This window comes from Bacillus sp. SD075, from assembly GCF_017355165.1.
Lineage (GTDB): Bacteria > Bacillota > Bacilli > Bacillales > DSM-1321 > Peribacillus.
Map to the genome: position 1 here is coordinate 1 of NZ_JADILK010000015.1, position 57,671 is coordinate 57,671.

General features: G+C 38.8%; 43 protein-coding genes and 1 other RNA gene (1 of these 44 running past the window's edge). 26 read left to right on the forward strand and 18 right to left on the reverse strand.

Features of this window, described 5'->3' with window-relative positions; all coding sequences use genetic code 11:
- Positions 1-170 precede the first annotated feature (170 nt).
- Together IOC57_RS12605 and ssrS are read left to right on the forward strand one after the other, a co-directional pair.
- The gene (locus IOC57_RS12605) at positions 171-1,652 is read left to right on the forward strand and encodes a UDP-N-acetylmuramoyl-L-alanyl-D-glutamate--2,6-diaminopimelate ligase (RefSeq protein ID WP_207439057.1); all 1,482 of its coding nucleotides are present in this window, start codon (positions 171-173) and stop codon (positions 1,650-1,652) included.
- Positions 1,653-1,764: 112 nt separating this feature from the next.
- Positions 1,765-1,951: non-coding RNA, 6S RNA (gene ssrS / locus IOC57_RS12610), on the forward strand.
- A gap of 115 nt (positions 1,952-2,066) precedes the next feature.
- Here ssrS and IOC57_RS12615 read toward each other — a convergent pair.
- Positions 2,067-2,609, reverse strand: coding sequence for a ribonuclease H-like YkuK family protein (locus IOC57_RS12615; protein ID WP_207439058.1), 543 nt, complete (start codon positions 2,607-2,609; stop codon positions 2,067-2,069).
- An 881-nt stretch (positions 2,610-3,490) separates the two neighbouring features.
- Here IOC57_RS12615 and IOC57_RS12620 point away from each other — a divergent pair.
- From IOC57_RS12620 to nasC, 3 genes are all read left to right on the forward strand, one after another.
- Positions 3,491-4,696, forward strand: a complete 1,206-nt coding sequence (locus IOC57_RS12620; protein WP_207439059.1) for a nitrate/nitrite transporter — start codon at positions 3,491-3,493, stop codon at positions 4,694-4,696.
- Between the two features lie 55 nt (positions 4,697-4,751).
- Complete coding sequence (gene nirB, locus IOC57_RS12625) at positions 4,752-7,064, forward strand: nitrite reductase large subunit NirB (protein ID WP_207439060.1); 2,313 nt, start codon at positions 4,752-4,754, stop codon at positions 7,062-7,064.
- A 96-nt stretch (positions 7,065-7,160) separates the two neighbouring features.
- Complete coding sequence (nasC, locus tag IOC57_RS12630) at positions 7,161-9,311, forward strand: assimilatory nitrate reductase catalytic subunit NasC (RefSeq protein WP_207439061.1); 2,151 nt, start codon at positions 7,161-7,163, stop codon at positions 9,309-9,311.
- Between the two features lie 529 nt (positions 9,312-9,840).
- Here the strand turns inward: nasC and IOC57_RS12635 are convergent.
- Positions 9,841-10,167 carry a MerR family transcriptional regulator gene (locus IOC57_RS12635; protein WP_207439121.1) on the reverse strand — a complete coding sequence of 109 codons (327 nt, stop codon included), beginning with the start codon at positions 10,165-10,167 and terminating at the stop codon, positions 9,841-9,843.
- 208 nt (positions 10,168-10,375) lie between these two features.
- Here IOC57_RS12635 and nirB (IOC57_RS12640) point away from each other — a divergent pair, with 208 nt between their 5' ends.
- The 13 genes from nirB (IOC57_RS12640) to IOC57_RS12700 all read left to right on the forward strand — a co-directional run bounded on the left by nirB (IOC57_RS12640) (position 10,376) and on the right by IOC57_RS12700 (position 26,851).
- Positions 10,376-12,796: a nitrite reductase large subunit NirB gene (gene nirB, locus IOC57_RS12640; RefSeq protein WP_207439062.1), complete on the forward strand. Its 2,421-nt coding sequence runs from the start codon at positions 10,376-10,378 to the stop codon at positions 12,794-12,796.
- Positions 12,797-12,813: 17 nt separating this feature from the next.
- Entirely contained in the window at positions 12,814-13,131 is a 318-nt protein-coding gene (gene nirD / locus IOC57_RS12645) for a nitrite reductase small subunit NirD (RefSeq protein ID WP_207439063.1), read from the forward strand.
- Positions 13,132-13,542: 411 nt separating this feature from the next.
- Positions 13,543-15,162 carry a family 14 glycosylhydrolase gene (locus IOC57_RS12650; RefSeq protein ID WP_286184808.1) on the forward strand — a complete coding sequence of 540 codons (1,620 nt, stop codon included), beginning with the start codon at positions 13,543-13,545 and terminating at the stop codon, positions 15,160-15,162.
- A 628-nt stretch (positions 15,163-15,790) separates the two neighbouring features.
- Positions 15,791-16,216: an OsmC family protein gene (locus tag IOC57_RS12655; protein ID WP_207439064.1), complete on the forward strand. Its 426-nt coding sequence runs from the start codon at positions 15,791-15,793 to the stop codon at positions 16,214-16,216.
- Positions 16,217-16,583: 367 nt separating this feature from the next.
- Positions 16,584-16,904, forward strand: coding sequence for a hypothetical protein (locus IOC57_RS12660; RefSeq protein ID WP_207439065.1), 321 nt, complete (start codon positions 16,584-16,586; stop codon positions 16,902-16,904).
- Between the two features lie 307 nt (positions 16,905-17,211).
- Positions 17,212-17,673, forward strand: coding sequence for a hypothetical protein (locus tag IOC57_RS12665; RefSeq protein ID WP_207439066.1), 462 nt, complete (start codon positions 17,212-17,214; stop codon positions 17,671-17,673).
- Between the two features lie 574 nt (positions 17,674-18,247).
- Positions 18,248-20,266: a transporter substrate-binding domain-containing protein gene (locus tag IOC57_RS12670; RefSeq protein WP_207439067.1), complete on the forward strand. Its 2,019-nt coding sequence runs from the start codon at positions 18,248-18,250 to the stop codon at positions 20,264-20,266.
- Positions 20,267-20,290: 24 nt separating this feature from the next.
- The gene (locus IOC57_RS12675; RefSeq protein ID WP_309487702.1) at positions 20,291-21,667 is read left to right on the forward strand and encodes a sigma-54-dependent transcriptional regulator; all 1,377 of its coding nucleotides are present in this window, start codon (positions 20,291-20,293) and stop codon (positions 21,665-21,667) included.
- Positions 21,668-21,830: 163 nt separating this feature from the next.
- Complete coding sequence (locus IOC57_RS12680) at positions 21,831-22,838, forward strand: TAXI family TRAP transporter solute-binding subunit (protein WP_207439068.1); 1,008 nt, start codon at positions 21,831-21,833, stop codon at positions 22,836-22,838.
- Positions 22,839-22,857: 19 nt separating this feature from the next.
- Positions 22,858-23,958 (forward strand): ABC transporter substrate-binding protein, encoded by a 1,101-nt coding sequence (locus IOC57_RS12685; protein WP_207439069.1) that lies wholly within the window; start codon positions 22,858-22,860, stop codon positions 23,956-23,958.
- Positions 23,959-23,976: 18 nt separating this feature from the next.
- Positions 23,977-25,137 carry an ABC transporter ATP-binding protein gene (locus IOC57_RS12690; protein ID WP_207439070.1) on the forward strand — a complete coding sequence of 387 codons (1,161 nt, stop codon included), beginning with the start codon at positions 23,977-23,979 and terminating at the stop codon, positions 25,135-25,137.
- Positions 25,101-26,045, forward strand: coding sequence for an ABC transporter permease (locus tag IOC57_RS12695; protein ID WP_207439071.1), 945 nt, complete (start codon positions 25,101-25,103; stop codon positions 26,043-26,045). The genes IOC57_RS12690 and IOC57_RS12695 overlap by 37 nt, the downstream gene beginning before the upstream one ends.
- A complete protein-coding gene (locus tag IOC57_RS12700; RefSeq protein WP_207439124.1) occupies positions 26,045-26,851 on the forward strand; it encodes an ABC transporter permease in 807 nt (268 codons plus the stop codon). Before IOC57_RS12695 ends, IOC57_RS12700 begins: the two co-directional genes overlap by 1 nt.
- A gap of 55 nt (positions 26,852-26,906) precedes the next feature.
- Here the strand turns inward: IOC57_RS12700 and IOC57_RS12705 are convergent, their stop codons facing one another.
- Positions 26,907-27,548 carry a hypothetical protein gene (locus tag IOC57_RS12705; RefSeq protein ID WP_207439072.1) on the reverse strand — a complete coding sequence of 214 codons (642 nt, stop codon included), beginning with the start codon at positions 27,546-27,548 and terminating at the stop codon, positions 26,907-26,909.
- A 110-nt stretch (positions 27,549-27,658) separates the two neighbouring features.
- Here IOC57_RS12705 and IOC57_RS12710 point away from each other — a divergent pair, with 110 nt between their 5' ends.
- Positions 27,659-29,065, forward strand: a complete 1,407-nt coding sequence (locus IOC57_RS12710; protein ID WP_207439073.1) for an FAD-binding oxidoreductase — start codon at positions 27,659-27,661, stop codon at positions 29,063-29,065.
- Positions 29,062-30,393: a (Fe-S)-binding protein gene (locus IOC57_RS12715; protein WP_207439074.1), complete on the forward strand. Its 1,332-nt coding sequence runs from the start codon at positions 29,062-29,064 to the stop codon at positions 30,391-30,393. Before IOC57_RS12710 ends, IOC57_RS12715 begins: the two co-directional genes overlap by 4 nt.
- 334 nt (positions 30,394-30,727) lie before the next feature.
- On the opposite strand, the gene IOC57_RS12720 is transcribed toward IOC57_RS12715, so the two are convergent.
- Positions 30,728-31,357 (reverse strand): homoserine/threonine efflux transporter, encoded by a 630-nt coding sequence (locus tag IOC57_RS12720; RefSeq protein ID WP_207439075.1) that lies wholly within the window; start codon positions 31,355-31,357, stop codon positions 30,728-30,730.
- 140 nt (positions 31,358-31,497) lie between these two features.
- Between IOC57_RS12720 and IOC57_RS12725 the strand changes: the two genes are divergently transcribed.
- The 3 genes from IOC57_RS12725 to IOC57_RS12735 all read left to right on the forward strand — a co-directional run bounded on the left by IOC57_RS12725 (position 31,498) and on the right by IOC57_RS12735 (position 34,108).
- Complete coding sequence (locus IOC57_RS12725; RefSeq protein WP_207439076.1) at positions 31,498-32,325, forward strand: TrmB family transcriptional regulator; 828 nt, start codon at positions 31,498-31,500, stop codon at positions 32,323-32,325.
- A 314-nt stretch (positions 32,326-32,639) separates the two neighbouring features.
- Positions 32,640-33,095: a HEAT repeat domain-containing protein gene (locus IOC57_RS12730; RefSeq protein ID WP_207439077.1), complete on the forward strand. Its 456-nt coding sequence runs from the start codon at positions 32,640-32,642 to the stop codon at positions 33,093-33,095.
- Between the two features lie 200 nt (positions 33,096-33,295).
- A complete protein-coding gene (locus IOC57_RS12735) occupies positions 33,296-34,108 on the forward strand; it encodes a methyltransferase domain-containing protein (protein ID WP_207439078.1) in 813 nt (270 codons plus the stop codon).
- Positions 34,109-35,114: 1,006 nt separating this feature from the next.
- Here IOC57_RS12735 and IOC57_RS12740 read toward each other — a convergent pair.
- Positions 35,115-35,861 carry a FadR/GntR family transcriptional regulator gene (locus IOC57_RS12740; protein WP_207439079.1) on the reverse strand — a complete coding sequence of 249 codons (747 nt, stop codon included), beginning with the start codon at positions 35,859-35,861 and terminating at the stop codon, positions 35,115-35,117.
- A 530-nt stretch (positions 35,862-36,391) separates the two neighbouring features.
- Between IOC57_RS12740 and IOC57_RS12745 the strand changes: the two genes are divergently transcribed.
- From IOC57_RS12745 to IOC57_RS26315, 3 genes are all read left to right on the forward strand, one after another.
- Positions 36,392-37,780: an FAD-binding oxidoreductase gene (locus IOC57_RS12745; RefSeq protein WP_207439080.1), complete on the forward strand. Its 1,389-nt coding sequence runs from the start codon at positions 36,392-36,394 to the stop codon at positions 37,778-37,780.
- 4 nt (positions 37,781-37,784) lie between these two features.
- The gene (locus tag IOC57_RS12750) at positions 37,785-38,759 is read left to right on the forward strand and encodes a bile acid:sodium symporter family protein (protein ID WP_207439081.1); all 975 of its coding nucleotides are present in this window, start codon (positions 37,785-37,787) and stop codon (positions 38,757-38,759) included.
- A gap of 558 nt (positions 38,760-39,317) precedes the next feature.
- A complete protein-coding gene (locus IOC57_RS26315) occupies positions 39,318-40,877 on the forward strand; it encodes a restriction endonuclease (RefSeq protein WP_309487703.1) in 1,560 nt (519 codons plus the stop codon).
- A 616-nt stretch (positions 40,878-41,493) separates the two neighbouring features.
- Here IOC57_RS26315 and IOC57_RS12760 read toward each other — a convergent pair.
- The 13 genes from IOC57_RS12760 to IOC57_RS12820 all read right to left on the reverse strand — a co-directional run.
- A complete protein-coding gene (locus IOC57_RS12760) occupies positions 41,494-42,177 on the reverse strand; it encodes an ABC transporter permease (protein WP_207439082.1) in 684 nt (227 codons plus the stop codon).
- Positions 42,170-43,093, reverse strand: coding sequence for an ABC transporter ATP-binding protein (locus IOC57_RS12765; protein ID WP_207439083.1), 924 nt, complete (start codon positions 43,091-43,093; stop codon positions 42,170-42,172). The genes IOC57_RS12760 and IOC57_RS12765 overlap by 8 nt, the downstream gene beginning before the upstream one ends.
- Before the next feature lie 177 nt (positions 43,094-43,270).
- On the reverse strand, positions 43,271-44,203 hold the full coding sequence (locus IOC57_RS12770; RefSeq protein ID WP_207439084.1) for a sensor histidine kinase: 933 nt from the start codon (positions 44,201-44,203) through the stop codon (positions 43,271-43,273).
- A 3-nt stretch (positions 44,204-44,206) separates the two neighbouring features.
- Positions 44,207-44,902 (reverse strand): response regulator transcription factor, encoded by a 696-nt coding sequence (locus tag IOC57_RS12775; RefSeq protein WP_207439085.1) that lies wholly within the window; start codon positions 44,900-44,902, stop codon positions 44,207-44,209.
- A gap of 1,066 nt (positions 44,903-45,968) precedes the next feature.
- Positions 45,969-46,946 (reverse strand): NAD(P)H-dependent flavin oxidoreductase, encoded by a 978-nt coding sequence (locus tag IOC57_RS12780; protein WP_207439086.1) that lies wholly within the window; start codon positions 46,944-46,946, stop codon positions 45,969-45,971.
- Between the two features lie 73 nt (positions 46,947-47,019).
- Entirely contained in the window at positions 47,020-48,906 is a 1,887-nt protein-coding gene (locus IOC57_RS12785; protein ID WP_207439087.1) for a sigma-54-dependent Fis family transcriptional regulator, read from the reverse strand.
- Between the two features lie 212 nt (positions 48,907-49,118).
- Entirely contained in the window at positions 49,119-49,895 is a 777-nt protein-coding gene (locus tag IOC57_RS12790; RefSeq protein ID WP_207439088.1) for an acetoin reductase, read from the reverse strand.
- A gap of 30 nt (positions 49,896-49,925) precedes the next feature.
- Positions 49,926-51,308 (reverse strand): dihydrolipoyl dehydrogenase, encoded by a 1,383-nt coding sequence (lpdA, locus tag IOC57_RS12795; protein ID WP_207439089.1) that lies wholly within the window; start codon positions 51,306-51,308, stop codon positions 49,926-49,928.
- Positions 51,309-51,325: 17 nt separating this feature from the next.
- Complete coding sequence (locus IOC57_RS12800; protein ID WP_207439090.1) at positions 51,326-52,546, reverse strand: dihydrolipoamide acetyltransferase family protein; 1,221 nt, start codon at positions 52,544-52,546, stop codon at positions 51,326-51,328.
- Positions 52,547-52,650: 104 nt separating this feature from the next.
- A complete protein-coding gene (locus tag IOC57_RS12805) occupies positions 52,651-53,688 on the reverse strand; it encodes an alpha-ketoacid dehydrogenase subunit beta (RefSeq protein WP_207439091.1) in 1,038 nt (345 codons plus the stop codon).
- A 21-nt stretch (positions 53,689-53,709) separates the two neighbouring features.
- Positions 53,710-54,702, reverse strand: coding sequence for a thiamine pyrophosphate-dependent dehydrogenase E1 component subunit alpha (locus IOC57_RS12810; RefSeq protein WP_207439092.1), 993 nt, complete (start codon positions 54,700-54,702; stop codon positions 53,710-53,712).
- A gap of 340 nt (positions 54,703-55,042) precedes the next feature.
- Positions 55,043-57,031 carry an acetoacetate--CoA ligase gene (locus IOC57_RS12815; protein ID WP_207439093.1) on the reverse strand — a complete coding sequence of 663 codons (1,989 nt, stop codon included), beginning with the start codon at positions 57,029-57,031 and terminating at the stop codon, positions 55,043-55,045.
- A 112-nt stretch (positions 57,032-57,143) separates the two neighbouring features.
- Positions 57,144-57,671, reverse strand: the 3' portion of a protein-coding gene (locus IOC57_RS12820; RefSeq protein WP_286184809.1) for a sensor histidine kinase. Its footprint extends 735 nt past the window's final position; 528 of the gene's 1,263 nt are visible here — the last part of the coding sequence; its start codon lies off the right edge, out of view; the stop codon is at positions 57,144-57,146.

Here is a 57,671-nt window from a genome sequence, read left to right on the forward strand (position 1 = left end):
GAAGCAGCCACTTCGGCTGCATTTCTTTTTTTCTCCCGCTAATGTTATACAAATTCTGGTTTGGAAATTATTTTTGGTGTACTGGTAAATACTAAAAATGGCTTGTTGATACTTATGCATTTCATTACAAGAGTTAGGTGAATAGCTTAAATGAAAAAGGAGAAAACTTAATGATCCTTAAAGACATATTGAAAGAAGCAATAAACTGGGATTTGCCGAAGGGCGTTGAACATATAGCCATAACAGGTGTAACCGATAACTCTAAAGAAATAAAAAAAGGATACCTTTTTGTTGCCGTTACCGGATATAAATCAGATGGCCATAATTACATTAAAGATGCAATACGTTTAGGGGCAGCGGCCGTGATTGGCGATCGTGATATTAAGGGTTTGGAAGTTCCTTTTATACGAGTGGAAAACAGCCGTAAAGCATTAGGGCTAATCGCCAAAAGGTTTTATGGGGATCCCAGCAATCAAAAAATAATGATAGGAATTACGGGTACAAATGGTAAAACCACGACAAGCTATATGCTTCAGCAAATATTAGAAGAGAATGGGCTAACCTGTTCCGTCATTGGTACGATACAGCATATTATCAATGGAAACAAAGTCGATTCCCATAATACGACTCCGGGTACCGTGGAGTTGAATTCCTTGCTGGCAGCCAGTGAGGACATGGTTGTCATTATGGAAGTGTCTTCACATGGATTATCTCAATACCGTTTAGAAGGAATTGAATTTGATTTCTGCGTCTTCACGAATTTGTATCATGACCATCTCGACTTCCACGGTACGATGGAGGATTATTTTCTGGCAAAATTACTGCTTTTTGAAAAATTGAAACCTAACGGTCTTGCGATTATTAATGGGGATGATGCCTGGGGAGAAAAACTACAAGAATACTTACGGGTAAAGAAGGTCAGTGCCTTTGTATTTGGAAAATCCAATCGCTGCGATTTGACCATCACCAATTATAATCCTGCAACAAACCCTTTTATTATATTGAATGAGAATCATGATTTTGTGAAAATTGAGTTACCTTTACCTGGACTTCATAATTTATATAACGCAACAGCTGCGTATTCCGTAGCGAAGATGTTTTCAATTTCAAAAGAGGAAATTCTCACTTCACTAAAACAATTTACCGGTGTGCCAGGTAGGTTCGAAATGTATAAGAAAGAATTTGGACCGACAATAGTCATCGATTATGCACATACTGCGGATGCCATTCATCACATGCTTCAAACTGCCAAAGAATGCGGTGCCAAAAAGATTTATCATATTTTTGGTTTCCGAGGTGGACGAGATACTACCAAGAGGGCTGAAATGGTTAAAATATCATCTGAACATAGTGATGTTTCAATTTTGACGATGGATGATCTGAATTCGGAGGGGATTGAGGTGATGGAAACGTCACTAAATAAACTGCAAAGCGATTACTCTGCTGGAAATGGGAAGGTTATTCCAGATAGGACACTTGCTATACAGGAGGCGTTACAAACGGGGGAGGAAGGGGATTGGATTATCATTACTGGTAAAGGAATTGAGAGGTATGAACAAAATTTCGGACTGCCCACCATTTCTGACAAAGAAACGGTATTATATCTTCAAAATAAGGACCAAGGGGATTTTATCGGTTATTTTGATCAATAGTTTGATTCTAACGAATGCTTTTAAAAGGCAAAACCGCAACCATTCGCTTCTAGGTGATTTATATGGAGATTATTACCGTTGTAACATAGGAGGACTTCAAGTATTATAACAATACAAGCTGCACTGTTCGTAATGATAATAAAGTTTTAACCTTTAAGCTGTAATAGGGAGTTTTATATTGAAACAGGAATGTTATGCCTCGTCACTGACTTGGACAACAGGATTTTTTCTGCAAACACCCACTTTGAGGAGTGGTGGTTTAAAACTTTCTTACTGAATACGGCAATGGCGGCTTAAATCTTTCATGTTGAAACCGGTCTCGGTCTGAGGCCGGTTTTTTGCTGTTTTCGATTACTGTATCACAGGAATTGTATGTAACGCTTCGATTTAAAAAATTACATGTCTCGGGGACATTTACTCTTGCTTGGTATACCGGTTGGCATAACTTGAAGCAACGAAAGCATTGGGTTTAATTTTTGGTTCCACGCCCATGGATTCCATTCTGGCCACCATTTCTTTTACAAACTCACTGGTTTTGTTCCGCTTCCCAATCCCGATATCAATGTGCCCTTCCATCGTGAACGTTGCCCCTTGATATATCGCAGGCAGGACAATATCGATTAACTGATTTTTTCTTTCTTCCGTAAACATGGATACGATCTCCTCTGTTAACGACAATTCTTGGGAAATTCGTTCATGTAAATGCAGCATCCTTCTAGGAATCATCACTTTTCTTATACAACCCCATACACCATTTCCGACCTGGCGTATCACGATGCCTGTAATGAAAACCGTATGTTTTTTATGTACTTGCGAATCTGTACCGACCATTAATCGATAGTTACCGGAAGGATTCAATTTCATGAACTCAACAATATGAACGAATACCTCTTCAAATGACATGTCTTTTTTCTGAAGATTTTGAAATGGGATGTTATGAAATGGATATTGCATCATATTATTGCACCCAACCTTTCCCGGATATAATCAGATTATTAAAAACTTCATGCATCTCATATCACATCATATGAAGGGGTTCCTTGTTTCGTGCGGTGGTAAGAGCCCGCCCTCTTATGAAGGTACAGTTATCGTAATTCTTCAGGATCATTATAAAATGGAGTTCTTATAAAAATGCAAAATCCTATATGAATAGTCTATTGAGGAAATCGATTCGTAACACAGACGAAATTAATAGAATATATGGAATGAGCATTCAGTAGAAAGATGTTCGGTGTCCGGCTTATTGATTTCTAGTATACATGTTATGTTAAAAAGTGGAGTTTCTAGCTAAGAAAACCTATGTTTAGGCCACTCTTTCCGTTTGTAGACAAAAGGGTTTCTGCCTTTCTGATAAAATAAATTGGATTGGAACGGAACGTACGAAACTCCTGCGGGGAAAGCGCACCCTACATGCGTAAAGGAGCCGAGGGCGGACCGTCCTCGAAAAGCAAGTAACTGGAGTGGAAACTAACGGACAAATATTAAAACTGTAAATAAACTCCATCCTACAGTATGGTTGAGAAGCTTAAGCATTAGCTTTTCTCTTTTTATATGGAATATTACGAAAAAAATTTATTGGAGTTGCCTTTTTGTATCTCCGCCTCCATAACTGAGATGCTAAACATTACATCACCTAAGTAAACCACAATATCTTTCAATTTATATAAGTAAAAGGAAATGAAATTATTAAATTTTGACCAATATCTACATTAAAGTATTAACATTTAATAACTTACAAAAAAAGTGTGTAATGTTTTCTTACATAAACAAAGAAATCTGGCATTTATAAGAGTAAAATAAACGAATATTCAATTAATAAAGTATGGGAGAGATAAAAAATGAAAGTATCTGAATTGAAAAAAAGCGGGCATGCTCCTTCATTATTAGCTTCATTCCTTTATTTTGATATCAGTTTTATGATTTGGGTATTATTGGGTGCACTCGGTGTCTATATTACGAAGGATTTCGGACTTTCCCCAGCTGAAAAAGGCTTGATTGTAGCTATTCCGATTTTGGGAGGCTCGTTTTTTCGAATCGTCCTTGGTCTTTTGACGGATCGCATCGGCCCGCGGAAAACAGCGATCGGCGGGATGCTTGTTACGATGATTCCGCTTTTTTGGGGATGGTTATTCGGAGAAAGTTTAGCCGAGCTTTATTTAATTGGGATTTTGCTCGGAGTGGCAGGTGCAAGTTTTGCTGCAGCACTCCCAATGGCTAGTCGCTGGTATCCCCCGCATTTGCAGGGTCTTGCGATGGGCATTGCGGGAGCCGGTAACAGCGGAACTCTTTTTGCGACATTGTTTGGACCGCGCATCGCAGAGTCTCTTGGCTGGCATAATGTTATGGGATTAGCGTTGATTCCTTTAACCATCGTGTTTGTCATTTATATTTTAATCGCAAAAGACGCACCATCTCAACCGCCTGCAAAACCACTCAAGGAATATTTCAATGTATTTAAACTAACGGACACTTGGTATTTCTGTATTCTATACAGCGTGACTTTTGGGGGATTTGTCGGGTTTACCAGCTTTTTAAGCATCTTTTTTGTTGATGAATATGGGTTAACACGAATAAGGGCAGGAGAATTTGTTACATTATGTGTCATAGCCGGAAGTTTCTTTCGTCCCGTCGGAGGATTTATTGCCGATAAAATAGGTGGAGTTAAACTGCTTATGTTTTTATTCATTGGACTCACATTATGTATGTTTGGGATTAGTTTTCTTTATCCTCTAGCTACCGTCACGATCCTACTGTTCATCGGAATGCTATTTCTCGGTATGGGCAACGGTGCTGTCTTTCAGTTGGTTCCACAGCGATTTTCTAAAGAAATTGGTTTTATCACAGGGATAGTAGGAGCTGCCGGAGGGGTTGGCGGATTCTTGGTTCCAAACATACTAGGTACGTTGAAACAGATTACTGGGACATATGCTACAGGATTTTTAGTATTTTCCGCAGTTGGAATCATGGCGTTGCTTATCCTGGGTCTAGCTCAGCTTTCATGGAGAAAAACGTGGGTACTCGGAAAGAATTCAGTTAAGATCTAGAACTTTGCTTCCAAGTTATCTTGGTTTGTTTGACTACTTGTTTTGGGGGGATAAAATGAAAAAACAAAAACTGGTCTTAGTAGGGAACGGAATGGCGGGATTACGATGTATTGAGTCAATTATAAGTAAAGATCCTACTGCCTTTGAGATTACTATTTTCGGAAGTGAACCACACGTTAACTATAACCGAATCTTATTGTCGAACGTGCTTCAAGGCAACACTTCGTTTGAAGATATTGCGATAAATGATCGAAACTGGTATACGAAGAATGATATCCAATTGTTTACAGGGGAAACGGTTGTAAAAATCGAGAAAGAGACTCGGAAGATAAAGACAGACAAAGAACGGGAAATTTACTACGATAAGCTGATAATTGCCACAGGTTCTACCCCATTTATTCTTCCTGTTACGGGTGTTGATAAAGAAGGAGTTATTGCATTTCGGACGATTGAAGATTGTAAAAAGATGATTGAAACTTCACGCAAGCATAAAAAAGCAATCGTCATCGGAGGTGGTTTATTAGGTTTAGAAGCAGCGAGAGGTTTGTTAAACCTTGGTATGGAAGTGAATGTCGTTCATATTGCTGGTCATTTAATGGAAAGGCAGCTTGATTCAACGGCATCACTTTTGCTGCAAAAAGAGTTGGAAAACCAGGGAATGAATTTTCTTCTAAATAAGGAAACACAGGAGATAATCGGTAACGAGCGTGTAGAGCGCGTCCGTTTTAAAGATGGAACGGAGCTGGAAGCAGATTTAATCGTTCTGGCTGCGGGAGTCAGACCGAATATTCAGTTGGCCAAAGAAAGCGGAATTGATACAAATCGTGCCATTATTGTAAACGACTATTTAGAAACCAGCATCCCAAATATTTATGCTGTAGGTGAATGTGCTGAACATCAAGGGATTGTTTATGGATTGGTGAAACCCCTGTTTGAACAAGGTGAAGTGCTGGCAAAGCATATTTGTGAGATGAAAGGTAACGGATACCAGGGTTCGGTCCTTTCGACCCAGTTGAAAATATCAGGAGTTGAGTTATTCTCTGTTGGAGATTTCCTTGGTGATGAAACAACGAAATCAATCACAACTTTTGATGAATTAGATGGTGTTTATAAAAAAGTGGTCTTTCAAGGAAGAAAAATCATAGGTGCGCTCCTGTATGGAGATACAAAGGTCAGTTCACGATTACTCGATATGATTTTAAAGCGGCAAGAAGTATCATTAGAGGAAAAGCGTGCACTGTTCCAATCAACCAGTACGGCAGAGGGATTAATCGCTTCTATGGCAAATCATGAAATCATTTGCCATTGTAATGCTGTTTCAAAAGGGGCAATCATTGAAGCTGTTCAAAATAAGGGATTAACAACAGTCGAACAAGTTAAACAATGCACTAAGGCTTCCGGTTCTTGCGGTGGATGTAAGCCGGCAGTGACGGAGCTTTTGGCATATATTCAAAGTAATCATTGTGATCAGACTAAGAAACAAAAGACATTGTGTTCATGTACGATATTAACGGAAGATGAAGTCGTGTATAAAATGCAGCTCCAAGACTTAACATCTGTTCAAGAAACGATGGATGTTCTTGAATGGGAAAATAGCGAAGGCTGTTCAACTTGCCGGCCAGCCCTAAGCTATTATTTAGGAATGATTCACCCAGAGTACGAGATTAGACAGCAAACTCTTTTCATAAACGAAAAAATGAATGCAACAGTTCAAAGTGATAACCGATACTCTGTTATCCCGCAAATGTACGGCGGGATGACGAATGCGAAACAGCTGCGAAAAATTGCATATGTTGCAGAAAAATATGATATATCTCAGGTGGGTGTAACAAGTGAACAAAGGATTCATTTAATGGGTGTGAGAAAAGGAGATCTCCAAGATGTGTGGGCAGATTTAGACATGCCATTAAGTTCGAAATATGGTAACACCGTTCATAACGTCAAAACATGTATAGGTGAACATTTTTGCGCTTGTGATAAACAGCAATCCCTTATACTTGCTGTTGGTTTGGAAAAAAGATTGGAGCATGTATCGGCACCCTACCGTATAAAGATGGGCATTTCTGCTTGTATGCATAACGGTGCAGGATCAACAACGAAAGATATAGGGGTTATGGGCATTGACAGGGGCTGGGAAATATATGTGGGCGGAAGCAGCGGGCGTAATATACGTGCCGGTGAACTGTTATGTGTAGCTGGGACAAATGAAGAAGCAATTGAAACCATCATCGGTTTTATTCAATATTATCGAGAAACAGCCAATTACTTGGAACGTACTTGGCAATGGATTGAACGGGTGGGGTTAATTCATGTTAGAGAAGTATTATTTGATAATGAACTTAGTCAGCAACTAACTCAACGATTGTAAATGGCGTAGGTCAGAAAATGCACGACTGAGATATACGGATGAATGTTTTGTACATGAAAAAATCCAAAGAAATCCATGATTAAAGGATGAGGTGCCTTGACTGAATTATTATTAAAGTATTTCCGCACGAAGCAACAGGAGGTCCAATCTGAAAAACGTTATGATACACAATGTCCATTTTGCAGCATGCAATGTAAGATGCAGCTGTTGGAACAAATGATAGTGACAAGAAAAAAGTATTTGACGATTGGAAAAGACAATCCAACCTCAGAGGGCCGCTTATGCATTAAAGGAATGAATGCTCACCAACATGCATTGCATAACGAACGAATTAAATACCCACTATTAAAAAAAAATGGTGAATTCATTCGGATATCTTGGGAGGAAGCATTAGATCACATTAAGGAGAATTTCACTAGGATTCAAGCGGAAGATGGTGTAAATGCATTATCTGTTTATGGGAGTGCCTCCATTTCAAATGAAGAAGCATATTTGCTTGGTAAATTTGCAAGAGTAGCTTTAAAAACAAAGTATATAGATTATAATGGCCGTTTGTGCATGTCTGCAGCAGCTTCAGCGGCAAACCAAACATTTGGTATGGACAGGGGTCTAACCAACAGTTTATCAGAGGTTCCATTCACAAAGTGTATTATCTTGGCCGGCACGAATATTGCGGAATGCCAGCCGACAATCATGCCGTACTTTGAGAAAGCGAAACAAAATGGGGCATTTATTATTGCTGTAGATCCGCGAGAAACAGCAACGACGAAAATGGCCGATTTACATCTAAAGGTAAAACCAGGGATGGATGCCGCCTTGGCAAACGGATTATTGAAAGTGATTATTGAAGAGGGTCTTACTGATGAAGCATTTATCCGGGAACGTGCAAATGGCTACAACGAAGTTAAAGAGTATGTTACATCTTTAAAGCTGGAGGAAATTGCAGAAATGACAGGGGTTCCTAGCGACCAAATTCAAAAGGCGGCTGCAATGTTCGGGAAAGAAGAATCAGGAATGATTTTTACAGCAAGAGGCGTTGAGCAGCAAACAGATGGTTCGGCTGCCGTCCGTAATTTTCTTAATATTCTTATAGTTACAGGGAAAATCGGAAAAGTGAATTCGGGCTATGGTGCTATTACTGGACAGGGGAATGGGCAAGGAGCAAGAGAGCATGGACAAAAGGCAGACCAGCTGCCGGGATATCGTATGATTGAAAATGAGGAACACAGATTACACATTGCAAGAATATGGGGAATCGATGAAGCTGATTTGCCACGTAAAGGTGTCTCGGCATACGAAATGATAGAAAAGATAAATGAAGGTGAGATTACCGGCATGTTTTTAATGTGTTCCAATCCAATTGTTTCAAATCCCAATGCTACCTTTGTCAAAAAGGCTTTAAAAAAATTAAAGTTTCTTGTCGCAGTGGATATGTTCGTTTCTGAAACCGCTAGATTGGCTGATTTAATTTTACCTACTTCATCTTATTTAGAGGATGAAGGGACGATGACAAATTTAGAAGGACGGGTAACGTTGCGGGAAGCCAGTTTTTCATTACCTGGGGAAGTGAAGCATGATTGGCAAATCATTTGTGATATAGCAAAAGCTCTTGGAAAAGGGGAGCATTTTCCCTTTCAATCTGCAAATGAGATTTTTGAAGAATTAAGAGGGGCAAGCCGCGGGGGAACCGCTGATTATTATGGTATAACGTATGATCGATTAAGGAAGGAAGGAGGCCTTTTGTGGCCATGTCCATCCATTGACCATAAAGGGACAAAAAGGTTATTTGAAACTTCTTTTGCCCACCCAGATGGAAAGGCGGCCATGGTTGTGGTTAATAATGTGCCCCTTGTTCCAAAAGAACAGCCATGTACGGATTTCCCCCTTTATTTAACAACGGGAAGAATCATGGCACATTATTTAACAGGAGTACAAACAAGAAAAAGCTCATCATTAGCCGCAAGAAACTTTGAATCATTTATGGAAATTCATCCGGAAACAGCAAAGAAATATCATATTCCAGACAATACTTTGGTGAAAATCGAATCAAGGCGGGGAAGTATTGTTGTAAGAAGCAAATGGTCAGCAACCATCCGCCATGATACTATATTCGTTCCTTTTCATTGGGCAGACTCACAAAATGTCAATCACCTTGTTTCACAGGATTTAGACCCGACATGCAAAATGCCTGGCTTTAAAGTCAGTGCTGTAAAAGTACATCCTATAGTTGAGTTAACATCTAATTAAAGGGTTTTTCCTTCCGTTCATCATAACTTTTTTTGGTTCAATCATAATCGAAAAGCAGAGCCTGACCACTCATTATTCCACAGCAAATGAAGTTTACATGACGAACAACAAAAGGGGGAGGATGGAAAAAGGTTAGGTCAATATTGTTAGTGCTGGACCTGGTGATCCGGACTTAATTACTGTCAAGGCAACCAAATGCATCACAGTGGCGATCGTTACAAGAGAACAGGTTGGCACACCCGACATGATTGTAATAGTCGAAGCGGTGAAGTTGTCCGAGAAATTATCATGGTATTCAGACAACACAAAAGATAAGGCGTTCGCCTAGAAGAGGAATGTCTGGTAAGAAAAACCTTACTGTTATGAGGATGGAAAACTGGACATGAAAGTCATCATGTCCAGTTTATCAAACTTAATTGCTATTTTATCAAGGCAAGGTGAAATTGTGACCTGGTTAATTCGAAGTCTGGAATATGGGAAATTATAGGATTTATAGAATCGGCTAATAATTCCGGTAGCTTAGTTAATATCAATTACGTAATCCAAAATGCGCATTTAATTGACCCTGCAGCATTTTTTTTCGCATTTTTTCCTGTTCGATTTTTCTTTTCTCTTTTAATTTTTCCTGTCTAATTTCATTGGTTTGCACTCCATCCTCTATTTTATCGGCGATTTCCACTAATGCCTTGACGTCGGAAAAAGAGTATTTACGGTTACCACCCTTAGACCTTTCGGGGAAAACGAGTTTTCTTTCTTCATAATACCGAATTTGTCTATCGGATAGTCCGGTTAATTCTCTGACCACTCCTATGGAAATTACTTTTCTGTCTATATAAGATTCTTTTTGCTCGACGATGAAAATCACCTCATTTTTGATTTATTCTTGATCAACAAAGATATTATATCCTAATTTTCTGAATATTTGTAATAAAAACTAACATTAATTATTAATTTCACAAAAACCATGTTAGATAATATGACACTATCGTTGTTATAAAAAGTGACCTCACCTATAATCATACATATAATCCTTTCAAAAAAATCTTCTTATTGGGGGACGAAACATGGCTAAGCAGAAATTGGCACTCATCGGGAATGGTATGGCTGGAGTAAGATGTATAGAAGAAATTTTAAAAATTCAACCAGAACGGTTTGAGGTGACTGTCTTCGGAAGTGAGCCACATCCGAATTATGATCGAATCCAACTATCGAATGTATTGCAAGGGGCCACGACGATAGATGATATTACAATAAACGATTGGAACTGGTACAAAGAGAACAATATTACACTTTTTTCAGGAGAAACGGTCACAAACATCGACACCATAAAGCAAATCATATATTCAGACGCAAATCGTGAAGTCGAATATGATCAATTAATTTTAGCTACCGGATCAGTCCCTTTCATACTACCGATAAAGGGAGCTGATAAAAAAGGAGTGACAGCCTTTCGAAATATTGAAGATTGCGAAAAAATGATTGAATATTCAAAAAGTAATCGAAAGGCTGCAGTCATTGGTGGAGGGTTACTGGGTCTTGAAGCAGCCAGGGGCCTTTTGAATCTAGGTATGCAGGTGGAGGTTATTCACCTTTCGGAGTATTTGATGGATAGGCAGTTAGATCCAACAGCAGGAAAAATGCTGCAAAGGGAGCTTGAAAGCCAGGGAATGAATTTTCATCTTGGAAAACAGACCCAGGAGGTCCTCGGTGAAAATGATGTCAAAGGAATACGCTTTAGTGATGGCCAGGAAATCAACGCCGATTTAGTGGTCATGGCAGTTGGGATAAAACCAAATGTTCAAATGGCCCAAAATTGCGGCATCCCTGTCAATCGGGGAATTATCGTGGACGATTATATGGAAACTAAGATCCCGAATATTTATGCGGTTGGTGAATGTGCGGAACACCGTGAGAGGGTGTATGGTTTGGTCGCTCCCCTCTATGAACAAGGCAAAGTATTAGCCAAAAGGATTTGCGAGCTGGAAGGCAAAGCATATGAGGGTTCAGTGCTGTCTACTAAGTTAAAAGTATCTGGTGTTGATGTATTTTCGGCTGGAGAAATCTTCGAGGATGAACATGCCAAGTCAATCAAGGAATTTAATGAATGGAATGGAACATACAAAAAAGTAATGATTCGAAATGGGAAAATTTCTGGTGCGGTATTATTCGGGGATACAAAGGAAAGTAATAATCTTTTGAGCATGATCAATAAAAATGCCGACGTTTCAGAATATCTAAACGTTGGAACGGGAGGGGAACCCAGCGTTAGTCTTGTCGCATCGATGGCATATGAAGAAATCATCTGCGGTTGTAATGGTGTAACGAAGGGCGATATTGTGACGGCTATCGAATCTAATGGTTTAACAAGTATGGAGGAAGTAAAAGGCTGCACAAATGCTTCGAGATCATGCGGGGGATGTAAGCCGTTAGTCGCTGATATTCTCGATCTGACGTTGGGCGCTGAATTCAGTGAATTACCCCAAAAGGAATCCATATGCACGTGCACCACTTTATCCAGAGATGAGGTTGTTTCTGAAATACGCGAAAAAAACCTGACCCATACTCGGGAAGTCATGAATGTTCTCGGCTGGAATACAAGTGATGGATGTTCGAAGTGTAAACCGGCACTGAACTATTACTTAGGCATGATCCATCCTGTTGAATATGAAGATGAAAAGGAATCCCGCTATGTCAATGAGAGGTTACATGCAAATATTCAAAAGGATGGTACATTTTCTGTTGTGCCAAGAATGTATGGGGGCGTCACTAATCCTGATCAATTACGGAAAATAGCTAATGTTGCCGATAAGTATAATGTTAAGTTACTTAAGGTTACAGGAGGGCAAAGAATAGATTTGTTCGGCGTTGAAAAAGAAGACCTTCCAAAAGTATGGGCTGACCTGGATATGCCTTCTGGATATGCTTATGGCAAAACGCTTCGAACTGTGAAGACATGCGTCGGTGAAAACTTTTGCCGCTTTGGCACTCAAGATTCCATTGGGCTAGGCATTGCCCTGGAGAAAAAATTTGAACGTGTAGGCACACCGCACAAGGTTAAGATGGCCGTGTCGGCATGCCCTCGTAATTGTGCTGAATCGGGTATAAAAGATCTTGGTGTTGTCGGTGTTGACGGTGCATGGGAAATTTATATCGGCGGCAACGGCGGAACCCATTTAAGAGCTGCTGAATTATTATGCAAAGTGAAAACAAGTGATGAGGTAATTGAAATTACGGGTGCATACATCCAACATTATCGAGAGACTGCCAATTATTTAGAAAGAACATCTGTCTGGGTTGAGCGGTTAGGATTCGATACCATAAAGGCAATTATTGATGATAAGCAAAAAAGGAATGAGCTTAATCACCGTTTAGAGGAGGCATTATCGGTATTGCAAGAACCGTGGAAAGAAATCATTGAGAGTCATGCAATCCAAACCGATTTATTTCAAAAAGTGAAAATTCCAGCTATATCATCAAATAAATGAATAGGGGGGAAGCCTACATGGGGAAAACACTTCAAAAGGTAAAAGTTTCAAAAGTAAATGAAATGCCAAAAAACTTGGGGAAAACAGTAACCATTGGCCCTTATGAAATTGCTCTTTTTCATTTAGCAAATGGGGAATTCCGGGCTATTGAAAATCGTTGCCCACATAAAGGTGGAGTTCTGGTGGAAGGCATTGTTAGTGGTGATCACGTCTTTTGCCCGATGCATGACTGGAAAATCAGTGTCAGTAATGGAGAAGTCCAAAAACCAGACAATGGTTGCGTTAAGACATTCAATGTTGAAATAGAAGAGGGTGATGTTTATATTGTTTTATAAAAATGTAGATAACCCGCGACTCTGGATGGAATCTTTATAGGACTATCCATCAGACTGTAGATAAACTTGATGAAAATCGAGTTTATCTACAGTTTTTTTAGGGTTTGTAGGATTTGAACGTTGCCTCCAGGCACTCGCTTTCCGCGCAGGAGTCCCGTACACGAGTTTCAATCAACTTTTTTAAAAATTTAGATAGAACCCCTTATGTCAACAAACTGCTGGATAGTCCCTTAGCGAACTACCATTTTTTCTTTTAGGGGGTACGGACTAAATTACCTTGAGTAAATAATTGATAAATATTTCCAAAACAAATATAATTTCTAGTAAAGGAATGACTTTATTAACCAAATGAATGTAAGCGATTTCGACTAGAAATGTTTATAAAAGAATAGGGGAAAGGTTGACGTTTTTATGAACAAATTATCTGTTGGCGCATTTACCTTTATGCTGTATATTGGCCCTTTATCAAGTACTTCACCTGGAATAGCAGAAGTAAAACCAGATTACAAACTTTATGTGATGGCCCCATTAGGGGAAATAACAGATTGGGAAACATTTGAAGCAGAGCTGACCCAGTTAAAGGATAATGGAGTATATGCAATTACGACAGATATCTGGTGGGGATTAGTCGAGAATAAAAAAGATAATCAGTTTGATTGGTCCTATTATAAAAAATATGGGGAAGCAGTGAAAGCTTCCGGTTTAAAATGGGTGCCCATCTTGTCTACACATCAATGCGGAGGTAATGTGGGGGATGATTGTAACTATCCCATCCCGAGTTGGCTATGGAATAAAGACACTGCGGAAAATATGTCATTCAAGAGTGAAAGTGGTTTCTGGAATAAGGAAGTACTTGCTCCTTGGTGGGAAGGCACTGCCGATCAGTACAACGAATTATATAAATCCTTTGCAGAGAACTTTGCTGACAAGAAGGATCAAATAGCCAAAATATATCTAAGTGCAGGACCAGCAGGGGAATTAAGATACCCCTCCTATCAAAATGCTGATGGCTGGGATTATCCTGAAAGGGGACAGCTTCAAGTTTATACAGAAGGAGCGAAAAGTGATTTCAGGCTTGCCGTGAGAGAAAAATATTCAACGATAAAAAAATTAAATGCTGCTTGGAGCAAAACGTATAAAAACTGGAATGAGATTCAGCCGCCAGGAAACGGGGATGAATTTTTTACCAGGGGCGGAGCAATCGATACACAATTTGGATTGGATTTCATGCAATGGTATCAAGGTGCACTCGAAAAGCATCTTGCAAAAATCTCTGGATTTGCCCATAAACATTTTGATAAAGTCTTTGGTGTGCCAATTGGAGCTAAAATCTCAGGAGTCCATTGGAAAATGAATGATCCAGTATTGCCGCATTCAGCAGAGTATAGTGCCGGGTACTATAACTACTCCCAATTATTGAATCAATTCAAGAAATCAAATATGGCCCTCACGTTCACATGTTTGGAAATGGGGGATCAAGATGCACATACTGCACCATCCTATAGCGCTCCTAAAACGTTGGTGACCTATATTGCCTCTCTAGCTAATGAAAAAGGAATTTCCTTAAACGGGGAAAACGCACTCCGGCTGATCAACAATGAAGGGGGCTTTGACAATCTAGCAGAAATGGTTTTTAACCATGATTTTGAGGGATTTACCTTGCTAAGGATGTCCTATTTATTCGACGATGAAGGAAACCCAACAGATGAGTTCAGGATGATGGTTGATAAATTGGAAGGCAAGTCGATTCCAGTTACATTCACAGTTGAAAATGTACCTGCAACAAAAGGAGTTTACTTAATTGGGGATAGAGGAGAAATCGGCAGATGGAATCCTGAAGATTACGAATATAAACTCACTCAAATTACAGAAGGCACTTGGAGTGGCACATTTCGTTTAGCTGCAGATCGATTCTATGAATTCAAATTCATCATGAAAGGGGAAAATGGCAAGTTCACTTGGCAAGAAGGGGAAAATAATAGTTATAAAACTCCTTTGAATGGAGAAGGAAACTATAAAACTTCATGGTGAATGAGGAAATGGTGTCTTTCATTTTGCAAGTATAAACATTTCTATCTAAACTTTAAAACCTCAAAAAAACTTCCGCCGATTGTCTCCAAAGCGACTGTGGGGTCTCGGCTATCAAGTTATTCGTAAATTTCTTCAATCTATTCAGGGTTTCATCCATATAAAGAAGTAAAAAAACAAGAAGGGTAATTAAGTTTACCTTTGAATCATGGTTGTGAGCGCATTTCGAACCTCCTTTTTTCGACAAAAGGGTTTCTATCTAAATTTGTAAAATGGATTTTATTGGAGCGGGTGTTCTAAGAATCCTCCGCGAATAGCGTGTCCAAGGGAGACACCATAGGCGCAAGAGCGCAAGGATACTCTTGCATCCCCGCGGAAAGCCAGTGCTTGAAGGCAACGTTCAAATTCTAGAAGTATGACTAACTTAGCGGAACTTGTGGGAAGAATATAAGGTATTGAAACTCATCACAAGTTGGGGGATAAAAAAATCCTGGAGCCAAGTACACTGTATATTTGCGTACTGTCCCCAATATTGGGGACATATAATTTTAAGACTTATATGGTCTGTACTTACATTAAGTAGACATGTGGACTATTTTTAGGACAAAACAACAAGAAAGGGAGGAATTAAATGAAGACTATGATTACATGGACAGGGGAAATGGCTTTTTCTGGCACAACTCCGTCGGGACATGAAATAAAGATGGATGCTGCCGAAGAGGTAGGAGGAAAAAATAGTGGAGCAAGACCCACTGAGTTACTTTTGCATTCTCTTGCCGGGTGCACAGGTATTGATATTGTAATGATTTTAAAAAAAATGCGATTTGAGACAAAGGCCTTTCAAATAGAAATAGAAGGGTCACGATCAGAAAATCATCCTAAACGGTTTACCGATTTTCATATTCACTATTTATTGGAGGGGGATCTTCCTGAAGAAAAAGTGGTCCGTGCGATTCAATTATCTAAAAATACGTACTGTTCAGTATATCACTCATTAAATGCCAACATTAAAATGAGCTATTCGATAAATGGTGTTAAAGGAAAACTAGGCTTATAACGTTTAATTTGAGGCTAACATTCATTAACCATTTGTTTATACTTTCATACACAAAAAAGTAGCCTTCATTGGTTAACGGAGGCTGCTTTTTTGTGCTTTTTGACTGAAATAAGCATCCATGCTTCAGGATATCATCTATATGTGCAAACCTCACAAGTAATCCCTCTCTATGTTAATTAATCCAAAGCGTATTCTAAAGAAACAATCAACGTTCAATTTCTTTTCAGGGTAAAAGAACTCCATTTTCCGGAAAGAAAGGGTTTAATTGGTCAGCAAGTAATCAAATTGTAATCGTTTGTCATTGGAATACCCTTGATGTTAGGAGTTTATCCATATAAACTTTATATACTATTGAGGAGTGGTTAAGTTGAAAGAGATAACAATTGACAAATTAATTTTTAAAGATCATTTATCGATGATTGAACAATATTCATTGAAAGATTTCATGTTTAAGTGGCTCGGCAGCCCCGAAGAAGGATTAGATGATCTTCTTCCGCTTAAATACACAGATCAAGTTTTTGCAAAAATGGAAACGACAATAGAGACAAAAATAAAGATCCACGGTGATGAAACCTTCAGATATGTCACCATTACAGAAGATAACCAAATTGTACTAGGGGGCTTAGACTCGAATCAAGAGTTAAAGTTTAGAATTGTTTCCCTTGAAGAGCGTTTGAAAAGCTATTAAAAATTTAATGATTAGTCTTGTAAACTTTTCAGAATGAATCATATTATCAGATAAAAATATAAGCCGTTCCTTTTTATTTAAGGAATGGTTTTTTATTTTTTTCATCTCGTTAAGAACAGCGTCAAATACCATTTAGGCCCTGAACTGTTACTCGAAAATAAAGAAAGATATTGCCATATGCCAGTTAATCGAGGAATCCTTTACATATATATATTTGGATTAATTCAACAAAATATAAACATGTATTGATTTGTCTTAGTGTATTATAAAGTAATGAAGTCGATTAAAACATTTGGGGGGAATTGAGATGAGCGAGGCGTGGGCAAGTTCAATAAAAACTCTTTTGAAAGAAACGTTTGAGGGCCCTGGAAGTGAAGGGAGCTATTATACTGAATCAAGACCGAATACAGGGGTTTTTGGGACACTTGATGGGTTAACCGCAGAAGACGCTTCACGTTCCATAAATGGCTCAACCATTGCTGCTCATGCTGACCACATACGGTATTATTTATGGGTGATTCGAACAATGATCAGCGGTGCAGACTTCGAAAAAGATTGGGACGCATGTTGGACCATTACTCATGTTGATGAGGTGAAATGGGCAGAAATCAAGGAGGGATTACAAAAAGAATATGTAACTCTTTTCGCAGAAATCGATACAATCGATTTAGGGAAATGGCTGACAAATGTAAATGCGACCATTGCCCACTCGGCTTATCATCTTGGAGCGTTACGGCAAATGTTAAAAAGCCTTGAAATGGAAAAATAATTTAACATACATATATGTCAGTCAGTAGACATATGTGATTCATAATGATCTCACCCGAACATGAAATTAATAGAAGACATATAGGCTTACGCATTCCAGCCAAAAAAGAAATTTACTGCACATACAAGGGTACCCTTTGTTTTTTGCTGAAAGGGTTGTTTTTCTTGAACTAGAGAGTGCTTATCTTGAATAAGGTTTAATTAAAGAACTACATCAAAACCATCTAATAAAAATAGTGTATTATCCATTATAAGGAGCTTTTTTGTTACCCCATAAAAGTCCAATTTCTCAATTTTGATACTGAGAAATTGGGCTTTTCATTCTGGAATTCCGATTTAGGGAAATGGCTGACAAATGTAAATGCGACCATTGCCCACTTGGGTTATCAACTTGAAGCGTTACGGCAAATGTTAACAACTTAGCTAGGTTAGGACAGGTTAGGCATTCAGAAATACACAGCTTTTTGTAGGTTATTGTTAGATTGTGTCAGATTATACTAAGAATTCTTTGCAATTTAGAGGGTTCAAGCCCTAATTGGAGAAGTATATTATCATGATGTGTTTAGCCGAGGAAAATGGACTGCAAGGATTTTGACGTAGAAGGAGGGTTCTTAATTAAAAAGCAACTGTTTAAACTATGTATATTTTGCTATATAATTTTTGTTCAAACGTTTTGGTCCCCAGCGGTTTTTGCTGAACAAAAAACATTTATTATTGCTGGAGAAAGTGCTCTTCCTCCATTTTCATTTGAAAATGAAGCTGGTGAGCTGACAGGGATCAATATTGATTTAATGGAGGAAATAGCAAAATATAATGACGTAGATTTCAAATATATTCCGATGAGGATGGAAGAAGCCGAAAAAGCCTTAAGTAATGGAACAATTGATGCAATTGTTGGAAGTATCTATAATACCGAAAAAGATAACCAACTTGATTTCACACAATCCTATTTTACAATGTCCCAATCAATAATCATTCCTAGTGAAAGGAAACAGGATATTCATGCGTTAACGGATCTACGTGATTCACATGTTGTCCTTGATCATAACACTCCAGTGATCAGTACATTTCTCAATATGAGGAATACAAATTTAACGACCGTTTCGAATCAATACTCGGGTATTTTAACATTATTGAACAACCGTGCAGATGTATTCATCGGAAACAAATGGACTGCAGATTTCTATTTGAAAAAGTTCCGCCAAGAAAAGAATTACATCATTCTCGATGAAGTCATTGAACCTGCGGATTATACGATTGCCGTGAAAAAAGGGAATCAATCGCTTCTTTTCATGATGGACAATACACTCACAGAACTTAAAGCAAACCGAAATATCAATGGGATAATCGATAAATGGGTCATCCCACAATCCAATCAAAAAATTGCTAGGCTGGAGCAATTCATATTTTGGTTGATCATAATCTTAACTGCAGGTGCCCTTATCCTATTATTCATTTACATATGGAATCACAGACTAAAAAAATCCGTTCATAACCAGACGTTAAAATTACATTTATTGAATAAGCATTTAGAGAAGCAGCGGCAAAACATCGCTAATGCTGAAGCGTTCAAAGATCAAATCTTAAACAATATCAATAATGGCATCATAACATTCAATCTCGATTTCATGATTACCAGCTGCAACGCAAAGGCATCGGACATTCTCAACATTTCCAAGGAAATGATTCCGAATCTTATGAATCATTCGCAATTAATGAAGAATTTCGAAGCTTTACATCAAGAACAAAATGAGATTAACCGTACGGGTTCTTTTCGGATCTTGGTTGTTAATGAGGAAAATGAACAGAAGGTAATTTCATATTCGATGCATAAGATGTTCAATTCTGAAGATATACAAACCGGATACTTGCTTTCAATGAATGATGAGACGGAAAAGAAAACATTGGAGAAAAAATTGGTCACACAAGAAAAACTTCACGCTCTTGGACAACTAGTTGCAGGTGTCGCACATGAAATCAGGAATCCTTTAACATCGATTAAAACATTCATTGATTTACTTCCGAGTAAATATGATAATCCTCAATTCCGACAAGTTCTAATGGAACACTTGCCTACTGAAGTTAACCGTTTGAATGCGATTGTTACCGATTTAATTGAATATGCACGTCCGCGTCCCCCCAATATTACAAATTGTCACGCTAATGAACTTATGTCATTACTTGCTTTTCATAAGGTGACAATGGAAAAAAACCAAATAAATTTTGAGCAAACGATTGAGGAGGACCTTATTTTTTATATAGATTTACAACAAATTCAACAGGTCCTTCTTAACTTGGTGTTGAATTCGATTCATGCTGTTGAAGAAACAAAGGAAAAGACCATTAAAATCACCATTGAAAAAGAGAAAGAAAAGACAGGGCGGATTACTATATCCGATACGGGAAAAGGGATGAAACAGGAGGAACTGAACCATATTTTCGAGCCTTTTTTCACAAATAAAGAAAAGGGCGTCGGTTTGGGACTTACGTTATCTTATAGGCTAATTAAAGAAAATAATGGAGATATCCATGTAAAAAGTTATCCTAATTCAGGAACGGAATTCACCATTTTACTACCTTTATATATCGAATAGAAGCCTGGAAAGAGGAGGGGTAATATGAATATGCATGTATTGGTGATTGATGATGAACCTGCTATTTGCACCGCTCTTAGCTTTGCATTGGAAGATTCTTATCAAGTCTTGACAACTACTGACCCGGATGAGGGTCTTCGAAAGATCGACAATCAGCCTTTTGATATTGTGTTACTTGATTTGAGAATTGGAAATAAAAGCGGACTTGATATCCTGCAAAAAATTAAGCAAACAGCACCTAACGTGACAGTCATCATGATGACTGCCTATTCTTCCATTGAAACTTCCATCGAGGCCATAAAAAAGGGGGCCTACTACTATATTGAAAAGCCAATTAATATAGAAGAACTTTCTTTGCTCTTGATGAGGGCAGCCGAATTCAAACAGATGTCCAATCAATTAGAGACATTACATGAAGAATTAGAGATGCAAAAGGGATTTGGTAACTTCCTTGGTAACAGCAAGGCGATGCAGCGTATTTTCTCAATGATTGAAAGAGTGAAAGATATTGATTCCAGTGTTCTTATCACGGGTGAAAGTGGTACTGGAAAGGAGCTTGTAGCCCGAAACATCCATACGTTAGGAAGAAGGAAAAACAATCCAATTCAGATTGTCAATTGTGCAGCAATTCCTGAGATGCTGCTCGAATCTGAATTGTTCGGTTATGAGAAGGGAGCATTTTCCGGTGCAACACAGAGAAAGGAAGGGAAATTCGTTGCTGCTAATGGAGGCATCCTTTTTCTGGATGAGATTAGTGAAATGCCCCTTCCTCTACAAGCCAAGTTATTACGAGTATTGCAGGAACGGGAAGTGACTCCTCTGGGATCCAATACAAAAATCTCATTGGATGTCCGTATTATAAGTGCAGCCAATAAAAACCTGGAACAAATGGTGATGGAAGGGGAATTTAGGGAGGATTTGTATTTCAGGCTAAATGTCATTCCGATCTCGATGCCGCCTTTAAGAAATAGAAAAGAAGATTTACCGATCCTTATGGATTATTTTATAAAAAAGCACGCTAAGGATATGAATCGTGAAGAAAAGATGTTCTCGGCAACTGCACGTCGGATTTTACTGGATTATCATTACCCTGGGAATGTCCGTGAGCTTGGTAACATTATAGAATATGCTGTTGCCCTATCAAACTCGAAAAGAATGGAAGAAACCGACTTGCCGCAATATGTTCAAGAACAGAAGTTCATTTTCCAGCCGGATGGCAATGACGACGATTTTAACAGCTTCAGGATTCCCATTGGCATTTCGATGAAAGAGATAGAAGAAAAAGTCATAACGGCCACTCTTCAATACTGTAAAAACCATCGGCAAAAAACAGCTCAAATCCTAAAAATTTCTGAAAGAAGCCTTCGTGATAAAATCAAGCTCATTTCAAAGGAAGAATAATGGGCTTCATATTGTTAACCGGCAATTTTTTCTGGATAACCGGAAAAAATTGCCGGTTTATACTTGTATAGCATCCAAAAAATCGGCAAGATTTGCGTTATAGAGCAGAAAATCGACTTGGCATGGTATTTGCATATAAATTCATTAAGAAAGGAGGGCCACTATGAAGAATGAAGCACTCTTTATAAAAGTCGCTTTGTTATTTTGTTTTATGACAGGTTGTTCTTTTATGAATGAGCAGCAGGAAATATCTAAACCTGCTACCACCTTGATTCAGAGGCAACTATCTTCTGGAGGACAGGATTTAAATAATAGGATGCTAATCATTGGAACCGGAGATATGACAGGGGTTTATTTTTCATTAGGACAAAGATTATCAAATATGTATGAAAAATATAATGGAGCTGTATCAGGTACCCAGGTAACCCAAGCTTCCATAGAAAATACTGAATTGGTTAGCCGCCATCGGGCAGAAATTGGTTTTACCACAGTGGATGTGCTGGATTTGCCTGAAACGGATAAATCCAAGTTAAGAGCTTTAACGGCCCTATATTCCAACTATGTTCAAATTGTTACTACTAAACAAAATGATATTCATTTCTTAGAAGATTTAGTTGGTAAACGCATTAGTGTGGGGACGGCAGGAAGCGGTACAAGGCTGATTGCAGAGCGGATACTGTTAGAATCTGATTTACCGACTGATCAATTGAATTTATCCTATCTTTCTTTTTCTCAATCTGCAGAAGCATTACGAAATGGTACCATTGATGCAGCTTTCTTTTCTTCGGGAATTCCGAATAATGAAATCGCTTTCATATCCGATCAGACGGAGCTAGCTTTCATTCCAATTCCGGGAGACATCATTGAACGCCTTCAAAAACAATATGGAGTGTATACTCATAATGAAATTCCCAGAGATACATACAGGGGGATGAAAAAAAATGTCCAAACGATTTCAATTAAAAATGTCCTGGTAACCTACAAGGAAATGTCTGACACTCATGCTTACAATCTTGTGAAAACATTATATGAACATCTGCCTGAACTGCAGCATACACATCCGGCTGCTTCTGATATTTCAATAAATGAAGCAACTAAACAAGTTCCACTTGAATTTCATCAAGGCGCCATGAATTATTTTACCGAACACGGAATTATTGAAAATCAATGAAAAACGGGAGGTAATGAACATGAAAAAACTGATGAGTCTTTTATCCATAATAGTATTGATCGCTCTTGCAGGGTGTGGGAATCCTACTCCGCAAAAGCCAGGGGAATCCGTACAAACGAGTGCAGGTGAAAAAGGAGAGAAAAAAATAACGATAGCCGGTAATGGCGGAGTCATTGAAAGTGCCATCCGAGATGTGATCGCACCAAAGTTCAAAGAAGAAACAGGAATCACTGTTAATTATATTTCCGGTTTATCAGGTGAAATCCTCTCCAAAGTGGAATTACAGAAGAACGCTCCGCAAATTGACGTTGCCTTTTTTGTACCGGTTGATGTAATTCGCGCTAAGGAGAAGGAACTGATCGTACCAATTGATGAGTCTAATGTTCCCAATATGAAATCGGTTGATCCACGTTTCATTCCGGTTGAAAATGCTGCCGCGCCAGCATTCGGCTTAGTCATTGCACCAGCATATAATACGGAAACCTTTAAAAAGAAAGGGTTAAAATCAATTGATTCATGGAATGATCTTGTCTCACCTGATTACGAGGGTAAAACGGCATTTTCAGATATTACGAATGACTGGGGCTTCAATACCCTTAATGGTCTGGCTATTTCAAATGGCGGCAGTACGGAAGACATGGAACCAGGTCTTGAAAAGGCAAAAGATCTTGCAGCGTATTCCAATACATTTTATAAAAATTCAACGCAAATGATGCCAGCAATCCAACAAGGAGCTGCTGACGTAACGGTAATGGGAAGTTATTCCATAGGCGAACTGGCCGTTTCAGGCATTCCCATTAAGATGGCCGTGCCTAAAGAAGGCGTGCCGCTTCAAGCTTTCAGTGCTGGTCTAGTGAAAAATACACCTAATAGTAAAGAAGCCCTAGAATTCATCAACTATGTAGTCAGTGAAGAAGCGCAAGCATTAATTTCAGAAAAAGGATTTTATCCGACGGTAGAAGGCATGAAAATTCCAGAGAAATATGAAGAGTCAATCGGACTTAAAGCAAGTGATAAAACATTCAAACCTGATTTCGTCAAATTTGCCGAGATCCGTGCCGAGGTGTCAGACAGATGGGCGAAAGAGGTTACTCCTGAATTAGGGAAAAAACTCAAATAAAAAGGAGCGTGTTATCACATGGAAGTATTAAGAAAAGATGTGGAATTTAATAGGCAGCACCTGGAGGCAGTTCAAGGGCTTGGTTCAAATAAAAATGATGTAGAAATAAGAGGTGCGTATAAACAATTTGGAACGAATGTTGTCCTGAATGGTATCGACCTGGAGGTGAAACAAGGAGAGTTACTCACTCTTCTTGGGCCTTCAGGGTGTGGAAAGTCCACAACCTTGAACCTCATTGCAGGGTTCCTCGATGCAGATCGGGGCGAGGTCCATATTAAAGGAAATAATGTTACGAAGGTTCCTCCTTATAAGCGAGATTTAGGAATGGTTTTTCAAACGTATTCTCTTTTTCCTCATATGACAGTCTATGAAAATCTCAGTTTTGGCTTGAAACTGCGCAAGGTCGGTAAAGCTGAGCAAAAAAAGAAGATAAGCAAAGCGCTTGAATTAGTAAAAATGTCAGGATTGGAGAATCGGTATCCAAGGGAATTATCAGGGGGGCAGCGTCAGCGTGTTGCTATTTCAAGGGCACTTGTAGTGGAACCGGAGCTGCTTTTGCTTGACGAACCGCTTTCAAACCTTGATGCAAAGTTGCGTCATGAACTCAGGGCCGAGATAAAGCGCTTACAAAAGGAAATTGGCGTAACGACCATTTTTGTGACCCATGATCAAGAAGAAGCTCTATCCATGTCTGATCGAGTCGTTGTCATGAATGCAGGGAAAATTGAACAAATCAGTACTCCTACTGAGATTTACAATCACCCCAAGACAGAATTCGTCTTTCAATTCATCGGTAAATCGAATTGTTTTGAAGGGAATGTTTCTGCTGTGGATAAGCGGAAAGTTTCAGTCAAGATCGGTTCTGACATCACTAATGTCGACGTAAATAACATCATGGGAAATGATAGTGATTTGAAAGCCGGGGATGAGGTGAAGATTTATATTAGACCAGAAAAACTGCAAATTGTTCCTGCTGATCAAAAATCTTCATCCTTATTGGATTTCCACCGTGCTAAGATTAGCCAAATTAACTATCTGGGTACCTCATGGGAAATCAATGTTCTATTACAGGGGAAAAGTATTCAAGTATTGACGACCGCTTTTGATCCATCATGGCAAAATGGAAGTGAGGTGTTGATAGGATGGAGCCCATCAGAAGTTATGCTAGTCAAGAAATAGAACAGGAAACGAATCCTATTGAGCCGCAAAAGGAACCTAAAATCAAGAAAAGGAAAGTCTGGGTGCCAGGATTACTCCTTTTAACGCCGATTCTACTTTTCATATTTGGTTTCTTCGTCATACCGATGTTATACATTTTATATTTAAGTTTCATATCAACAGATAATCTTGGGGGAGCGGATGCAGTGTATAGCCTGAAAAACTATACACAATTATTTTCCGATAGTTATTACTTATCTTCTTTATGGCTGACAGTGAAAATCAGTTTATATTCGGTCTTGGTTGCTTTATTTCTTGGATATCCGGTAGCTTTGACGATGGCCAAAAGTTCAGCGCGGATCAGAGGGTATATCACTCTCTTGATCGTGTCACCGCTCTTGGTAAGTATAGTTGTCCGTAATTTTGGCTGGTACCTATTACTATTGCCTAACGGGACGATTAATCAAACCTTGATGGCCCTCGGCATTATAGATGCACCATTGAAACTATTGTTTTCTGAAATCGGGGTTGTAATTGGGCTATCCAATGCATATCTTCCATTCATGATTTTATCCATCGTTGCGAGTCTTTATAATATCGATCCTTCTCTGGATAAGGCAGGAGCAATACTTGGCGCAAGCCCATTCAGAAGGTTCTTTTCCATTACGTTGCCGCTAAGTATCCCTGGTATCGTATCTGGCTGCATTCTAGTATTCAGTTTGTCAATGAGTGCTTATGTTACGCCTGCGTTAATGGGGGGGGCCAATGTACCCGTGATGCCAGTTGTCATCTATGATCAAATAAATAACCTGCTGCATTGGACTTTCGGGTCTGCTCTTTCCTATATTCTATTAGCAACCACTGTCATATCAGTAACCGTCTTTACCAGAGTCTTTGAAAAAGGGAAATTCAAGGAGGTATTTCGATGATGAAAACGTTTGGCGGCCTTCGGATTGCTGTTGCCGTGTTGGCCATTATCTATATCTTGATACCGCTCATTGTCGTTATTCCCGCATCTTTTACAAGTGCTAATTATCCAAGTTTTCCGGCTGAAGGCTTCTCACTGCAATGGTATGCCAAGATTTTGGAGCGTCCTGAATTTTTGGAAGCATTTTTGAACAGCGCAAAGTTCGCAGCATTTGCTGCCCTTTTCTCCGTCCTATTCGGAACTTTGGGCGCCCTTGGCATCGCAAAGTATGATATACCGGGAAAATCGTATATTACGGCCCTTTTAACTTCTCCATTAAGTGTGCCGCAATTAGTCTTAGGGATTGCACTTTTAATGTACTTTACACCAATGATGCTTGCCGGTACGTCTACAGGATTTTTAATTGCCCATATCGTCATTTGCATACCATATGTTATGCGGCTCGTATTGACCGGTTTAAGTGGATTTGATTATAATCTCGAACGGGCTGCAGCCATACTTGGAGCGAATCCACTAACGGTATTCATGAAAGTGACACTGCCGCTAATTGGATCAGCGGCCATCTCAGGGGGATTATTCGCATTTTTGACATCATTTGATAATGTAACGGTGTCACTCTTTATGGTATCACCGGAAATGAGAACGCTGCCGATCGAGATTTTCTCGCAAATGCAGGATGCCTATAATCCAATCGTTGCATCCGTGTCAAGCGTAGTTATTTTCATATCAGTACTTCTCATTGTCATACTAGAAAAAATTCAGGGTGTTGGGAAAGTTTTTGGTGGTTCCCATCATACAAACGGTTAAAACGATATAAAAGGATGGAGAAATCGATTATGCTGCTAAGCAGGGTTTTTTGAATTCATCTAAACGTTCCATTCAAATGATCCAAACACCTTTTAGCAGCCAATAGTGGAGCCGTTAGGACAGGGACAGAGGGATTAACCTGCTTCGCGATATGTTCCATACTATATTGTGATAGCAAGATCACTTCTGTCTTTCCATCCAATTGTTCCACCATCTTTTTAACCCGATCGTCATGTTCCTTTCTTTTTCCTTGTGATAATAAATGGATGATCCCGGGATCCACCAATGACTCGATCATACAGTCCGGATTCTTATTTAATAAGTAATTTTGAAGGGCAATCGGCGTTTCTTTTACGGTAGAAACCAGCCCGATGCTAGTATAGCGAAGCGCTTCATCAAGCATGGCCTCATCTGAACGAAATAACCTTACAGGGTAAAGAGGTTGTAAAATTGCAGTGATGTCATTAAAGGCGGAGCAAGTAAGTTGGATGCATGAAACGTCAGAGTTATAGGCTATATTCACTAATGCAGAAAAGCGGCGAATGATTTCCGGAGTTAGCTTTCCGCTCTCTTCCATCAAGCCGAGAAGACCCGTATCCATGAAATGCAGGAGTTCAATGTTCGGAGCAACAGTCTGAAAGGCCATTTCAATGGGTTTTAGTGCAGTCGTGGTTGCGTGAATCAGTGCGATTTTCAAAAAAAAACCTCCATATTCCTTCAATTTTATATCTAACAGGTTCATAAAATACCATTATATTACATAGATGATTATTTTCCAATTCACTATTAAGAAAGGAAGTGAGAAGCATGGAGAAAGAAGTCCTGGACGATCTTGGTCAGGTAATTCCAGGTGACAGAATGTTCCTTGATTTGGCAGAAAGGTATAGTTATAGCTATGACGCTTCTTTTGGGGAATATTTACCTGAAATCGTTATACAGCCAAAAAACGCGGAGGAAATCAGTGAAGTGGTTAAATTGGCTAATACTCACAAAATACCTGTTTATCCTAGAGGATCTGGAACTTCACTAAGTGGAGGTCCTTTACCTGTTAAAGGGGGGATGGTTCTTGATTTGACCCTTTTACGGGATAAATTAATCATTGATCGAGAAAATATGCTTGCCATTGTCTCTCCAGGTGTGATTACGGCAAATATCCATAAAAAGGCTGAAGAAGCCGGCTTGTTTTATCCACCGGATCCAAGCAGTTCCAATGTTGCCACAATAGGAGGGAATCTATTAGAAAACTCCAGCGGGCCAAAGGGATTGAAATACGGAACGACAAAAGAATATGTGATAGGCCTGGAGGTGGTCACCCCGACGGGAGAAATCATTCGTACTGGCGGAAAGACCGTAAAAAATGTAACAGGGTATGATTTGACTCGATTGATCGTAGGGTCGGAAGGTACCTTGGGCATCGTTACAGAAGCAATCATCCGCTTGATACCAAAACCTCTATCTAAACAAACATTTGTTGCTCACTTTAATCATTTGATAGACTCTGGCCATGCCATAACCAGCATTTTATCGTCCGGAATTTTACCATCTGCCCTGGAATTGATGGATAATGCGTGCATCCGTGCAGTTGAAAGTTATCGGCCTTCAGGGTTGCCGCTTCAGGCAGAGGCCATTCTGATCATAGAAATAGATGGTCACCCATTGGCGATTGAGGAAGAAATCAATAAATGCGCTGATATATGCAGGGCAGAGGGTGCTTCCTACGTCAAGATAGCGGAGACAGAGGAAGAACGCCAAACTATTTGGAGTGCGCGTAAATTGGTTTCCCCGGCCATTACACAAATGGGACCCACCAAAATCTCCGAAGACGCGACCGTTCCACGCAGTCAAATACCGGCGATGATGGAGAGATTAAACAATATCCGGGAGAAATACGGTTTGAACTTGGTTGTATTCGGCCATGCAGGGGATGGGAATTTACATCCGAACATCATTACCGATAAACGAAATATTACGGAAATGAAAAAAGTGGAGCTTGCAGTCAGCGAAATTTTTGAAGCAGCAATCGAACTAGGCGGAACACTTTCCGGGGAACATGGTATCGGTACTTTAAAGTCACCATATATGGAAATGGAATTGGGAATAACCGGAGTGAATATGATGAAAAAAATTAAGGAAGCATGGGACCCCAATAATATCCTGAATCCAGGAAAGATTTTTCCTGATAAGGGCCAGACAAGGGTCGTGTTGGTTACATGAATCTACCCGTCAAACCTAACGAGACAAATACAGCGGTCCAAAATTTATATTCAGATACCTATGATTGGACAAACCAATGCGTAAAATGCGGTTACTGTTTACCATCATGTCCTACATATGAATCAATGGGGGTAGAATCGGCCTCACCACGCGGTCGCATCAATTTAGTGAAAATGGCAGCCGAAGGGAAAATAGATTTCCAAAAAGATTTAGCTGAGCCGATCGATCTATGCTTAGGCTGCCGTGCTTGTGAAACCGCATGTCCTGTTGGTGTGCCATATGGACATATACTGGAAGCGGCAAAGGAAGCCGTTGAAAACTCCGCTTCGGCAAACAATAAAAATAAAATGACCAAGATCAAAAAACTGGCATTGATTCATCTTTTTCCATATTCGAAACGAATGAACAGGATTGGAAGTGCCGTACATCTCTATCAAAAAACAGGATTATCCAAAATTATCAGGACATCGAATGTGCTGCAAAAGGTTTCCCCTGCCCTTGCACATTTAGAACAAGCACTTCCTGACATCGAGTCACCCTCCAAACGAATCCGGACAGGTACGATAATGCCGGCAAAAGGGGAAACGAAATTAAAAGTGGCATTTTTTGCAGGGTGTATCATGGATTCCATGATGTCACGAATAAACCGTCTTACCATTGAACTGCTAACCATAGCGGGATGTGAGGTCATTCTCCCTGAAAATCAGAATTGCTGCGGTGCACTGCATTCCCATCAAGGCGAAACAAAACAAGCGAAAGTATTGGCAAAGAGGAATATCCAAGCCTTCATGCAAGCGGAGGCTGATGTAATTGTAAATAACGCAGGAGGCTGTGGCGCTTCCCTTATTGAATATGGACATCTATTGGCAGATGATCACGAATGGGCTGTGGCGGCAAGGGATTTCTCGGAAAAATCAAAAGATATCAGTCAAATTCTTCATCAATTGGGCCCGCTCCCTTTCACTGAAGAATGGCAAGGCATCGTTTCTTATCAAGATTCATGCCATTTACGCAATGTTCAAAAGGTCCAGAAGGAACCTCGTTTATTATTGCAATCCATACCAGGTGTTTCCTATGTGGAAATGGAAGGGTTTGACCGGTGCTGTGCATCTGGAGGCATTTACAATCTTCTCCACTTTGATGAATCCATGAAAATTCTTGATGAGAAAATGAAGAACCTAAAAGAAACCAAAGCAACAACCATAGTTACGGTAAACCCCGGCTGCCAAATGCAAATGAGCATTGGTATCCAAAGGGAGGGTTTAGCAAACCAAATCAAAAGTATGCACCTTGTTGAAATACTTGCCAAAGCTTGCGGCTTGGATTGACAAAAAGGGAACGCCAAACTTCATAGGACATTACTCGTCAGTATTTTCTGCTTTTATGGGGAAATACTGGCGTTTTTATTTTTCATCTCATTAATGTCCATGTTAGGGACCTTCATCAATCTATATTAATGATGAAGATGGAAAAAGTCTTTTAGTTCAATAACGCAGTTCCATATGTATGGAAGAAAGATTGATTAACATTAAATGAATAAGGCTGCTTTTTCTTTTATGTAACGATCGGTGCAGGTGAGTAAACAGTATGTTAGTTGCACGTTAAAAAACCGTTCAATTTCCTGAACGGGTAGAATCAAATTAGATATGTTAGTTAAAGAACTTAAATTCCTGTTTTTATGCCAAAACCCATTAAAATTAAGCCAGTTGATTTCTGGAATGCTTTCTGAAATTTGGAGTTGTTCATCCATTTTTTCGCGTAGTCAATTAGATAAACAAGAAATAGAAACCACAATACAGCGAGTAAGGTTAAGATAAAGGCTAATATAATCAATTGCTGGTTTACATTTCCGTTCAAATTGATAAATTGCGGCATGATTGTTATATAAACTAAAACGGTCTTTGGATTAAGAATATTATTGAGTAATGCTTGCATAAAGGAATCTTTATTATGCCGATTCGAATACTTAATAGGTGTATTTGCCTGTGCTTGAATGTCTTTTAAAGAAAAAACGCTTTTAGCAAAAAAACTTCTTATCCCTAAATAAATTAAGTAGGCGGCACCCAAATATTTGATTGTACTGAAAAGAATCACAGACTTTGCAATGACAACAGATAGTCCAAGTATAGCAATCAGCGTCCAAAAAGAAAGTCCCGTTGCCATTCCGAGAACGGTATAACGTCCCGCTTTTGGACCATAACTAAGCGTGTTTTTCACTAAGAGCATAGTATCTGCTCCTGGTATAATTACCATCATCGCAACTATTGATATGTATGTAAGTAAGCTATCCATACTATTTCTCCCTTCTTTTTTTATAGTGACTACTAAAGTAACTACTTCTGTAAGTATATTAGAGGAATATGGAAAACGTCAACAGATTTTGCTAAAATATTAGTTACAAAGGTAGCAACTAAGGTTGTGTTGGAGGGTTTATGAAAGAAAACATTTTAGAAACATTAAAAAATCTGAATTTTACCGAATATGAAGCGAAAGCATATCTTACCTTATTGGAAGAATCGCCATTGACAGGCTATGCAGTAGCAAAAAACTCCGGTGTACCACGTTCAAGAATATATGAAATTCTGGACAGTCTTGCAATAAGAGGAGATATTCTGGTTAGTCCTGGAAACACACCACAGTATACTCCTGTTCCTGCAAAGGAGCTAATAAAAAACCGTCGGATGAAAGCAGAAGAGAATTTTGAACTGGCAGAAAAATCATTAGCGGAGTTTGAACGTTCTGCAAATGATCGAGAAAATATCTGGAATATCATGGGACGCAATGAAATACTCGATAAGGTAAAAGCTTGTATATTATCTGCTGAAAAAAGAATACTTTTAGAGATTTGGGAAGATGAATTCGAAGTATTAGAGGCTGAACTAAGACAGGCAGCAAATAGAGGGGTCAATGTAACAATAATTGCCTATGGGGAAATCGTCTGTGATTTTGCTAATGTTTACCTACATTATATGGGTTATGCAATTACTGAAGAGTATGGGGGACGATGGCTTGTTATTAGTGGTGATGATTCAGAAGTAGTAGCAGGTATTGTCTCGCTTGGTAAGGATAGCCGTGCTGCCTGGACCATGCATGTAGGTTTGGTAATGCCCATTACAGAAGTCATGATCCATGATTTGTATCTCATGGAAATCATGGAGAAACATCGAGAACTTTTAGAGGAGAGTTTTGGTGTAAACCTCGCCAATTTACGTAAAAAATTTTCCATCCATCCAGATTATAAAAAACATTATGTGGACTAGATTTGTACTGTTGTTGTCTGTTATATACATCACCATAAGTATACAATACTTCAAGAGGGCATGAACCCAGGCAGGAATCATGCCTTTTAATGTTGACACTACTTATTGCTCTATACAGATAGGTTGAAGTAGCAAAGCATCGCTCCCCCAGAACCCGGCTGATTAAAGTACAGCAGATGGGAAATAAATTTTACTATATTAAAATATGGAAAAGGGTATAATAAGGATGTAATAAACCATTCATGGCAATGGGATCATTGTAGTATTGGATTAATATTTTTGAATATCCGGATTACATAAAGACAGAAGGAGAAATGATTCATTTGAATAACAAAGAAACAAAAGGTATCGAGTTACCTGCCAACTATGAGGAATTAAAAAAATCTGCCAACCGCAAATCTAATTGGAGAGAACGTTTAGATGCGGTCGAAGAATTAGGTCAGTCAAAAAATAAACAAGTAATCGACATTCTCACACATATCATGAATGGTGATTCTGTATATAAAGTTCAACAGGCCGCCTACCGTCAACTGAAAAGATTTGGCGAAGATGTTCAGTTGCCAGCGCGGAAAAGGGGCGAATTGGTTAAAGGATTGAACAAAATCTTAGTCAGGATCAAGAAGAGTTTACCAGAAAACCACACATATTCTGATTTCAAAGAGAAACTCCAGAAGATGAGAATGGATATATATGATACATATGAGGGTGAAAAAGGAGCAGACTTTGAAAAGTGGCTTGAACAAACTTGGTCTGCTTTATCGAAAAGATAAAAGTTCATCCACTAAGAAAAAGGAGCAAAGTCTTTGCTCCTTTTTTGTATATGTAAAACAAAAGTTTTAGCTGGAGTATGCTAATATGAAAAGAGGAAACATTTGGCTGTTTGGCTAACATATTCAATTTGAATTCAAACGATAATGCGCCACATTAAACTACGGTTAAAATAGATAAATTCGAATTCAGGGGAGAAAAGATGACTGATTATATTGAACTTTGGAAACAGGCAATGGTGGATCATACAGGAAAAATACCTAACAGACTAAAAGATGATGCAGCAGAAGAAGCTTTTTGGTCTTCCAGGGTTGCAGGGAAAAAACAACATAAAGTGGACCCTTATGCAAAACTTGTGCAGCAAGAATTACTGCCATTATTAAAACCTGAGGATCATGTATTGGAAATCGGGCCTGGATGGGGTAATTATACATTTGATATCGCAAAGGAAGTCAGAAAGCTAACTTGTATTGATAGTTCCAAAAGCATTATCAGTTTTTTGGATTCCCAGTCGAACGAAAAAGGTTTCGAAAATATGGAGTTAATACATGATAAGTGGGAAAGTGGGACCAAAAGAGATAAATTCGATGTAGTATTTGGTTTTAATTGTTATTACCGTATGACAGAAATTGGTCAAACCCTATTAAAAATGAATGAGTCTGCAACCCGATTAGTGATAGTCGGTATGACAACCGGACCAGAAAAACCGCATTATATGGAATTGAAGCAACGGGGATATACAATCAATTTGAGAAAGCGGGATTACATACACATCTTGAATGTTTTGTATCAACTTGGAATACTGGCGGACTGTAAAATCGTAAAATTGAAAAGCAAAAAAATCTATTCCAACTATGAAGAAATGATTCGCGATAATACAACAAAAATTCTCGATGAACATTTTTCCTATGATGAAATAAAAACAATCCTCAATAAATATGTGGTGGAAAAACAAGGAGTTTTCGAATATGAATATCCGTTTCATGCAGCTTTGATGTATTGGAAACCATTGTGAAATTAAATATTGCAATACCTTTTTCTCTGAATTCTTTACCGTCTTTTTAAGGACCTTCAGGAAAAAGGTATTTTTTCTATTGGATAATCGCAAATTATATAAACAAGGCTACAAAACAATGATGATAAAATGGAGGGTGAATGATATATGAAAGAAATATCCGAAAAGAGATTTTGTGAAACTTGTAAAAAAGAGACCGTTCATACAGTAAGTGAAGATGCATTAGAAATCGAATATTCCTGTAATGAGTGTGGGCAAAACCAAGAGATTTTCAAGACATTTTTTTAGAAATACAGAAATTTCACTAGCTATGGTCCATGTTGAGAAGTATCAAAAACAATGGGGAATCAAAAAATCATAAAAGATAACTGTTGCTACTTTCGTTCAAGAATGTGATCAATCGTCCATGTTGAAGCTTGTTGAAGAAGGTAAAAAGTGTTATGTGTCGTTTAAGACACATAACGTATAGATAATTAAAAGAACAAGATAGCTAGAAATGTCATAAAAAACCACCTGAATTAATTTTGCCTATGGGGGGCTGACTAAAGTTACTCTAAAATTACGGCGAGAATCTTTTGTGTACCAAAAATACATTTACTTGGCGGGCAAAAGGAGTTGGAAAATGCGAAACATTAGTCAAAGATAAGGGTGAACGAGCTGACATGGAATCTGAAGGGGCCTTAGTTCAATGATTCCGGGTCAATGGAGATAGTGATGAATTGAATTGGATATATAGTATTTGTTGGAAGTACGTCCTTTTATTTAGCAGTGGGGCAGAGTCGTTCACCCGAAGAGGGGAAAGAAGTTCTTTTCTGGCAAGACGGCAAGAATACCCTGAAAGATTTAACGGCCTTTCCCCGTTTGAATACTGAAAAAAGGCCGCAGTTTGAGGCGCGTATTTCTTTAACATAGCGAATTTTAATTGGTCTCCGATAAAAAAGCAATTAGACAATAATTTAAGAGGTATACCTCCAAGTTCCGTTAGTTATATCGCAAGCGGAATTATTTAATAAGCATCAATTTTGCTATCATCTCCAATGCTTTCAAGTGTAGCCGTAGCCATCTGTTCTCTAATACGAATGATATGGGCATCCATTAGTTGCTTGGCTTTGTCCGCTTCCTTTAATGCGATAGAATAGTAGATTTCTTTATGTTCTTGAAGTGTTTCTTGAAAATGACCTGGTTTTGCGAAACGATGCCGTCTGGTGGCACGAATGGTATCTTTCATTTGATCACTAAGGGTATGGACCAATCCAGCAAATATGGAATTGTTGGTGGATTGTGCGATACTATAATGAAATAGCAGATCTGCTTGCAATCCTAATTCTTCATCATGTTCCGAACGTGCCATTTCTTCTAGGGATTTAAGGATATTTTGTAAATCTAGTGAGTTCGCTCTCTGTGCAGCAAGAAAAGCACACTCGGTTTCAATTACTCGACGGACTTCAAGCATTTCATAGACCATGTTGTCCTCAGCCTTGATGATTGAAGTGGACAGCTGTTCGATCAGTGACTGAACATCAGATTGTCTGATAAATGTCCCATCACCAGGTCTGACCTCAATGACTCCGGTAATCTCCAATACTCGAAGGGCTTCTCTGATTGATGTTCGACTCACTTTAAAACGATTCGACAACTCCCGCTCAGGGGGTAATTTATCTCCAGGTTTCAATTCACCGCTAATAAAAGATTCCTTAATTTGATTGAAGATGATTTCGTACACTTTGGGAGATTTAACTGGTATAGAATCCATTACATCCTTCACATCCTTCCATAACAACCCTAAAAACATGTTGGTACGACTATTAGTGGAATCATTCTAACAAGCATTCACTTATGAAGCAAGGGGATAATCGCAATATTATAATCAAAATAAAATAATTGTTAAAAAAATCAGACATTCATATTGGTTAGACCAATAATGAACATATTTAATTGTTTCCTTTCAGTCAATCGCATTTACTCAATTGAAGGCGATTTGGTTTAACGTTATAAGGTTGGAAAATCAACTGTAATCACTTAAAAATTCAGCATTTACTTATAGAGAGAAGTAATAAATGGGTAATTGTTGAAAAAGTCTAAAAATTTAGTATAATTAAAATTGGTTAGACCAATTTTGAAATATAATGGAAGCGATATCATCTTTAAGCTATTAAGGAGGGGAAAAACGTCGATCAATATTACAGTTGAAGAATTGAAGAAGAAGCTAATTCTGGTTATGGTGTGACCAAAGCTTTTTAATATGATGACAAAAACAGATATGGCAGAAAGAAGGGGAAATGAATGGAAGCGGCTAGTGTAAATTGGGTCAACGCTTTAAAGGAAGTTCTTTCGGAAAATCAAGTAACAGAAAACCAGACAGTAAGAGAATTGCATGGCAGAGATGAGTCGTATCATACTGTAAGCCTTCCCGATATTGTTGTATTTCCAGAAACAACGCAGCAAGTTAGTGAAATTGTGAAATTGGCAAATAAGTATAAAATTCCGATGGTCCCTTTTGGATTGGGGTCCAGCCTCGAGGGACATGTTATACCATACCAACATGGTATAACTATTGATTTTTCATTAATGAATAAAATCCTGGAAGTGCGTGAAAATGATTTCCTCGTAAAGGTTCAGCCTGGCGTAACTCGATCGCAACTGAACAAAGAACTGAAAAAATACGGTTTGTTTTTTTCTGTGGATCCGGGGGCCGATGCTACTCTGGGCGGAATGGCGGCAACAAATGCTAGTGGAACGACATCCGTTAAATATGGTGTGATGCGTGACCAAGTCCGTGATCTTGAAGTGGTTCTTGCAGATGGCTCCATAATACATACTGGCAATTTGGCAGCTAAATCGTCATCTGGTTACCATCTAAACGGTCTTTTTGTTGGTTCTGAGGGAACGCTTGGCTGTTTTACGGAATTGACGTTGAGAGTTTACGGAATACCTGAGCACGTTATGGCGGCAAGAGCATCATTTCCGGCATTGAACCATGCGGTAGAAGCTGTCGTATCCATTTTGCAGTCAGGTGTCCCAATTGCAAGGGTGGAACTTGTCGATGAACCATCAATGAAGCAGGTTAACCTTTATAGTGATACAAGCTATAACGAAGCGCCTACACTATTTTTGGAGTTTCATGGTAATGACGCAGGATTGAAACAAGATGTAGAGTTCACAAAAGAAATAGTAGCAGAACATAATTGTCTTGATATTGAATTTGAGACAGATAACGCTGCCAGGAACCGCCTATGGGAAGCTCGCCATAATCTTGCCTATGCTTATATTCAAGGCTATCCTGGAAAAAAACTGATGGTGACTGATGTCTGCCTTCCGATATCAGAGCTGTCTGGTGCCATTCATAATGCAAGGGAAGCTGTTGATTTCCTGGGCCTTACCGGTGGTATCGTCGGCCATGTAGGCGATGGGAACTATCACGTGCTCTTAATGATTGATAATAAAAATCAAGAAGAGGTTAGAAAAGCAGAACAGCTAAATGAACAAATTGTCCTATATGCCCTTGAGCGTAAAGGAACATGCACTGGAGAACATGGAGTTGGGGTCGGTAAACAAAAATATCAGAAAAAAGAACATGGGGACTCACTGTTTGTGATGGAAAAAATTAAAGTAGCCCTTGATCCAGATAATTTATTAAATCCTAGTAAAATATTAATGCAGGAAAGAGTGTGATGAAATGAAAGTATTAGAAGCATTCAGTGCATTAGCCGGAAAATATTTTGCTGTTTGGGTTATCTTAATATCCGTCATTGCCTTCATTTTTCCAGAGCCATTTTTGGGATTGGGGGGATATATTACATTATTGCTTGGTGTTGTCATGTTTGGAATGGGGCTTACTTTAAAAGCAGTTGATTTTAAAATCATCATTACTAAACCGCTGCCTGTGATAATTGGAGTTTGCGCCCAGTTTATCATCATGCCATCTGTGGCATTTCTTATTGCGAATCTTATGAATTTGCCAGCAGAATTGGCTGCTGGACTAGTTTTGCTCGGCTGTGTGCCAGGTGGAACAGCCTCTAACGTTATGGTTTATCTGGCAAAAGGTAATGTACCTTTGTCGATAGCTATGACTTCAGTATCCACCTTACTGGCTCCAATCATGACACCACTGCTTCTGCTTTTGCTGGCAGGACAATGGATGCCGGTTGATTTTTTTGATATGTTTAAGTCCATTATACAAGTCATCCTTCTTCCAATCGTTTTAGGTTTGGCCATTAAGCGCTTTTTCCCTGTAATAGTTGAAAAAAGCTTAACCGTATTACCGCTTATCTCGGTAGCAGCTATCATTACTATTGTAAGCGCAGTAGTCTCAGGCAATGCAGCTAGCATTGCTACATCCGGGTTCCTTATTTTCACTGCCGTGATGCTTCACAACGGATTTGGGCTTCTGTTTGGTTACTTAGCAGCAAAAGTACTTGGACTTGATGAAGTGAATAGAAGGGCGATTTCGATTGAAGTAGGCATGCAGAACTCAGGGTTAGGCGTAGCGCTTGCCACTGCACATTTCGGCCCTCTGGCAGCACTTCCAAGTGTCCTTGCAGCTGCATGGCACAACATATCCGGACCAATTCTTGCCACTTACTGGTCAAAAAAGTCTGCTGGCGACAGTATAGAGGAAACGCCAGTCACTCCGGTGGAGACCAAGTTTTAATTATATTAATTAATTGAAAAAAATCCCAAGATTCCAGCAGGGATTTTTTTTGCTGTCTATTAACTCCCATCAATAAGTAAATTTACTAAATGATTTTAAACACGAAATGCGGCGTTGTAGCGTTCTTAGCTTAATACTAGATTTGATGACCAGACCTTGCACAAAACGACGCACACTGGACGATGTGAGTTCGTCTAAGTCCAATGATGGGTGTTAGCAGTTAAAAACTCGCCGTAGAGCTTTAAATCGAATGCGTAACTAGTAAAGATGTTCAAGGAGTAATATTTGAAGAGTTATTGCATCATCTTTGTCAAATATAGGAAAGGTAATTTCATACAGAAATAGAATTATAGGGAAAGCTTTATATATTAAGTTATGATGGGCGAAGTGTGCATAAGTTAGAAGTAAGAGTATTTATGAATAGGTATAGGTAGCTGATTGGATGGCAACAGCTTATATATTTTACCTGATTTCGAATTATTATGTAATAATGTGGAAAAATATCGTATAATCAGCCTATAATTGAATATTTCTATACGATTTTAATGGAGGATAAATGTGGCATATAACTATGAGACAACAATAAATAATTCATATTTAGGTCTTTCTAAGATAATAAAGGGTCAAACCCCAGCAGAAGTTACTATGAAGTCCCAAAATCAATTGGAAATCTGGAATAAGAGAGAACAAAGAGAACGACACAAAGAATTAATACAGGACATGAAACAACAGGCTGAATACGATACCGAAAATGCTTTAAAGGAGATAAATAGTTATAAATATATATTAAATTATACCTTACAAGTAGATGATAAGGTTGATTGGGACAAATTATATGATAACGAAAACTTTAGATCATTTGATGTGACTAAAAAGAAGTATGATATTCAAGAATTTAAGTTAAGTTTAAAAGTTCCTATGCCAACGTTCTGGGAAAAAATATTTTCTAAAATGAAAATGAAAAGACTTAAATTAGAGGACCAAGCAAAGATTCAATATGAGGAAGCCGTTCAAAAAGCTGATAGTGAGTATGATGATGCACTTGTCATTTATAATAATGAAAAAGAAAAATTCGATGTAGCAAAAGAAGAATACAACAAAACAATTATGGAATTCAAACAAAAATTTGAGCAAGGGGACAGTCAAGCAGTAAATGATTATATAAGATTGGTATTAGAAAACTCTAGTTATCCAGATGCTATAACAAAAGAATTCAATGTCCAATATAACCCTGAGTCAGAGATAGGTATAATTGATTATGTTCTCCCACATCCATCAACTATACCCAACGTAATCGATTATAAGTTTATTCAAACAAGAAAAGAAATCGTATCTAAAGAAATGAAGAAAAAAGATTTTGAGGAATTTTATGAAGATATAATTTATCAATTAACACTTAGGACTATTCATGAATTGTTTGAATCTGTCTATAATGAAAAGGTACAAACGGTAGTTTTTAACGGGTGGGTACATGGTATTGATCTGGCTACTGGTCAAGATTTTAATTCGTGTATTTTAAGTATGCAGACTACTAAAGAAGAGTTTGAAACCATTAACTTAGAAAGGGTCAATCCAAAGGAGTGTTTTAGGAATCTAAAAGGGCTATCATCTGGAGCGCTAAAAAATCTTGCACCTGTCAAACCTATATTGAAAATTAATCGGGAAGATTCAAGGTTTGTAGAGTCAAAAGACATATTAGCTGAAGCTAACTCCATTCCTAATCTTGCGGACATGGCTTGGGATGATTTTGAACATTTAGTAAGAGGACTTTTTGAAAAAATATTTGCCAAACATGGTGGAGAAGTAAAAGTCACCCAAGCTAGTCGTGATGGTGGTGTGGATGCCATTGCATTTGATCCTGATCCAATAAGAGGTGGCAAGTTCGTAATCCAAGCCAAACGATATAACAAAGTCGTTTCTGTTTCTGCTGTTAGAGATTTGTATGGAACCATGATAAATGAAGGAGCAGTAAAAGGGATTCTGGTAACAACAAGTCATTATGGAAAAGATAGTTATGAATTTGTAAAAGATAAACCTATAACATTAATTGATGGATCTAATCTTGTTCATTTATTTAATGAAGAAGGACTGGAGGTAAGAATAGAAATAAAACGATAAAACTATTTAGAAGTCAATGCCACTTATCCATTTTTTACAAAAAACAGCCCGCTGATTAAAGGAGGCTGCTGAAAAACTCACGTTTTTCTAACTAGTACGTAAACCAAACTAAAAAAAAACGATTCTCATTCGATACTTGAATGGAATCGTTTTTTTTTTGCTTCTGTGTGTCACATTATGTTTGTTTCTAGTTTACATAATATATATTATAGGAAGTGATATTTAAAAAGGTAATTCCGTCTCATATCTTAAGAATACTTAACTTAGTGAGACAGAATGCGAATTTTTATATTTAATCATGGCAATTATTTTTATCTATAATCTTTTCATCTAAATACAGTTTACATTTATTTAGTGAAAATGTTTGTTCAATTAGTTGGATTAAACATCGGCACACAGATTTTCTTGTATTTAAGTTGATTTGTTTTGCATTTTTTCAATACTTACTTTGTGTGATTAAAAATCCACTTTCAACAAAAACCCCAATCCTTCAAGAAGCTTAGAAAATCTTCCTTTATTCTATTTCTTCATCTAATCTCCTAAATAATAGATGTTTCCAGCAATGTATGATTCTGAATAATACCGGACTCTCATTCGGTTTTAACGAATTGCCATACTAAATGTCCCCCACTCTGTCCACCATTTTAATCGAGAGATAAACACTAATTACTCCTAATGAACATAGCACTGCATTTACAATATCAGGATTAAGATTGATATTCAGTAAGTAAGAGAAATTTTGAAATTGCATTAGAAATATTGCACAAATTACCAATGGTATCGTTGCCCTTTTCCAAATTCCAAAGAAAAAGAGTGGTATTAAACTAATAAGCGTAACAATGAATGAATGAACAATCATCTTACTAAAATATGTTGTAATATCTTCAACAGTTGGTTGCCCGTTAATGATATGAAATACCTGATCAAGTAAATAAGTTGTCACACCAGCCAACAAAAAGGATACTAAAGTACAAAGGAAAATAAAAAGTGAAATAAAAAGAGCTTTTGCCATAACCAATTTTTTCCGACTTATCGGATATCCGAATGAAAGCGATATTGTTTTATTTTTATATTCATCGATTACAACCTGATTTATAAGAGAAGCTCCGAAAAGGACAAATCCCAGTTGCATTGAAATCATAAGCTGGATGATGGTTGAATAACTTTGACCAAATTCCGAACTGACCATTTTAATAAAAAACAGGGGCAAGAACATCAAAATCCCCCAATATATAATCAGCTCACTAAGGATCATTTTTTGCTTTAACTTTCTCCACTCCAACTCCATTAATTTAACCAATTTTTCCACCTCCATGAATTTGCTGATAAAAATAATCTTCTAAAGTACTTGTATGCTTTTGTATTTCCTCGATATCTACATCATGCAAAATTAGTTTTTTGGATATTACACTTTGCGGCAAAGTGAGATCATATATACGAATCCTATTGTCATGCACAATTTTCATATTAGAAATTTGAAGTTCATACTCAAGTAAATAGATTGATTTCTCCACATCTTTTGTAACAATTTCAATATAGTCTGTTCGTTGCTTACTAATATCTGCTAAAGTCACCTCGTTCACGAGCTTTCCATCCTTAATGACACCAATTCTGTCAGCTACTTGTTCAATTTCCCCTAAGATGTGACTTGATAGAAGGAAAGTAATCCCATATTCCCTATTCAACATTAGGATTAGATCTCTTATATCTTTTATACCAATTGGATCAAGGCCATTTGTAGGTTCATCTAATATAATCAGTTCAGGTTTCGTAATAATTGCTCTTACAATCCCCAGCCGCTGCTTCATCCCAAGCGAAAAATCGCTCACGATTTTATCTTCAATCCCAGATAGATGAACCATCTCCAACGCTTGTATAATTGCCTTTTTATCATAAAAGCCTAAGTATTCACAATGAAGCTGAAGATTTTCCATCGCAGTTAAATGTTCGAAAAAGATTGGATACTCAATGATACTTCCGACCCGTTTCAAACCAGACTTCTCGTCATTTGTTAGCTTCTGACCAAACAATTCAATCTCTCCAGTGGTTGGGCTTATTATTCCTGTTAGCATTTTCATGATTGTCGTTTTCCCTGCACCATTTTGACCAAGGAAACCATAAATTTCACCCTTTTTTATATGAAGATTCACATTAGATACGAGCCCTTTTCCTTTGACCTTTTTTGTTAAGTTATTTGTTCTTACAACATAATCCATCATTTTTGCCTCCCTTATTGCTATCTACTTCCATCTTAAGCAGAGAAAGTACCTTTTTTCTTTCTCAATCCTTACATGTTCCTTAAGTTTTAGAAAAACTGGCGTAAGGAGTAAAAGCTCACATCAATCTCGAAGCTAAAAAAGAGCTGTTCCGTTAGAACATCTCTTAAAGAAGTATTAATATGTAATTTGTTTAAAAATACAAGTAAAGCTCGTTTTTTCATAAGGTTTGCTGTTTAAATGGATGGTACCTCTCATCTCTTCTGTTAAACGTTTTGAGATACTTAGACCCAACCCACTCCCTTGAAATTTTGGATTCCTGGCATCATCTAATGTATACAACCGGTCAAACACCCGATCTTGATGGATTTCTGCAATACCTTTACCCCTATCCCAAATCTCTACAGTAACAGCTCCATCATCCTCTCGAAGTGTTAATCCGAAAACCCCTCCATCACTGCCATATCGAATTGAATTTGAAATAAGGTTATTAAATATACGGTTTAAGGCGTCCTCATTACCTAAGATGTAAAGATGCTGATCAGGGATATCAACTTCTACTTGAAGTCCTTTCGCGAGCAGTATGTCATAAAACTCCAAAACATTTTTTCTGCAAACTTCATTGAGTGATAGTTTACTTAAAGGAATCACGTAATCATCTGATTCTATTTTTACCAGATCAAAAAACTGATTGAGTAAACCAGTTAAGTTCAATACTTTTTCATGCAGCCTTGTCATTAATATTTTCTTTTCCTCTTCAGTCATCGCATCATTCAGTTTCAATTTCTCTACATAACCTAAAATAACCGTAAGTGGCGTTTTTAAATCATGGGACATATTGGATATTAATTTTCTTAAGCTATCTTTTGTTTTTACATAATCCGCAATTACCTTTTGATTGAAATCCAATAGCCTGTTAATTTGAATGAGTAATTGCTGCAGGGCTTGCTTATCGGTCTGAATTAATACTTTTTCAGATGTTTCATGTGTGATGATATCGTTTAATTTTCCACTTATTTCATAAAGGTTTTGCTTAAGTTTTCTTCGGGACAAATACTGGAGGACATTCATGATTACTAAAAAAACCATTGCACAAAGAATGATTACCATAAGCTACTCACCTAATTTATAACCAATCCCCCATATCGTTCTAATATATTGTGGGTTGGATGGATCAGTTTCAATTTTTTCACGTAGTCTTCTTATATGTACGTTAATGACATTTTCATTCCCGTAATAATCATCTTCCCAAATAAAGTGATAGATTTGTTCCTTTGTAAATACTCTGCTTTGATTGGTCATAAACAACTTTAATATGTGAAACTCCTTTGATGTCAGTTGAACCGTTCTTCCTCTAACATTTACAGTAAATGAATTTAAATCAAGGGTGAGCTCTTCATGTTGGAGAGTATTTTGGGTGGAGTTGCTTTCGGATGGATGATATTGCGTTGCCCTGCGAATAGCTGCATGAACTCTAGCTGTTAATTCAATCATCGAAAATGGCTTGCTTATATAATCATCGGCGCCAAATCCAAGCCCAAGCGCTTTATCGAGATCACTTCCTTTTGCAGAAATAATTAATATAGGAACCATGCTCATTTCTCTTATTTTTTTCAATAAATCCATACCAGTCAATTTAGGAATCATTAAGTCAAGTAGGAGTAAGTCAGGTTCTTTATCATGAAAGAGAGCTAGTGCCTCTTCCCCATCAAATGCGGTATGTACTGTATAATTCTCCTGTAAAAGGGCACTTCCTATTAATTGACTAATTTCTACATCATCCTCAATTAGCAGAATGCTCTTCTGCATATTTCCACATCCTTTTAAGTGTTGAATTGTATATGAACCCTTATTTCTATATTACATTACGGACTATAAATATTAAAAAACAATTTCACAGTAAAGTCAGTTCCCTTAATTTTTTTGAATTTTAATTGATATGCTAATTGTTCATATTTTTCGTTTTTGGTCATTTTAATTAGGGGTGCGTTATATCAATAATACTCCAAACAAAAATGCCGCTATGATACATTTCTACATTTTGCTTATCCTTTCATGAAGACCTATTCAAAGAATCATTATCTAATAATTCTGTAGTCACCTAAATTAATCCTGCTTAACTGACATGATTTATCATTTTTATTATTTTAATATATAAAATAAGTGACCAAATGAGAAAAATCACGGGTTAACATTTATTAAAAATTATATAAATATAATTTATACAGATGGCAATATGGCAATTCAAAGTTTTTTTATCTTGAAAGTTCTCCTGAAAATGATGATGCCTATTCAGTCAAATAATCTCCTATAAGCCTTCTCCATTTAACTTATAGCCGCCTATAGTATGATTACCCTTTAATAAATGATTAAAATCAGTCCCCTTGTGTTTAAATTTTTAAGGAAATGCTTCGTGCAACAATATGCAGTGATTCACTAGTAAGCTGCCAAGGGTTACTACTTTCAGCAATCAGTTCTCCGGTTTCATGTGTGCAATTCATTTATATGTAACTCGTATAAGTCGATTATTACATTTTATAAAAAAAGATGTAAAAAGTTGCCGGAATCCAAGCAGCATAAAGGGAAATTCCAGAAGTCATTAGAATTATTTTAAGTTCTTTGGTATGGTCTGAATAAGCGGAATAATAATGTTATGTAAACATTAATTGCGGAATTTTGATCACCTGTTCCTTTATTTCTTTTTCCTTTATTAAGAAGTTACCGAAAGTGGGTAAACAAGGAACAGTAACACTCCCGACTTTAATAGAAACATTTTTGTAAAAGCCTATACTATTATGGAACATTATATCTAATGGATAAATAAGGGAACACGAAATCATACTTGATCTCATGTTCCTTTTGTAAGATAGGTTAATTATGTTCGAATGGATTCGATGCGGCTTTGGATGAATTCGAACGAGGTTTTTGCTTCTTGGACGATTTGATTTATTAGTTCATTGACCGTCAATATTTCTTTTATCAGTCCTACGGATTGACCGCATGACCAAATGCCTCCGTCTAAATTTCCTTCAAAGTATACTTTCTTGCTTCTTTGTCCCGTTATTAGCGGAATCAATTCCTCTATAGCGGCACCTTCCCTTTCAAGTTTACCCACTTCTTTACTGACGGCATTTAATGCTACACGCGACGGACTACCAATACTCCGTTGGATGACAACCGTATCCATTTCATTGGCCGATACCATCCACTGCTTCACCTTATCATGAATCGGCGCTTCTTGCGTTGCCATGAAGCGAGTCCCCATGACTATGCCTTCAGCACCGAGTGACAAGGCACTTATAAGGCCTCTGCCATCCGAAAATCCCCCGCCTGCTATTACTGGTATAGTAACAAAGTCAACGACTCGTGGGAGCATGACAAGCGTACCTACATCTCCCATACCAGGATGTCCGCCTGTTTCATTCCCTACAATAATAATGGCATCGACTCCTAATTTCTCTGCCGACGCTGCGTTTTTGACGTTTGCTACTTTATGTATCACGGTAAAGCCGTGCTCTTTAAGTTTGGGCATTAAACTCTCTGGGCTTCGGCCACTCGTTTCAACAATTTTTACATCTTCGTCAATTAAAATATCAATGAATTCATCATTAGGGGTTGCCGTTTGACTAGGAAACAGGTTCAGGTTGACAGCAAAGGGCTTTTTGGTCAAAGTTTTCACTTTGCGTATTTCATCACGGAGACCTTCTGGTGTCACCTGTGTTTTCGAAGTGATGATGCCTAGTCCCCCCGCTTCTGAAACAGCGGCTGCGAGCGGGGCTCGGCCAACTTGAAACATCCCTCCGCAAATAATCGGATATTCAATCCCCAATAATTCAGTAATTCTCGTTTTCATTTGCCATACCCCTTTCAATTTTATGGATTTCTATAAATCTACTTTTCTTACATAATGTACACACGCCAAGTCTCTATATACCATACTTACGGAGCCGCTTGTAAAATGTACTTCTTGGTATATCCATCAACTTTGCTGCAACAGTTACATTTCCTCTTGATTTTTGTAATGCCTCTATCATTAGATCCCGTTGAATTTTTTCACGGATCGTCAGTTCATTTTCCCTGAAGCCTTTTTTACCAGATTCATCACATGAAGGGAAATCATCATACCGGGTAACGGGCTGCGAATTCATGGAATTCAACACTTTAACATGATCCAGAGGTCCTTCTGCAAGTAAGATGGTCAATCGCTGAAGTACATTTTGCAGTTCTCTAATATTGCCTGGCCAATTGTAATCCTTTAAACGATTCAATAATTCTTCCGTTAATGGAATAGTCCAATTATTGTTCGAACACAAGTAGTTGATTAGATAAGGAATGTCTTCAATCCGTTCCCTTAAGGGAGGTACATGAATGGGGTAAACGTTCAACCGATAGTATAAATCTTTACGAAAGGACCCTTCGTTGACAAGCTCTTCAAGATTCCGATGTGTGGCAGTGATAATGCGAATATCCAATGAAATGTTTTTTGTGCCACCGATTGGAACGATTTTTCTATCCTGAAGTACACGCAGTAAGGCAACTTGCATCGCTGAAGGGACTTCACCGATTTCATCGAGAAAAATGGTCCCTCCATTTGCCTGCTCGAACTTCCCTTTGTGCCCTTGCCGTTTAGCGCCTGTAAAAGCACCATCGACATACCCGAATAATTCACTCTCCATTAAATCCTTAGGTATAGCTCCGCAATTTATCGTGACGAACGGTCCCTTTTTACGAAAGCCATTTTCATGAATAGCCTTGGCAATAAGCTCTTTCCCGACCCCAGTTTCACCAGATATATATACATTTGCTTCTGTCGGTGCAACAAGCTTCACTTTATGTAATGTATTTTGAAAGGTTTCACTAATCCCGCTTTCCCCTTTGAAAGCAAACTTTTCTGAAGGCATTGATGCAGGAAAAAGCCGATTGGTCTTATGACCAAGATTTTCTGATAAGAATAAACACTTACCGAAAATCCTATTATCTTCTTTGGATAAAAGCGGATTTTCTTTAACGATTTGATATCCATGATTTAATAGATCGGTCAATGCCATACCAATGGATTGAGGAATTTTTTTGCGAACCTGTTTACTGGCGGAGATTATCATTTCTTTATGATTACAGACGATAAAAGGTATATCTGGATAGGTCTCTGCAAGTTCTATCGAGTGCTGGGTCAGTGCCAGCTCCTTTTTATAGGAACGCACTCCCATTTCCTGTTCGATCGTATACGCCAAATTGGCTACCATACCCAGCATGGAGGGATGGAAATATTCTACTGGACATGATATATCCAAAACCCCCAATATCTTACCATCTTCATTTAAAATGGGCATGGCAGAGCAACTCCATTTGTGTGAGGCAATTGAATAGTGCTCGGTACCCTGGATCATTACGGCTTCACCCGTCTTTAAGGCAGTTCCAATTGCGTTCGTTCCGACCTCACCCTCCGTCCAGCATACGCCTTCCACAAAATTTATTTTGCCTGCCTCATCGAGGATTTTCTCGTTTCCGGAAAGTGAAAGGACATATCCATCCGGATCGACCAATAAAGCCATCATTCCAGATTCTTTTATTGATTGATTCATCCTAGATAATTGGGGTGATGCCACTTCTAATAGGAAGGAGTTTTTTTCTCTTTGAATGTCCAATAATTCATTCGTCAAAATGTGTTTCCCTTTATTAAGATATGGGTTGACTTGATCTTTTTTGCAGCGATGCCATGATTCCATTATTCGCTTGTTCAGACGACTCGAATCGAGAACCCCTTCACTGACAAAGCGTTCCCATATGCGTTGATGATAACTAGTGGATAGCATATAATCCTCCTCTAATCATTTGGTTTAAATCTTCATTTGACCAGTCAATCTAGAGGGAAAATACCATGGAGTATAAAATAGGATGTTAATCGAGGTCCATTTAATTATAGTAGATTATGTATCCGCTTACAATATATAGATGGAGTTTAGAGAAAAAGCATCATGTGATTATTCACATGATGCTTCTCCAACGAAGAATGTAATGCGTTGGTTTATGAAAAAATAACCCCTCCATCAATCATGATGGATTGCCCTGTCATATAATCCGAATCCGGTGAAGCAAGATAAGATACGAATTTCGCAACATCATCTGGGGTTTCGGAGCGTCCTAAGGTTATGGAATCTGTAAACTTTTTAAATGTTTCACCTTTTGCCAGATTCATATATTGCCCCATTTTTTCATCGATTAGATCCCACATTTGCGTCCCGACAATTCCTGGACAGTATGCATTCACCGTAATGCCAAACTGGGCCAATTCCTGTGCTGCTGCTTGTGTAATGCCTCTTACGGCAAATTTTGTGGCCGAGTATGTACCCAGTAAGCTAAAACCTTTATAACTCGCGATGCTGGCAGCATTTATAATTTTCCCGCCTTCTTGCTTTTTCATTTGTTCAGCAGCGGCTTGCAGGCAAAAGAGGACACCATTTACATTTATATTGAAAATCTGTTCAAGGTCCTCTTGGGTTACTTCAAGAAGAGGCATTATTTGAGCAATTCCTGCATTTGAAACCATAACATCCAACTGTCCAAAACGTTCCACAACGTTATTCACCATTTCGAAAACTTCCCGTCTATTGCTTACATCCGCTATAACGGCAAAGCTTTCACGTCCAAGCTCCCTAACCTCATTTACGACCGATTCAGCCGTATCCAGATCGACGTCATTAATAACCACGTTCAATCCATCTTGCGCTAATCTTAATGCAATGGCGCGTCCGATACCGCGTCCTGCACCAGTGACTACCGCCGTCCGTTGACCGCTAGCCATACAAATTCCCCCTTGCTCATTTATAATTTTTTATGAATGCACAGCTTGACCTACAACGTTTAAAAGAGCTTCATGTATGGATTCCGACAAGGTTGGGTGCGCCGCTACTAAATCTTCCATCATATCTGCCGTTATTTCTGCATGAAGCATGACCGTTCCTTGACCAATCAATTCTGTTGCATGTTGACCAACTATGGAAAAACCTAGAACTTCATTATACTGTGGGTTTACTAGAACTTTGACCTTTCCTTCTGGTTTATTGGAAAGGATTGCTTTCCCATTTGCCGAAAAAGCAAATTCACCAACTTTAATCTCGCCATATTTTTTTCGCGCTTCTTTTTCAGTCAAGCCTACACTAGCAATTTCCGGGGAGGTATAAATGCAGCGAGGGATTGCACGGTAATTCACTTGTGCAAACTGACCACAGGCATTCAGAGCCGCCACTCGACCTTCATGAAAAGCAACATGGGCGAGTTGTATGCTTCCTATCACATCACCACAGGCATAAATCGATGGGTTGCTTGTTTGCATTCGATCATCCACCGAGATGCCAAGTCGGGAAAAGTCAATATCGTTTCCTTCTAACCCCATTTCATTCACTCTTGGTTTTCTCCCTATTGATACGAGTACGTAATCAGCATAATGTTCTTCCAATTCGCCATCGCTTTTTTCAAAAAATACCGTCTTACTGGTTGCATTGATGTTTTTGACAGATGCGGAGGTATGGACCGTAACACCTTGGTTTTTCAATTCTCCATGCAAGATGCTCGTAATATCTTCATCTTCCCCCGGAAGCAGCTTTGCCCCCATTTCAATAACGGTAACCTTGGTGCCCATCCTGCTATAAATACTGGCAAATTCACATCCGATGACGCCGCCTCCTACAATTAGAAGCGAATCGGGAATGGCAGGAAGCGACATGGCATGACCACTATGGATGATCCATTCACCATCAAACGGCGCAAAAGGTAGTGGAATCGGTTCAGACCCAGTTGAAATGATGATCTTACTTGCTTCAATCTCTTCAATTTTATTTCCGTTCTCGATATGCAGCCGATTGCTCGTCAGGATAGACGCTCTACCCTGGATGACTTTTATTTTATTCTTATTCATTAAATATCGAATGCCGTTCACTAGTTCAGATACGACATCGTTCTTTCGTCCTTGTACAGTTTCCCAATCGACTTCAATCGAATTGAAGGGCAGGCGAATTCCCATTTTCCCTGCATTTTTCACCAGGTCATACGTATCGGCACTTTTCAATAATGACTTCGTTGGCATGCATCCTTCGTTTAAACAGGTACCCCCCAATGGCCCATCGACTACCAATATGACCTCCTTATCCTGCTGGGCAGCTGTGATAGCCGCTACATACCCTGCAGGACCTCCGCCTACAATAGCTATTCGATTCAAGTGCTTTCCCTCCTTTCCTATAAAATCACGGTGATCGGCTCTTCTAAATACCGTTTTAGTGTTTGTAAAAAGGCAGCAGCGGGTGCCCCGTCAAGTACCCGGTGATCAAAAGTTAAACTAAGTGGCAAGATCGTTCTCCTCTCCAATTTTTCGCCAATATAAAGCGGAGTATCGTAAGCAGAACCAATGCCAAGTATCCCCGTTTCCGGTGTATTGAGAATCGGTGTAAAATGTTCAATGCCATATGCCCCCAGATTACTGATGGTAAAAGTGGATCCTTGCATGTCTTCGATAGGCAATTTACCGTCACGAGCACACCGGGCCAATTCCTTACCCTTATTCGATAACTGCTTTAGGGTATAACTTTCGGCGTTTCTTATGACGGGAACAACGAGTCCATTTTCCAAGGCCACTGCTAATCCAAGGTGGATACGCTCATGCAAAATGATATTATCTTCAATATAGGCACTATTCATTTTAGGATGCTCTTTAAGTGAAAGCACGGCAGCTTTGGCAACAAAGTCCGTTATAGTCAATTTCATTGATTCATATTTTTGTAGCGTTTCAGTGGCCTGTTTTTGCAAAATGACTAGATCAGTGGCATCAACTTTCATCGTTAGAGTTAATTGGGCACTGCTTTGCAAGCTCTCTTTCATACGTGTAGCAATGATGTTCCTCATCCCGGTCACGGGAATCTGCTGAAAACTATCCAAAGTATGTTGGGGGTTCACTTTTGTTTCTTCTGTATTGACCGACATGGTATCCCTTTTCTCAATTACTTTCTGTACATCTTCTTTAGTGATTCTTCCGCCTGGTCCGGTGCCTTGAATTTTCTCGATGTCAAGATTCGCTGCCTGTGCCATTTTTCGCGCAACCGGAGTGACCATCAATCGATTGCCCATTGACAAAATGGGTGACTCTTTTGTTTTCGGCTTTTCTTGTTCATCCATTTTCGGCTGATTTTCTTTAGCAACTTGATCATTGATCATTATTTTTTCATTCGGCTTTCCGATATGACAGATAACGGTTCCTGGAGGTACTCCTTGTCCTTCTTGAACAGCTATATTCAGGATCGTACCTTCAGCCGGAGATTCAATATCCATTTCTATTTTCTCTGAATTGATGCTGGCTATTGCTTCACCTTTTTCGACTGGATCCCCAACAGCCTTACTCCATAACGAAACAGTGCCTTCTTTCATTGCCATGCCCAATTTCGGCATTACCACTTCGACCGCCATATCTTTTTTCTCCCTTCAGATTGGTTTCTGTGTCCATCATTGATTTTTGTTGCTCCAACTTTTGCAGTTTTATGCGAAAAAGCTGGAGCATGCATCAAATTGATTTAATTACACCCAAGAATGGAAGGCTCCCCCAATAAGTCTGAAACGACTTGTATCACTTTTTCTGATGATGGAAGGTAAATATCTTCGAGCAGTGGAGAAAAAGGTACAGGTGTATGTGGTGCTGTGATCCTCTTAATTGGGGCGTCAAGCGTGTCAAATCCCTTATCCGCCACCAGTGCGGCAATATCCGTTGCGATGCTGCATCTTGGATTCGCTTCATCGATCACGATTAAACGATTTGTTTTTGCCACAGAATTAAGAATCGATTCTTCATCTAGTGGTGACAGGCTCCGCGGGTCGACAATTTCAACTTCAATGCCTTTAGCTGTAAGTTTTCCAGCAGCCTCCATCGCGGTGTGAACTTGTTTACCGATGGAAACGATTGTCAAATCCGAGCCTTTCCTTTTAATTTCAGCTTTGCCTATTGGGATTGTATAGTAGTCTTCCGGAACCTCTCCTACCATGTTGTATAGCGTTTTATCTTCAAAAAAGATGACGGGATCATTATCTTCTATGGCTGAAAGTAAGAGTCCTTTTGCGTCATAGGGGGATGAGGGAACGACGACCTTCAATCCAGGAATGCTAGTGAACAAGGCATAAAGGCTTTGTGAATGCTGTGCTGCAGCCCTGAACCCCGCACCATGCATCGTACGGATCGTCACGGGAACCTGTGCTTTTCCCCCAAACATATAGCGGAACTTCGCACCTTGATTCAATACTTCATCCAAACAGCTGCCAATGAAATCGTTGAACATTAACTCGGCAATCGGTCGTAAGCCTGTCGAAGCGGCGGCCATGGCCGCTCCCATATATCCTGCTTCCGCAATGGGTGTATCAAGAATTCTATCCCGGCCAAACTCTTGAACCAATCCTTTTGTGACGCCTAAGACACCCCCCCATGCTTCGTCATCCTGTAAATGATCGACCTCTGCACCGCCAGCTACATCTTCTCCCATAAGGATGACGCTTTCATCTTTTCTCATTGCCATGGCCATAGCTTCATTTATTGCTTGTGACATACTTATTTTTCTACTCATCTCAATTCCTCCTTTTATAGTTTAATAGGATACATAAACATCGTTTAATAAATCGGATGCCTCTGGATACGGGCTATCTTCACTGAACTTAACTGCCTGTTTAATAGCTTCCTCAACGGAACTCTCAAGAGAAATCAGTTCTTTTTCCGCCAGCAGATTCTGATTGAGTAAGTAATTCCTAAACAGGGCAATCGCATCTTTCTCTTGTTTATGCTCTTTTTTGTCTTGTTCTTTTTTATACTTCTGTGCATCTCCCTCGAAGTGTCCATAATTACGATAAGTAACGCATTCGATCAATGATGGACCTTCTCCCCTGCGGGCTCTCTGAACAGCTTCTTCAGCAGCCTTATACACAGCCAATACATCTTTCCCATCCACTCGTACACCCGGGATATTGTAACTTATCGCACGATCGGCTATCGTTTTACAACTTGAAGCATAGTTGAAAGGCGTGGCTTCCCCATACCCATTATTTTCAGCGATGAAGATAACGGGTAGCTTCCAGATTGCCGCCAGATTTATCCCTTCATGGAATGTCCCATGATTATTGGCACCATCACCAAAAAAACAAACACTGACATGATCGGTCTTTTTATATTTGGCAGTTAATGCTGCGCCGCATGCGAGCGGAAAGCCTCCACCAACTATCCCGTTCGCACCTAACATTCCTTTATCCAAATCGGCAATATGCATGGAACCGCCTTTTCCTTTGCAAAGCCCAGTCACTTTCCCATAGATTTCAGCCATCATTCCATTTAGGTCGCATTCTTTGGCAATACAGTGACCATGACCCCTGTGAGTGCTTGTAATGCTGTCCTTTTCGGATAGGTGAGCACATACTCCTACAGCTACCGCTTCTTCCCCAGCATACAAATGGACAAACCCTGGTAAAATCCCCTTAGCAAAGGATTCATGAACTTGGTCTTCGAATTTTCTGATCTCCAGCATTTTTTTGTACATCCAATAAGCCTTGTCCTGTGATAACTTTATTTCATTCGATTGAACCGTTTCCATTTTTCAGCCCCCAATCATTAATAATAAGTCAATCTTTATATTGATATTGCAAATTCCGTGCCAAGATGGGAGGACGTTAAAATTAGGATTTTATTTAATTTCAGTCGAAACAAAACGAGACAAAATGAGATTGTTGTCTCGTTTTGTCTCGTTTTAAAATATAGCTATCCCAATTTACGTACCACTGAAGTGAAAAGATGGTTTGAATGTGAAACAGCCTGTTTAATGAACTTTATGCATCATTTATCTGGTTGTCGGTACTTATAACTTGAATGTTTGTTAGGGGGAATGCTTAAAGGGAATTTAAAAAAAGACAGAGCTTTTTTGCTCCGTCTGAATGCTAGAATATTTTTTTTTCATTCAATTCGAGAGCTAATTCTTTAAAGAATTGTAGGGATTCTGGATTTCCCATGGAGTCTGCATTCACTACTTTATCAAACTCGAAACCTAATAACACTTTACGTATCGGGACTTCCATTTTCTTTCCGTTTAATGTTTTAGGAATTTGTTCAACGACATGAATTTGGTCAGGGATAAAGCGAGGGGACACATGCCCTCTGATTTGTTCCTTGATTTTTGCCGTCAAAGCTGTATCAAGTATTTTACCGGGCTTAAGAACAACGAACAGCAGCAGTGATGAACCGCGGCCAAGCACTTCCCTATCAATGATAAGGCTTTCCATTACCTCGTCGATCGCTTCTACGACTCTGTAGATATCGCTGGTTCCCATCCGTACACCAGAACGGTTGATGGTCGAGTCGGAACGTCCATAAATGATACAGCTTCCCCTGTCGTCGATCTTTATCCAATCACCATGTTTCCATATGCCAGGATACGTATCGAAATAACTCTCGTAGTATCTTGTCCCGCCTTGATCATTCCAGAAGTATAGCGGCATGGATGGCATCGGTTTGGTAATGACCAATTCACCGACATCATTAATCAATGTTTGACCATGTCCATCAAAGGCTTCCGCACAAACCCCCAATGCCCTTCCTTGTATCTCTCCGATTCTCACGGGCAGTGTAGGAACTCCACCTACAAATCCTGCACATACATCGGTGCCGCCACTGGATGAACTGAGCCAGATATCCTTCTTGACATTCTCATACACCCATTTATAACCGTCGCCAGACAATGGAGCTCCAGTGGAAAAAAGAGCCTTCAATTTCGATAAATCATATTTTCCCATGGGCTTGTTTCCTAACTTCATGGAATTCGTAAGGAATGGTGCACTTGTTCCAAAGAAAGTCATGCCTGTATCTTCCGCCAATTCCCAAAGGGCATCCATATTGGGAAAAGAAGGACTGCCGTCATATAGGACGATGGTCCCTTCGTTAAGCAAACCACCCATAAGGAGATTCCACATCATCCAGCCTGTCGTCGTAAACCAGAATACCGTATCCTCGGAGGTCATGCCTTGATGGATTCTTGTTGATTTAAAATGTTCCACTAATATACCGCCATGCCCTTGTACAATTGGTTTTGGCATGCCGGTTGTACCAGATGAATAGAGGATCCAAAGCGGATGATCGAAGGGAACACTTTCAAAAGATAATTCCGCCTTTTCTTTTAAAAGGTCATCCCAAGGAATCGTATCTGCCAGATTCTCTTTCAAAATCTTTTTTTCTATGTAAGGAACCAACACGGTATGCTTGACAGTGACCAATTCCTGTTTAAGTTGTGAGACGACTGGTGTTTTATCATATATATTTCCATTATACTGATACCCATCAACCGCCAGTAATACAACCGGTTCAATCTGTTTGAAACGATCTATGACACTTCTTGCCCCAAAGTCAGGTGAACAGCTGGACCATATGGCACCTATGCTTACGGTTGCCAAGAAACCTATGACCGCTTCAGGTATGTTTGGTATATAGGCAACGACACGATCACCGGATTTCACACCAAGTTCCCTTAATGAATGGGCGACAGAAGCTACTTTTTCTTTCAGCTCTTTCCAGCTAACCTCTTGCTGCCTGATATGTTCGGAACGAAAAAAAATCGCCGTTTTCTCTTCTTGTTCATTCCATAATGCATTTTCGGCATAATTTAGCCTTGCCCCCTCGAACCATTTCGCACCTGGCATTGATTGCTGCGCTAAAACCCTGTCATATTTCCTGCAGGCTTTTACATCACAATAATCCCAAATTGAAGCCCAAAATTCCTCCAGTTCATCTACCGACCATTTCCATAATTCATGGTAATCATGAAATGTTAAACCTTTCTTTTCTTTTAACCATTTCACATATTGAGTCAATACCGTTTGCTCGATTTGTTCCTTTGTCGGTTCCCAAATGATTTGTCCATCAGTAAGCGATTTCATTCAATCATCCATCTCCCTTAGGTATCAAATTCGTCATTGAATCATTTCATAATAATTGGTAGTTTACTTAAATTGTAATCTATGAGATTAAAACCGTCAATTTAGACTAAACTCAAATACGATCGTATCTATGTATGGGCAGGTTAATAGAGAAACATGTCCCTTTCCCCAGTACACTTGAAACGTATACCTTCCCATCCATGCTTTTGATAATGCTATATGAAACCATCATACCTAATCCCGTCCCTTTATTTTTTGTCGTGAAGTAGGGCTCACCTAAACGGTATATTTGTTCCTGTGTCATTCCAATTCCCTGATCTTGGATCTTTATTTGGATGGTGGAGGCAGCAAGAATTAACTGTATGTATATTTCGCCGTCATCATGCATCGATTCTATTCCATTCTTTAAGATATTGAATAAGCACTGCTGGAATTTCTTCCTTTCCCCCATGATATAATAAGCTTCATCTTCGAATAGGGATAACTTCAATTCTGTTCCATTATTGTTAGCCAAGGGTTTTATGCTGTTCACGACATGATGAATTTCCTCGGATACCCTTAATCGCTCTGTGTTTTCAGGGCTTATGGCAGCAAAAGTCAAATAATCGTTAATAACTTCCGTGGCCCGATCTAATTCCAT

What these genes read in the sequence shown, in the direction of transcription:
- IOC57_RS12690 (WP_207439070.1), top strand. Translation starts at nt 23,977, where the DNA reads ATGGAAGTATTAAGAAAAGATGTGGAATTTAATAGGCAGCACCTGGAG.
- nirB (WP_207439060.1), top strand. Translation starts at nt 4,752, where the DNA reads ATGAAAAAACAAAAACTGGTCTTAGTAGGGAACGGAATGGCGGGATTA.
- IOC57_RS12680 (WP_207439068.1), top strand. Translation starts at nt 21,831, where the DNA reads ATGAAGAATGAAGCACTCTTTATAAAAGTCGCTTTGTTATTTTGTTTT.
- IOC57_RS12700 (WP_207439124.1), top strand. Translation starts at nt 26,045, where the DNA reads ATGAAAACGTTTGGCGGCCTTCGGATTGCTGTTGCCGTGTTGGCCATT.
- IOC57_RS12765 (WP_207439083.1), bottom strand. Translation starts at nt 43,093, where the DNA reads ATGGATTATGTTGTAAGAACAAATAACTTAACAAAAAAGGTCAAAGGA.
- IOC57_RS12750 (WP_207439081.1), top strand. Translation starts at nt 37,785, where the DNA reads ATGAAAGTATTAGAAGCATTCAGTGCATTAGCCGGAAAATATTTTGCT.
- IOC57_RS12775 (WP_207439085.1), bottom strand. Translation starts at nt 44,902, where the DNA reads ATGCAGAAGAGCATTCTGCTAATTGAGGATGATGTAGAAATTAGTCAA.
- IOC57_RS12810 (WP_207439092.1), bottom strand. Translation starts at nt 54,702, where the DNA reads ATGGAAACGGTTCAATCGAATGAAATAAAGTTATCACAGGACAAGGCT.
- IOC57_RS12650 (WP_286184808.1), top strand. Translation starts at nt 13,543, where the DNA reads ATGAACAAATTATCTGTTGGCGCATTTACCTTTATGCTGTATATTGGC.
- IOC57_RS12780 (WP_207439086.1), bottom strand. Translation starts at nt 46,946, where the DNA reads ATGAAAACGAGAATTACTGAATTATTGGGGATTGAATATCCGATTATT.
- IOC57_RS12725 (WP_207439076.1), top strand. Translation starts at nt 31,498, where the DNA reads ATGAAAGAAAACATTTTAGAAACATTAAAAAATCTGAATTTTACCGAA.
- IOC57_RS12800 (WP_207439090.1), bottom strand. Translation starts at nt 52,546, where the DNA reads ATGGCGGTCGAAGTGGTAATGCCGAAATTGGGCATGGCAATGAAAGAA.
- IOC57_RS12720 (WP_207439075.1), bottom strand. Translation starts at nt 31,357, where the DNA reads ATGGATAGCTTACTTACATACATATCAATAGTTGCGATGATGGTAATT.
- IOC57_RS12615 (WP_207439058.1), bottom strand. Translation starts at nt 2,609, where the DNA reads ATGATGCAATATCCATTTCATAACATCCCATTTCAAAATCTTCAGAAA.
- IOC57_RS12710 (WP_207439073.1), top strand. Translation starts at nt 27,659, where the DNA reads ATGGAGAAAGAAGTCCTGGACGATCTTGGTCAGGTAATTCCAGGTGAC.
- IOC57_RS12695 (WP_207439071.1), top strand. Translation starts at nt 25,101, where the DNA reads ATGGAGCCCATCAGAAGTTATGCTAGTCAAGAAATAGAACAGGAAACG.
- IOC57_RS12815 (WP_207439093.1), bottom strand. Translation starts at nt 57,031, where the DNA reads ATGAAATCGCTTACTGATGGACAAATCATTTGGGAACCGACAAAGGAA.
- IOC57_RS12715 (WP_207439074.1), top strand. Translation starts at nt 29,062, where the DNA reads ATGAATCTACCCGTCAAACCTAACGAGACAAATACAGCGGTCCAAAAT.
- IOC57_RS12665 (WP_207439066.1), top strand. Translation starts at nt 17,212, where the DNA reads ATGAGCGAGGCGTGGGCAAGTTCAATAAAAACTCTTTTGAAAGAAACG.
- IOC57_RS12790 (WP_207439088.1), bottom strand. Translation starts at nt 49,895, where the DNA reads ATGGCTAGCGGTCAACGGACGGCGGTAGTCACTGGTGCAGGACGCGGT.
- IOC57_RS12740 (WP_207439079.1), bottom strand. Translation starts at nt 35,861, where the DNA reads ATGGATTCTATACCAGTTAAATCTCCCAAAGTGTACGAAATCATCTTC.
- IOC57_RS12675 (WP_309487702.1), top strand. Translation starts at nt 20,291, where the DNA reads ATGAATATGCATGTATTGGTGATTGATGATGAACCTGCTATTTGCACC.
- nirB (WP_207439062.1), top strand. Translation starts at nt 10,376, where the DNA reads ATGGCTAAGCAGAAATTGGCACTCATCGGGAATGGTATGGCTGGAGTA.
- IOC57_RS12685 (WP_207439069.1), top strand. Translation starts at nt 22,858, where the DNA reads ATGAAAAAACTGATGAGTCTTTTATCCATAATAGTATTGATCGCTCTT.
- IOC57_RS12745 (WP_207439080.1), top strand. Translation starts at nt 36,392, where the DNA reads ATGGAAGCGGCTAGTGTAAATTGGGTCAACGCTTTAAAGGAAGTTCTT.
- nirD (WP_207439063.1), top strand. Translation starts at nt 12,814, where the DNA reads ATGGGGAAAACACTTCAAAAGGTAAAAGTTTCAAAAGTAAATGAAATG.
- IOC57_RS12785 (WP_207439087.1), bottom strand. Translation starts at nt 48,906, where the DNA reads ATGCTATCCACTAGTTATCATCAACGCATATGGGAACGCTTTGTCAGT.
- IOC57_RS12670 (WP_207439067.1), top strand. Translation starts at nt 18,248, where the DNA reads ATGGACTGCAAGGATTTTGACGTAGAAGGAGGGTTCTTAATTAAAAAG.
- IOC57_RS12655 (WP_207439064.1), top strand. Translation starts at nt 15,791, where the DNA reads ATGAAGACTATGATTACATGGACAGGGGAAATGGCTTTTTCTGGCACA.
- IOC57_RS12805 (WP_207439091.1), bottom strand. Translation starts at nt 53,688, where the DNA reads ATGAGTAGAAAAATAAGTATGTCACAAGCAATAAATGAAGCTATGGCC.
- IOC57_RS12735 (WP_207439078.1), top strand. Translation starts at nt 33,296, where the DNA reads ATGACTGATTATATTGAACTTTGGAAACAGGCAATGGTGGATCATACA.
- IOC57_RS12605 (WP_207439057.1), top strand. Translation starts at nt 171, where the DNA reads ATGATCCTTAAAGACATATTGAAAGAAGCAATAAACTGGGATTTGCCG.
- IOC57_RS12620 (WP_207439059.1), top strand. Translation starts at nt 3,491, where the DNA reads ATGAAAGTATCTGAATTGAAAAAAAGCGGGCATGCTCCTTCATTATTA.
- IOC57_RS12730 (WP_207439077.1), top strand. Translation starts at nt 32,640, where the DNA reads ATGATTCATTTGAATAACAAAGAAACAAAAGGTATCGAGTTACCTGCC.
- IOC57_RS12770 (WP_207439084.1), bottom strand. Translation starts at nt 44,203, where the DNA reads ATGGTAATCATTCTTTGTGCAATGGTTTTTTTAGTAATCATGAATGTC.